We start from the raw sequence: 52,923 nt of genomic DNA on the forward strand, positions 1-52,923 counted from the left end.
TGTTTAGACTGACCAAAAATAAAAAAACTCACTAAAATTGGGGTAATAAACATACCAATTAAATTAGAAAAGGATGCACTACAAACTGCTGCTGCTACATTTCCTTTGGCAACAGAGGTAAAAGCAATCGATGACTGTACTGTAGAGGGTAAAAAACACATAAACAGGAAGCCCCAATATAACGCTTGTCCAAGTAGTGGCAATAAAATTGGTTTAGCCAATAAACCCAAAATTGGAAAGACAGCAAAGGTAAATGCAAAAACCACTGCATGTAATCTCCAATGCAACACCCCTTCTATAATCGCTTCTCTAGACAACTTAGCGCCATGCAAAAAGAATAAAATGGCGATCGCAATCGTGGTAATTTTGCCAAAAATATCTGCAACTTGCCCATGAACAGGCAAAAAAGTCGCTAAAACCACCATCACAATTAAAAGAATGGTGAAGCGGTCTAAGGCTAGTATTTTTAACATATTCATTGTGAACATCCTGTCTTATCTATGAATTGGATCGGCATTAAAAAAGCTCAGCAAGATGAATTTACCTAAAGGTAAACTTTAATCCTACTGAGCTCAGCAAATTAAGCTACTTTTTACACTAAATGTTCACTATTTAATTCTGACACTTAAGCATTAATGAAAGTGTTTTAAATCTCATCATGAACCAAATATAAAAGTCGTGATAACTTAATTATTGCGTGCATTAGAGTCTTGTTGAATTAACTCGATTTTATAACCATCTGGATCTTCTACAAAGGCAATTACAGTCACGCCGCCTTTCATTGGACCAGCTTCACGTACCACATTGCCCCCACGAGCTTTGATTGTTTCACATGCTTGATAAGCATCATCGACAGCAATCGCAATATGACCATAGGCATTGCCTAATTCATAACTTGTCGTATCCCAATTATGAGTTAACTCAAGTACGGTATGATTTTCTTCATCACCATAACCCACAAAAGCTAAAGTAAAACGACCTTCCTCATAGTCACGTTTACGAAGCAATGTCATTCCAAGTACTTCAGTATAGAACTTTAACGATTGTTCTAAATTGCCTACACGTAACATGGTATGTAGCATGCGCATCATTGTATTCCCGTTGGTGAAATCATTAAGATCAATATAGGCAAAACTGACTAAAATTTCAATTTATAGCCTTAGAGTACGATGAGAATACACACCTATTTGCTATTTATTAAGCATGAAAAAGTGAGTTGCCCTATCCTCATCATCTGCACATAAAAAAGCTCATTTCATCATCGGATAAAATGAGCTCATCATTAAAATAAAAAATAACTTAGTGACTAAAATGCATATGTTAGGAATGATGTGACTGTTGATGCTCTTTTAACAGCTTCGCCACCCAAACCACCAAAATTAAGATCGGAATACCAATAAATGTGGTCATCAAGAAAAATTTTGGATAACCAATATTACTCACGATCGTCCCTGAATACCCGCCTAAAATTTTCGGTGTTAAAGTCATTAACGAGCTAAAAATCGCATATTGCACTGCTGTAAATGAAACACTGGTCAAACTAGAAAGGAAAGCGATAAATGCTGCACCTGCCAAACCTGATGCCATATTATCCACAATAATTGCAAAATATAACCAACCTGAGCTATACGGTTCAATCAGCTTCCCTTTAATTTCAACGCTATCATCACCATTTACTTTGACTGCTTGAATAGGATTGACATCCATCGCTAAAGTACTTTGCGTCTCAGCAATTTTATAACCTGTTTGTGTACTAAGCGGTTCACTTGCCTGTTTAAAATTCACTGAAGCTGTAATGGTTTTAGTCGGAGAGTTTTGCAAAGTTTGCGCGTCAATTGAACCTGTAAAGACCCCATCTTTGTCTAATTTTGCAGGGAATTCTTGCGTATCCAGTTTTAAAGTAATGGGTTGTTCATCCACTAAACCTGCCGCATCTACACCAAGTAATTGTCCTTTAACGACAATATTTTGCTTTAACTCAACCTGCGAGAGCGTGTTATCGCTGCTGATCGGCAATAGTTGAATTTGTGCTGTGCCATTATCCTGTAAATAGGGCATCGTCACATGAACACGTTCTGATTGGTCTTGATAATGTGAACTAATTTTTAACTCAGATGCTGCAGCTAAAGCTTGACTCGGCACTTGAACTTTCCAATACCCGACTTCATCAGGTGTGGCTTGAAATTGTTGCTGCCCCACTTGCACAGTCACTTGATCCATCGGTTTGCCTGATTTGACTAAACCAATAAAAATCAAATTGGTTGAGCTCGCAAGTACGGCGCCGACAAACATCAATTTCATGATATTCATACGTTGAGCAAGCAAACCACCTAAAAAACCACCAACCAAACTAAAGATCACGCCATAAATTTTAACTGCTTCAGCAATTTGTTCTTTCGTAAAGTTTAAATCTTGGTAATACACATTCGAAATAACACCTGCAATGATGTCAGAAATACGATAAAAACCAATCAATAACAATAAAACTAATGCAAGTTTGACCCCATAACGCTGAAAGAAGTCTGCAATTGGATTCACCCATGTTTCATGTGCCATTTGCTTGTTCACAGCGCCCAACTGAATCAATAGATAGGCGGCAAAAACAGCAACTGCACCTGAACCAATGAAACGGATTGCTTCCACCGCAAATAATAAGAAACTGTCTTTAATGGTGAATTGTTCAATTAAAGCAGATGTAAACCAACCTGATAAAATGTAACTGGCTACAAAACTACTGACCGCCACAAAAAAAACAGCAACCAAACGGAAATAATCTGTACGCTGATAATCTTTATGTACACGATTTACCTGCGGCTCGCGTATGCTTAATGTGGTCACAATCCCTACACACATCACCGCAGCCATGGCTAAATAGGTATATTTCCACGCCTCATAAATATAATTACCTTTGGCTGTGCCCAGTTTAGCCGCTAAAAATAATGCACCCGCACCAGCAATAATCATCCCAATGCGATAACCTGCATTATAAGTAGATGCCAAAACTGTTTGCATTTCTGTTTCAGCCAGCTCAATACGATAGGCATCAATCACAATATCTTGTGTTGCAGCAGAGAAACCGAGTAAAACTGCACCTGCAGCCATCTGATATAAATAACTCTGCCCAAGCGCAGGGTCAGAAAACGCCATAATACAAATCGCACAAATAATCAGGATTTGTGCCATTAACAACCAAGCACGTCTACGTCCTAATTTTTTGGTCAGTATAGGCAGTGGAATTTCATCAATTAAGGGTGCCCACACAAATTTAAATGAATAGCCGAGAGCAGCCCAACTAAAAAAAGTCACCGCACTTTTATCAATGCCTGCTTCACCTAACCACAAAGACAAACTTGAAAAGATCAGTAGAATCGGTATCCCTGCTGAAAAACCAAGGAACAACATGATCAAAGCACGGCGATCTAAAAATGCTTGGAAAGCAGATTTCCAGCCTGTTTTTTGCTCAGGCAATTGAGCTGAGTTTTGCGTAGACATTCGGTTGTTATTTTCTGCAAAATGAAATAATGCTATTCAACCGCTTAATGCAAATGGTTTCAATCACTTTTATGAAACCAAGCTGCAAATTTGTTGTTATTTACAACATCAATGCTTGATCTTTTAGGGTAAACCTGTATACCTTAAAGCTTTCAACTTCTATTTAGTTTTGGATTTCACCTGTGACCCAAAGACACGACCAATTAAGTTCAACCACTGTTTCAACTGTAACCACAACAAATCATTCAAAACAAATCGAATCCACTTTAACTTCAGTCTTTGACCAGACGGAAATTCAAAATACCTTGACGAAAACAGCCTTAAAACCTGAACAACTGACGCATATTCCCAACAGTTCCAATATTCCATTTTCCACCAAACGCATTAAACCGCTAAATAATTTCTTAGGTCAAGATCGCGCTCGTGCTTCGGTTGAAGCAGGTATTGCCCTACCTTATTCAGGCTACAATATTTTTGCAGTCGGCACGGCAGGTTTAGGTAAACGCACCATGATTAAGCGTTTACTTCAACAACACGCCAAAACCATGCCAACCCCTGATGACTGGGTTTATGTCAATAATTTTAAAAATGCACGTCAGCCTTTGGCTCTCTGTTTTCCCGCAGGACAAGGCATTAAATTCCAAACGTTACTGCATCAAGCTTGGCAAACCATTTTAAAACAACTTGAACGTCGTTTTAGTGCTGAAACCTATCACAATCGCATTGAACAAATTCGTCAAATTACAGGCAATGAACAACAACAAGCTTTGGTTGAACTCACCAAAGAAGGTGAAGTTTTAGATTTAAAACTCATCAATCGCCATGATGAGCATATGTTTGTACCTGTGCATTATGTGGATGACAAAATTCAAGAAATGTCGCAAGAAGACATGAATGCACTCAGCAATAAAGAACGTTCAGAAATCAATGCCAATATTCGCTATATGGATAAAAAACTGGAACGTCTAGGCTTACAACTTGGCGACCTTGAAGATGATGCTCGCGACCAAGTGTCCGAGCTCAACCGTGATATTGCTAAACAAGTCATCATTCCACGTATGGAACAAATTTTAAATAAATTTGAGGCTGTGCAAGGTTTAGAACAATACTTAAAACTGTACGCACAAGATATCATCGACAATGTTGAAACGGTGATTGACCAAGAAGGTGTTGAGTTTTCTCCTTCTTTATTTAATCGAGTACCTGCCCGCTATCAAGCCAATGTAGTGATTAGTAATAAAGCCAATTCAGGTGCACCCGTCATCTTTGAAGATTTCCCAACCCATTACAATTTGTTGGGTCATGTAGAACAACTCACGCAAAATGGCACCATTACCACAGATTTCACCTTGATTCGCCCTGGCACTTTACACCAAGCCAATGGCGGTTTTTTGATGCTTGAAGCAGAACAGCTGCTTGAACAACCCTATGCATGGCAAGGTTTAAAACGTGCTTTAAAATCTGGACAACTCAAACTTTCATCGCTTGAGCATATGCTGACGTTAACCGGCAGTATTTCCATTGAGCCTGCATCTATTCCTCTGAATCTCAAAGTTATTTTAATGGCTGAACCTGAAATTTATTATGAGATTTTAGAAGTAGAACCCGAATTAGGCAGTGTATTTAAAATTCGTGCTGATTTCACAGACACGTTGCAACGCAATGATGAAAATGAACAAGCCTATATGCAATTGATTGCTGATTATGTTCAGCAAGATAAATTATTGCCTTTTGACCGCTCTGCCTTATCTGCACTACTGACAGATTCGAGCCGCCAAGCAGAAGACCAAAGCTCCTTATCGCTACATGCTTCGACTTTAGGTGATTTGATTCGTGAATCACATCACCATGCTGTACAGCAACAAGAAAAAATGGTGACAGCGCAGCATATCAATACCGCATTAAAACATCGTCAATATCGCTTAGGCTATTTAAGAGAATTATATTGGCAAGATCTATCACGTGGGACACAACTGATTGAAACCAAAGGTCACCGTTTAGGACAAATCAATGCACTTTCAGTGATTCAATATGCCGATGTTGAATTTGGCTTACCTTCACGCCTAACTGCCTCAGTCTATCAAGGCGGCGGAGATATTTTAGACATCGAACGCAGTGTAGAACTCGGTGGTTCACTCCATGCCAAAGGTGTGTTACTCATGTCGAGTTTCCTTAAAGCACATTTTGGTCGTGAACAAATTTTACATTTCTCTGCTGCACTTGCCTTTGAACAAAGCTATGGTCAAGTGGATGGTGATAGTGCAACGGTTGCCGAATTATCTGCACTCATTTCTGCGATCAGCCAACTGCCGATTGACCAATCTTGGGCGATTACGGGTTCAATGAACCAACTCGGTCAAGTACAACCAATTGGCGGTGTGAATGCCAAAATCGAAGGCTTCTTTGATGCTTGTAAATTACAAGGCTTCACAGGCAAACAAGGCGTGATTATTCCTCGTCAAAACATGCAGCATTTAATGCTTAGACAAGATGTGATTGATGCCGTGACACAAGGACAATTTCACATTCATGCGATTGATACCATTGACCAAGCCTTAGAAATTTTAATGGCACGCCCTGTCGGCACACTCGATAAAAAAGGTCGTTATAGCAAAGGCTCGATTTATGCAGCAGTAATGGCTCAACTTGAATATTGGCAAGCACTTGAAGATGGTGTCGAAATCGAGGAAGAGCCAAAGAAAAAGAACAAAAAAAAGAAGAAAAATAAAGAAAAATCTGCCAAGAAAAAAGCCGTTGAATCATCTATTGAAAGCAAGGATGAAGTGATGGCTGAAGCAAATACTATGACGCAAGCAGAAGCAGACTAAAAAGTCATAAAGTTAAGTCCATAAACAAAGCCCCTGATCAATGCAGGGGCTTTTTTATTAATTTAGTCAATTCTAAAACGACATGATTAACCAAAACGACCTGTAATATAAGCTTCTGTTAATTGATGATCTGGTTGCGTAAATACTTTTTCAGTTGAATTGACTTCAATCAAATCACCCAAATGGAAATATGCTGTACGGTCAGATACACGTGCAGCTTGTTGCATCGAGTGAGTCACGATTGCAATGGTATATTGATTAGACAACTCAGAAATTAACTCTTCCACTTTTGCCGTTGCAATTGGATCTAGTGCAGAACATGGTTCATCCATCAAAATCACTTCAGGACTCACCGCAATGGTACGTGCAATACACAAACGTTGTTGCTGACCACCTGATAAACCTGTACCTGGTTGGTTTAAACGATCTTTTACTTCATCCCATAGACCTGCTTTACGCAAACTATTTTCAACAATTTCTTCCATATCGTATTTATCACGTGCCAAACCATGTAGTTTTGGACCATATGCGACATTGTCAAAAATTGATTTTGGAAATGGGTTTGGTTTTTGGAAAACCATCCCAACTTGTGCACGAAGTAGCACCACATCAAGGTTTGGATCATAGATATCTTGATTATCTAAGGTCACTTTACCCGTAACACGGCAACCATCAATGGTGTCATTCATACGATTAAGTGTACGTAAGAATGTTGATTTACCACAACCTGATGGTCCAATAAATGCAATGACTTCATTCTCATAGATTTTTAAGTCAATTCCTTTAATTGCTTCAAAATCACCATAATAAACATGGGTATCTTCAGCACTGATTTTTACAGTTGTCGCTGGTTCTTTTTTAGAGCTGCTATTTGAGTCAAATTGTGAAACGAACGAAGTCGTTGGACGTTTTTGCTCAGTTTGTTGAGACGTATATTGTGTGTGATCTTGATTCACTGACGGATCCTTTTCTAAGGAATTTTTAATATCTAGAATACTCATAGTTTGTTCTCAATTACCAGCGTACTTCAAACTTCTTACGCAACCAAATTGCAAGACTATTCAGTAAAATCATTAAGGCAAGTAAAACAATAATGGCAGCCGCTGTACGCCCTTCAAAGAAGTTACGCAGTTCATTGCCTTGCCATAAAAAGATTTGTACAGGTAAAGCTGTTGATTGATCTAAAGGTGTTGCAGGAATATTGGCAACGAATGCGCTCATGCCAATCAACAATAATGGTGCAGTTTCACCGAGTGCTTGTGCCACACCAATAATCGCACCCGTTAAAATACCTGGTAAAGCCAAGGGTAAAACATGATGGAAAATAGTTTGTACACGTGATGCACCCAAACCTAAAGCTGCCTGACGAATCGAAGGTGGAACTGCTTTTAATGATGCACGTGTGGTAATAATAACGGTTGGTAAAGTCATTAAACTTAACACCAAACCACCAACCAATGGTGCAGAAATTGGCATGTGCATCCAACTAACAAAGATCGATGCGCCGAGTAAACCGAAGACAATCGAAGGAACAGCAGCCAAGTTATTGATATTCACTTCAATAACATCGGTTAACCAGTTTTGTTTAGCAAATTCTTCAAGGTAAATCGCAGATGCTACCCCAATAGGTATTGAGATAAAAATCACAATCAACATCATGAACAATGAGCCCATGAATGCGCCCGCTAAACCTGCTGTTGCAGGTGAACTACGTGAATCTGGGTTGGTGAATAACTGCATATTAAAGGTACGATCTATATCACCCGATGCACTCATCGAATCGGCTAACTTACGTACTTCAGGGCTTAATTGTTGCTGATCATCTGGTAAAGTACGATCAATATTGCCTGCAAGCCATACGTCCACATTGGCATCAGCCAAGACTTTGACATCTTTCTTTTGACCAATCAATGCAGGATCTTGCATCACCATATCACGTAAACGATAAGCTTCAGAACTGGTGTAAATACTGCCCAATTCATCACGATGTGCTGCCAGCTTTGGATCTTTTGCAATCATGCCATTTACAAGTAATGCATCCCAATCCACCATGCCCATTTTAGTTTGCCAATCAACAAAACGTTCTTGAAACTGTGCAGGAGATTCATTTTGAGATTGGGTCGGCGGTGGTCCTACATCAATTATTTTTGGATCAAAATAAACAGGAATATTCACACTTGCTTGCCAAAATGCAGGTAGACCTTTAGCTAAAATACTGCCAAAGAGTAATACAACAAATGCAAGACCAATGATCACTGACGCTAGACCAAAAAATCGAAATGATTTTTCAGTACGATGACGTGATGCCAACGATTTTTCAATTTTTGCTTTACGTTTTTGACGTAATTCTTCTGCCACACGAGGATCAAATACATTTTGATCCACTGGAGATGTATTTGATGTGCTCATTCGTATTGCTCACGGTATTTACGCACAATATAAAGTGCAACAATATTTAACCCTAAAGTAATGACAAATAGGGTCAAACCTAAGGCAAATGCCACCAATGCTTGCGGACTTGCGAAGTCTGTATCCCCTGTTAATTGATTAACAATGGTGACCGTCACAGTTGAAACCGCTTCAAGCGGATTGACATGCAATAAAGGACTATTGCCAGCTGCAAGTACCACGATCATAGTTTCACCAATTGCACGTGATGCAGCCAGTAAGAATGCACCAATGATACCCGGCAATGCAGCAGGCATCACCACACGGCGAATGGTTTCAGATTTGGTTGCACCCAGTCCCAAAGAACCATCACGTAAAGCACTTGGTACTTGGGTAATAATGTCATCCGATAATGAAGAAACAAATGGAATAATCATGATGCCCATGACAAAACCTGCAGTTAATGCACTCGTTGCATTAATATTCAGTCCAACCAGATCACCTGCCATTTTAAAAAATGGTCCAATGATCATTAAGGCAAAAACGCCATATACGATGGTTGGAATACCCGCCAAAATCTCAATTGCAGGTTTTGCCCACGCACGTAAGCGCGGTGAGGCATATTCGGCTAAATAAATTGCAATCATTAAACCCACAGGTACAGCAACAAGAAGTGCCACGATACTAACCATGAGTGTGCCCCACAGCAGTGGTAATAGCCCATAACTTCCTTCTGCACTTCCTGAGGTACTAAAACCAGGATTCCACTCTGTACCTAAGAAAAAGTCTAAAGGACTCACAAATTGGAAGAAACGCATCGCTTCACTAAACATTGACATCACGATGCCAACGGTTGTTAAAATCGCAACACCTGAACAGAGTGCTAATGCAACATTAATCGTTTTTTCAACTTGGTTACGTGCTCTGTATTGTTTTTCGACACGTTTTTTTGCCCAAACTAAACCAAGCAATGCTGCACAGATCACCACTGCAAACTTGGCAAACGCGCCAATCGTTTGAACTTTCTTTAATTCTGCAGCTGCCGCAACTTCGTATGCAGCTGGTGTATCACTCACCCCGAAACCAGAAGCAATGGCTTTGACACGCTCAACGAGAACCTGAATACTGGCATGATCTGAAGATGCAACAATTGATGCAGGAACATGATTTAAAATAATTTGTTTTAATAGATTCGGTTCAACCAGATTCCATACCACTAAAATCAAAAATGCAGGGATACCACACCATAATGCAACCAATGCACCATAGTAGCCTGGACGTGAGTGTAAGGTAGCTGAATTTTTCCCCTTACCCGCGATGTTTCGACTTTTACTTAAACCAATTTGATACGCGATTGCTACGAGAGCCAATAACACGCCAATAAGTAGCAGATTCATGCATTCTCCACCGTTTTCTCAATGTCATACTTGAAAAAACACTGCTTAGCAAAAAATGCCAATGGCAGTTTCCCACCATTAGCCTTTTCATCTTTAAAAATTACTTAACGCCCTTACCTGCTTTAAATGCTGCAAGCACTTTTGCACGCTCAGCATCAGACATAGAAATTAGACCTGCTCTTTCTAACTTAGACCCTTTACCTGATACTTTCTTGCTTAAGAAGAACTCAGCAAACTGTGGTAAGCCTTTGATTGATTTCAAGTGTTCACCCTTCACATAGAAGAATAATGGGCGAGATACTGGGTATGAACCATTAAGAATTGTTTGCTCAGATGGAGAAACATTATTTACTGTTGCAACACGTAACTTGTCACGGTTTTGATCATAGAAACCTAAACCAAATACACCCACAGCACTTGGAGATGTTTTTAGACGTGCTAATGTTTCAGTGTAATCACCAGAAATTTCAATCACTTTTCCATCTTTACGGAAATTAGAACATGTTTTCTTTAATGCATCTTTATCTAAGTTTTTGAACGCCTGATAAGTTTCACAACCAGCATCCACCATTTTTTCTTGGAATACTTCACGTGTACCGTGATTTGATGCAGGGATGACTAAAGTAATTGGCTCATTTGGCAGCGCTTTGTCAATTTGATTCCAACGTGTATATGGGTTTGGTACCATTTTACCATTTGAAGGTAATTCAGCTGCTAAAGCTGCAAATACATGTTGTGGACGTAATTTGTAAGCTGCTTTATGTGAATTTGAAGCAAATACGATACCATCATAACCAATTTTGATTTCTAAAATTTGATTTACGCCTGCTTTCTTACATGCAGCAATTTCAGTGTCTTTAATTTTACGAGAAGCGTTTGCGATATCAATCGTATTGTCGCCCACACCCGAACAGAATTGTTTTAAACCAGCAGATGAACCACCAGAACCAACAACAGGTGCTTTAAACTGTGGGAATGTATTACCAAATTCTTCAGCAACAATACTTGCATATGGAAGTACTGTTGAAGAACCAGCAATTTGAATCGTATCACGAGCTGCGTGTGTTGTAGATGCTACTGCTGCCCCTGAAACTGCTAAAGCAATTGCGATATGATTTAAGCGCATTCTTTTCTCTCTTTCTTAATTGCAATTATAAGTACTTAAATTCCACAATGGCGTACTTTTTGGATAACTGCATTTTGATTTTAAAATATGACAAATAAGTTACAGCTTTATGACGCTTTTATGATAATTAATGACTTGTTTTTGATTTAATTAAAATTCTTTAAAATTCAATGTGTAAAGACATTTTACTCAATATTTATTTTTCTCATATTTTTTGATTTGAATTGTAACCATTCATGAAAGCGTCATGATGATCTAAGTCAAACTAATAGTAAATAGGATGCAATACAACATATCTTTTAGCACTTTTAGATGATTATGGGATCAATTACATCAAAATCTTAAAATCTAATATGAAACATAGGCAATGATATTAAAAGAGCTTCTATTAATTTGAAAAAACGACTCAATGCCTTTTTAGATTTTCCTTTGCATCTCGAAGAAAAGGGAATTTAAAGCAATCGGCTTTCTCAAAAAATGATATAAATTCAGCAGCATGACTTAAAACCTGTTCCTATATTTTCATTTTCAAGCCCTGTGCTTTTAAGATTTATTCTAGTGTGATCACTAAAAAACTTCTCTAATTTCCACATTGGGATCATAAGCATCTAAACGCTTTGCCAAAACATGTAAATGCCGAGTGGGTACAGCAGGAAATAAATGATGCTCAACATGATAAAACATGTTGTACGTCACAACTCGCTTAAATTCATTTCTCACAGTTCGTGCCATATAAATATGATCTTCAGTATCATGATGCACCGTCCAAACTGCAAAAAATGCTGTCATACATTGCCCGATCAACATTGCAACAACGTGATATTTCAAAATGGTGACATCTAAAATAAAAAACACCGCAATCACTAAAATAATATTTGCTAAAAGTTCAGCACTCATCCATTTTCTTTGTGTTTTTGTCCCAACAGCAAATGCCTTTTTATGTAACATAATGGGAAAAAATGGCCCAAATAAAAATGCTTGCCACCATTTCATACGTGCACTTTTGGCTTCAACATCTTCATCTTGCATACAAAATTGGTGATGACGTAAATGATTAATTTGCACAGCATGCATTGAACCTAACATGACAATACTTAGTATCCACATCACCCAATGTGTTTTTTCTCGGCTTATTCCAAGCGCAAAATGAAAAGCATTATGCACTTGACGTAAGCCTGTTAAAAAAAACATAAACGAACACAATAATGCCAATGGATACCAAGCCAAATACGCAAAAGCCAAAGATGCACATAACCAAGGTATTGAAATCAATAATTCAGAAATAACGTCTCTTGTTCGTAAATGTACTAAATCTTTCCATTGCACGACTTTTAATAAATATTGCTGATCATTCATTTTTATAAATTTTTATAAAGAGAATTAGTTGACTATAAAATGAACAAATCTTCATTGCAAGCTCAAATATTCTTTCAGACTATTCTATTTTTTGTCGACTCATAATTTGCTCACTTAACATACGGTAAATATGAGTCAAATAAGGTTGTTGTGAAGCAGCTAACATTGCTTCATGCATATTCAAAATCACATGGTCTCCACGCATCGCAGGACCTGTTTGCATCAATCTAGGTTCATTTTGAACGGCTTTTTGAGCGGTTTCTAAAATCAAAGGAGACAATAAACTAAAATCTACCTGTTGAGCATCAAGAACTTGTTTTGCCATGTCATAACATGCATTGCTAAAATTACAAGCAAATACAGCAGCTAAATGTAAACTCAAACGCTGCTCTGAAGAATACAGATAAACCTTATTACTCAGGCTATTTGCGAGTTTTTCTAGTTTTTGTTGACTCGCTGCAGACTGTGCTTCAATAAATAAAGGGGTATTTTCCCAGTCAATTTCACGTTCCAAACTAAAGGTCTGTAAAGGATAAAATACGCCTACATTCTCATAATGGTCTGCCAATACTTTTAAATGTGTACTTCCAGAACTATGCACAACCAGTGTATTTTTTAAATAAGGTTTGAGCTGCTGTATCACCTTTGCAATGGCTTGGTCACTTACAGCAATGACACATAAGTCTATATTATCTTGAAAATCTTGAAGATGGTGGATTGCTTCTGCCTGCACAAGACTAGCAAGTTTTTGTGCATTTTCAAAATGAGTACTAAAAATTTGTACAATTTGATACTGTCGAGCAAACGCCTGTGCCAAATGGGTTGCAACTCGCCCCGAACCAATAAAACTTATACGCATCATGTCAATTTCTCAATTTTAGACTTTATTTCTAGATATATATTTTCAAGATAATCTAAAATGAAAGCAAATAAAAAACGAGCGATCTAAATCGCTCGTTTAACGCTATTGGCGATTATTGCGTTTTTTCTTCAACCCCGTTGTTATCTACTTCACGCACTGTACCTGTTTCAGTATTAATCACTTCAAACTCAATGCGGCGATTTTTAAATTGCCCTTCTTTGGTTGTATTATCTGCGACAGGTTGGTCTTGACCAAAACCTTGTGCTTGCAATTTACTTGGGTCTACACCTTTTGCAACCAAATAATCTACAACCGATTTTGCTCGTTTTTGTGATAATGCTTTATTGGCTTCGGCATTTCCTGTCGAATCGGTATAGCCTTTTACAACCAATTGTACCTTCGGTACTTTATTCATTAATGCTGCGGCTTGGTCTAATACCGACTTATTCACATCAGGAATCTCAGCAGATGCTGTCGCAAAGTTAATAATCTGTAAGTTTAATGCAGTCGCAATATCTAAGGGACGAACTTGATTTGGGTCAATATTGCTCAAAGCCGCTTTCGCTTTGTCAATGCTGCTTGTCACCGCCGCACCCTCATCTAAACTTGCTGCTTCACCCACAACGACTTGCACATCTTTAACCAACGGTGTGATTTTATCTGCTAACGCTTTTAAACTCGCAGTATCTGCACCTTGTAAACTGATTTGATTTCCTGTCCACACCAAATTGACATTTGGTACACCTTTCAACAACTTTAATACACTCACTAAAGCATTCTGATCCACTAAAGCTGCATTAAAATTATTACTTGAATCTACGCCACAACCATTTTGATGGCTAAAAATTTGTTTGACTTCTTTTTGTAAAATATCAATATACTTTGCATCACCGATTTTTGCCTGACATGTGACTAATGCACCTGCTTGGTCTGTTGAGATTTGGAAATATGCAGGTTGCTGACTAGAACTTGTCATTGTGCTATTGGTGACGGGTGTTGGCTCTTCTGTCTTACAACTGCGTAATAACCAAAAAGCCAAAAACAATAGAATCAATAAAGCAATTAATGCTGGCCAGAAGCTTGATTTTTTCTTTTCCTCCACAACAGGTGTTGGTGTAACTGGAGGAACAGCCTGTGATGTGGTATTTGCTGTTGCAGCTAAAGTACCTAGCCCTAAAGCGGCTAAAATCCCTCGCGCCCAAGGGGCTAAACCAGTAGAAATTGCATCATAATTTTGTTCTAAAAAATGCTGTATCACTACAGGGTCATGAGAGCCTGCTTCATCTTCTAATACATTTAAGGTCGCTGGAATTGACCGATTTAAAACATTTTCAATGTCATGATGAGGGACGTGTTGACCCACGCTCTCTACATACTGCTCCTTCAACGTAATTTGTGTATGAAATAAATCAGCTAATCTCGGATTTAAATTATTTTGAAGGGCAGAAATTAAATTAGGATTTGCTTTTAAAATCGCTAACAAAAAAGGAAAAAACTCAGCCAATGCTGTACTTTTTTCTGTTAAATATGTTGTTTCACCTTTTAATACGATCGGGGTCACTCTTTCTTTCAATAATGAAATCAGATCCATTTCTATACTCCTCACATGAGATTTTATTTGTTATGTGACTTTTTATTACATGGATCAGTATGCGCCGAAAAATTCGGCAAATTATTTAAGTTTTGTTATTTTCCTTAAACTTATATAAATATGGAATGCGTTATTTTCTCGTCAAAAACAAATAAAACTACACTAAAATATCGCTATATTTTCGTTTTCAATTGAGCCCTTCGTGGAATTTTTTAGCCTCATCTAAAATCTCAAACCATGCAGCTTTATAGTCAGTAAAAGCATGTGATGCAATATGTACACTTAATGGTTCATTGATGATTCCAACTCTTAAACGAACGAGCTCTGGTAAATCTAAACGCACACTAAATAAAGGTGAGCCACATACTTTACAAAACACGCGTTTTTTATTCTCAGTAGCAAAATATTCTGAAAATAATGCTTGCCCCTGTAAAATTTCTAAGTATTTAGTTTCAATGGGTGCAATGGCAACAAAAGCTGAACCTTGTGCTTTTTGACATTGCCCGCAATGACAAACGAACACTTGAGGAATTTCTGTATTAATTTTAAGTTGAATTCCGCCACAGAGACATGAAGCTGTATACATAATTTCATCATTTTAATTTATTTGGATTCAAACGAGATTAGCTCACATTGATGTAAATGAAAGTATGATCCATAGAGAAAATTTTGATTATTTATTTACAATCACTTTCTCGATACACTTTTAAAGCTGCAATTTCAGCATAAATCAGTTGCTGTAAATCATCACGAAACTGAATCATATCCTCCATCGTTTCAATCTGATCAATACTTAAACGTGGCATAAACTTGAAATAAAACGGAATTCTTTTGGGGATAATATGCTTTGGAATCGAAGGAATCACCTCGCCATTTCTCAAAAATGAACCGATTTTCGGATTGGATAAAATTTTATTAAACCATTTTTGTCTAAGCAATACGTTGACATCAAAACCCAGCTCAAAAACTTCATCCCCACCCAAAGCCACAAATGGCGCAATGTCATAGCCAAATTCCTGTGCCAGTTTTAAAAAGCCATAACGTTGCTTCCAAATGAGTTGATAAGCTTCGCCTTTTCGTTTAATGACTTCACGACCACCACCAGGAAAAACCAAAATAGAATAGCCTTGTTGCATCGCCTGTCTAGCAAATTCTCGAGTTCCGTCTATCCCTCCGACTCGCTTAACCATTCCTTTCCAAATTGGAATATGAAAATGCATATGATCTGCCAAACTGACAATGGCAATTTTATGTTCATTATATAAATAGTCGATGAGAATCGGAGAATCTAGCACGCCATAAATGGTATGGTTTCCCACATACATGGCAGGTTTTTGAGGATTGAGATTTTCTGCGCCTAAAAAAGTCGGACGAAAGTAATAACGTTGCAATGCACTGATTGCACGTAATAATTTAGAGTTATGTTGAATTTCTAATTTTTTTAGGGTCATGTTGTATCTCTACAAAACCTCAATAAGTCCATATTTATACTAAAAGTCCCCTCTCCTTTTAGGAGAGGGTTAGGGAGAGGTTTTAATTAAGTCAAGCTCCCCATCCTCTTGCTGACTTTCAGTCCTCATCCTCAAGAAGTAGGGACTTTCAATCTATATTTTATAACAATGACGTATACTGAGTATTTACACAAGATCTGTTATGAATAAATCAAACCACATGCTTTTGCACAAGAATCGAACCTACAGAATACCCTGCACCAAATGAGCAAAGTACACCATATTCACCATCATTGACCTGATCCGCAGTACGATGCAGCGCAATGATCACACCTGCAGAAGATGTATTGGCAAATTCATCCAAAATAATTGGCACTAAATCAGGATCGGCTTCCGCCACTTGTTTACCCACAATCAGTTTTAAAATCAGTTCATTCATATTGGCATTGGCTTGATGCAACCAGAAACGTTTCACATTTTCAGGCTGAATGCTGTTCTTTTCCAACTGCGTAGAAATGATTTTCGCAACCAGTGGACAAACTTCTTTAAAGACTTTACGACCATCCTGACGGAATTGTTTATCATCACGAGAGGTCAGTTCTGAACCATTCAGGAAGCCAAAGTTATTGCGGATATTGTTTGAAAATTGCGTGAATAAGTGCGTATCCACAATTTCAAAACCTGTCTTAGTTTCAGTGTCTTCAATGATCGACGCTGTTGCCACATCACCAAAAATAAAGTGACAATCACGTGAACGATAGTCCGTATGACCTGAAGTAATTTCTACATTCACCAACAACACACGGCGCGCACCTGTTTTCACTGCATCATAGGCTTGTTTTAAACCAAAAGTTGCCGCAGAACATGCAACATTCATATCATAAGCATAGCCTTGAATACCCAGCGCAGTTTGGATTTCAATTGCAACCGCAGGATATGCACGTTGTAAATTTGAACATGCTAAAATTACCACATCGATATCTTCAGCCGTCACGCCCGCATTTTCCATCGCTTGCTTGGCTGCAATCACGCCCCATTCTGCCTGAATAGAAAGCTCATCTTCTGAACGTTCTTCCAAACGTGGACGCAAACGATTAATATCCAACACACCTGATTTTTCAATCACATAACGGCGTTTGACACCTGATGCTTTTTCAATAAATTCTGCACTCGAACCACGACGTGCAACGACTTCGCCTGCTTCAATTTTTTCAGCATTTTCACTGTTAAATTGTTCTACATAAGCATTTAAGCTTTCAACCAATTCTTCATTGGTAATGATTTCCTCGGGATGATACAAGCCTGTTCCTGTAATACGGATGCCCATGGAAAACTCCTTTTCTAAATTCACAAATATTTCAAATTATTTCTATTCTAACTGATTCCAAGCTTTTCCCATACTTTTTGTATACGAGTTGCTGAAATTGGCATCTTGGTTTTCATCGGTTGAGAGAATAAAGAAATCCGTAACTCTTCCACCATAAAATACACATCTTTAACACGTGGATCCTGTTTAAACTTAAACAATTTATCCATCCACGGATCAACTTCTTTGATTGCAGCATCATCTCGACTAAGATTATTCGGCAAACGATCCAAACGCAATAACAATGCTTTTAAATAACGTGGATATTCTTGCCAAATGTCAGCTGATTTTGTATAGACAAAATTCGCCAAATTCATCAAATCAAGTTGATCTTCAATATCATCCATATTTTTGCCAAATACATCCTGATCCAGCATCAGCAACTGCTGACGAATCTGTTGCCACTGAATATAAATGTCACTGATCAGTTTCAATGCTTCCTGACCATGACTTAAAAATGACTTTTTCACATCTGCTGTTAATGTCGTAAATTCTTCTGCATTAATGGGTAACTTTTCAATACTCATTTGTAAGGTTGCATAGACCAACATTTGCTCAAGCTGAGCGCGATCACCCAGTGGGGAATAGGCAAGCGCTAAAGGTTTGGAAATTTGCTTTTTCAACTGACGAATCAAATCACCCAATTGCATATGAATCAGGCGAATTACACCCTCACGATGTTGTTTAATCGCTTCATCCTGATCATTAAAGGTTTGAATCACCACACCCGACTCATCTTTAGAATCAAGTTGGGCAAATGCTTTGGTTGCCACCAATGCCTGATACTGCTTCACCACCACGCCTGTGACTTTTTGCGAGGCTTCAAACACAAACTGTTCAGGAAACGTTTTAAACTCACCTTTCAACTGTTTGACAGGACTATGGGTTTCAGTGCGACAACGTGCTTTCAACTCGTCAAGATCACGTCCTTTTTCAATCAATTTCCCTTTTTCATCAATGACTTTAATGAATGGAATCAGGTATTGATCAATACGTTCAAACGAAAAATCTTTGGCAATAATTTGCTCGCCACGCAGTTGAAATGCTAAAAAGTCGAAAATATGCTCACGTAAATGCTGTGCATCTACCGCTTGCATCAATTTTTTTGCTGTATCAGGGATCGGCACCAAGTTACGGCGTTTATCTTTAGGCAAAGCTTTTAATAAGGCTTCGATTAAATCCTGACGCCATCCCGGAATTCCCCACGACCAAATATTTTCATCGACTTGTGGCAAGGCTTGTACAGGAATTTTGACTGTCGCCCCATCTTCATCATGACTTGGATCAAAACGGTAACTGGCTGCTAAACGTAACTGACCATTATGCAAGTAGTCAGGAAACTGTTGCGTCGTTGGACGATCATTCATCCATAAATCATCATCATCGACAAACAAATAACGTGGATTTTTTGGCTCTACTGTTGCACGCCAATCCTCGAAACTACGTCGACTGGCAATTTCAGCAGGTACTTTGGATGCATAAAACTGGTAAATGGTTTCTTCATCAACCACCAAATCACGGCGACGCAATTTGTCTTCAACGCGTTCAACTTCTTCAAGTTTCAGTAAATTGTGTTTTAAGAATGGTGGCGTAGTCCCAAGATTCCCTGTAGTCAAAGCATCACGTAAGAAAATTTCATGTGCCGCAGGCTGATCCACCTTTTCATAGTTGGTGGCACGTTTTGGTTCAATGATTAAACCAAACAGTGAAATTTGATCATAAGCATTCACCACACCCGGTTTTTTCGCCCAATGCGGCTCAAAATAATGATGTTTCAGTAAATTCGGCGCAGCCAATAAAATCCATTCAGGTTCAATTTTTGCCAAAGTCCGCAAATAAACCTGAGAGGTTTCCACCATTTCAAATGCCATCACCCATGGGGTATTGGTCTTATGTAAAGTTGATGCAGGGAAAATACGTGCTTTTTGCTGACGTACTGCCATAAATGTATTACGTTCATCCGTTTTATTGGCAATAAAAGACAATAGACCTGTCAGTAATGCACGATGTAGATTTTCATAACTGGCTTTCTTTTCATTGAAAGACAATTTTAACCCTTGTGCTAAATCGAGTAATTGCTCATGGGTTTTTTTCCACTCACGTAAACGTAACCAACTCAAAAAATGCTGTTTGGCAAAAGTACGACGTTTATTTTCAGTTAAATTTTCACGGTTCTCAGCCAATGTATTCCATAATTTGATATAGAATAAAAAGTCTGAATCCGCTTCTTTAAATAAGGCATGCTTTTGATCCGCTTGCATTTGCTTATCAGCAGGACGTTCACGCGGATCTTGCACTGCAAGAGCTGCGACAATAATCAGGACTTCATTCAATACCCCAAAATGCGCACCACCTAAAATCATCCGAGCAAGACGTGGGTCAATTGGCATTTTCGCCATTTGCAAACCAATTTTGGTCAAATCATCTTTTTGTTCGTTATAAGCCCCCAACTCAATCAAAAGCTTACGACCATCATTCACTAAACGATGGTCAGGCGGCTCAATAAAATCAAAAGATTCAACTGAACCAAGCCCTAAACTTTGCATCTGTAAAATCACCGATGCCAAATTGGTTCGTTTAATTTCAGGCTCAGTAAATTCAGGACGACTTTGGAAGTCTTCCTCGCTATATAAACGAATACACACGCCCGGTGCAATACGACCACAACGCCCTTTACGTTGATTGGCAGCAGCTTGAGAAATTGCTTCAATCGGCAAGCGTTGCACTCGAGAACGATAGTTATAACGTGAAATACGTGCAAAACCGCTATCAATCACATAGCGAATATTGGGAACAGTTAAAGCCGTTTCTGCAACGTTGGTGGCGATAATAATGCGTCGTCCACCACCTGATGGATTAAAGATTTTTTGTTGTTCTGCCAAAGCCAATCGTGCATATAACGGCAAAATTTGGGTATGTTTAGGACCAAACTTATGCAACGTTTCCTGTAATTCCCGAATTTCTTGTTCGGTACTGGCAAAAATCAGAATATCGGCATGTTCAGGATGCCCTTTACTTTCCGCATCATGAAAGCACTCTTCTACCGCACTGACCACCGCACGCGGTAGATTTTCTTCAAAATCATCAAAGTCATCATCATCACTACCGCCGATTGTCATTTCTGAAATTGGACGATAACGGACTTCTACAGGAAAACTACGCCCTTCAACTTCAAAAATCGGTGCATCATTAAAATACTGACTAAAACGATTCACATCCAAAGTTGCAGAGGTAATGATAATTTTTAGATCAGGGCGTTTTTTTACAATCGTTTTTAAATAGCCCATGATGAAGTCAATATTGAGCGAACGCTCATGTGCTTCATCAATAATAATGGTGTCATATTTATTTAAATAACGGTCATTGGACAGTTCAGCCAACAAAATCCCATCCGTCATCAAACGAACGATTGAATCATTCGAGCCTTGTTCATTAAAACGGACTTTAAAAGAGATCGATTCACCAAGCTTTTGCCCGACTTCTTCTGCAATACGTTGTGACACGCTTCGTGCAGCGAGTCGTCGCGGTTGAGTATGACCAATCATACCTGTCAGGCCACGCCCGGCGAGCATCGCGATCTGAGGGAGCTGTGTGGTTTTACCTGAACCCGTTTCCCCTGCCACAATGATGATTTGATTATTTTGAATCGCCTTGATCAATCTGTCTGCATATTGTGTAACAGGCAAATCTTGATTCAGTTTAATCGTCGGTAAACTCGCCAGTCGTTTTTTGACTTGCTGATTAGATTTTTCAAATAATTCTTGAAATTTTTCAGGATTCGCCTCTTTGCCTTTTTTCAGCCGACTTAAACGATGACGATCCCGAACCATGACCAATTGATCGACATTAAACTGATTTGGCACAGATAGATTTTCCTAAAGATAAATTTTGAACGAAACATTTTACGCTGTAAGCGTTTTGAATAAAAGATCAATTGAATTTGCTTTCAGATTTTAAATAAATAGAGAGCTACAAAAAGCCAATACAGATAAAAAAGCACAGTAGTCACAGCTAAAATAAAATGACCGCAAAGAAAAATACTGTCATACATCACTTGATAAAAAGGTGCTGTAAAAAACATATTCATTGGCATTGCAAGGCACACGAGTAAGAACACATTGATGACCAAAAACCAAATTTTAGTTTGAGTAAAACCGAGAAAAATAGCAAAAAATAGTCCGATGATTCCTGCAAAAACAAAAAGTAAAGGCTCATCTGATGTAAAGCCATTCAGTTGACTAAAATAGGTTACGCCTTCAACACCATAACCTGTTACACAAAAAGCGTTATCATAAGCAAATGCGACAAAGGTACTCAGTGAAGCAATCATCAATGTAGAAATAGCAAGAAAATGATATTTTTTCGCAGTCATTGCTCTATTCCCAATACGCTGAAATATTGATATATATCAAATTTAAAATCATAAAAATCAATTGACAAATTAGACATTCAAGCAACCAAACATTGTCACAATATTTTATACTGTCATGAATAATGAGATTGAGTGGAATCACCACCATACTTAAACAAAAGAATTGCAACAGGCACAATGTAGTCAATAATCTAATGAACCACGGACGAGAAAGTCTGAAAAAATATAAAGGAGAAAAGATCAAACCCAACAGTCCCGCAGCACCAAAAACTGCAGCATCATCAATTTCAGAACCTTGAATTTCATGAAAGTGGGTCAAAATACCTTCTTCATAAAAGCTCATGACACACAGACCCGCATCTTCAACTTGCAAAGCACAATAACTAGCCAAATATAAGAAAACTAAAATGATGATTTTATAGGTATTAATTTCAAATATGTTTGTATTTTTAAAATTCATGAAAAACAAACACTAAACTTAAAATAAAAAAGAGTAATTCTCCAATCACCCACGCCAACAGCCAATAATTTTGACAATACACAATACTGTCATAGACCAAGCCAAAGACTGAAGGTGAATCGATCATACTACTCAGGAAAATCGTTTGCAGAAGAATCAGTGTGACAAAAAACAACAGATACCATCCCCGATGATAAGACCACAGTAAGGGGATCAAGAAAATCAATGCCGTCATGGCGCTCATATCAAATATATTCGGATCTTTGCTGATGCCCCCATTCAATTCGTCCAATGACCAAACGGTATTCTGCCCCATATATTCATACAGACAGAATGTACTGTTTCCTCCCAACATACATAATGCTGCGATCAGCAAAGCCAATACAGCAACAATGCGAATACTTTGATCAATGATCATTTTATACAATTTCATGCCAAACCATGAGCATCTTATCTGAATAAAATATATACACTAAAATATTTTTTATTTCTTTTTTGCAACCATCCCCTTGAAAAGTGCTGTCACTGGCTGCATGTTATTGAGATATTTAATTCGATTGTTTTGTCATTCAATTAACATATTTTTAATATATTAATCAGTATTGAAAATAGTTTTGTATGAACAAAATGATCTTTTGAAGAAATAGTTCTAGTGCTTGGTTAATTCGTTTTTTCCGATATTAACCATAAAAAAATACTATTTCCCCAATAAAGAAATATACTTTATGCTAATTCCATAAATTAGATACTCACTTCAATCATGGAGATAATGATGAGCTTAATTAATACTGAAGTTAAACCATTTAAAGCACAAGCGTTCCAAAACGGTCAATTCATCGAAGTTACAGAAGCTGATCTTAAAGGTAAATGGTCTGTAGTTTTCTTCTATCCAGCAGACTTCACTTTCGTTTGCCCAACTGAACTTGGCGACCTTGCTGACAACTATGCTGAATTCCAAAAATTAGGTGTTGAAATCTACTCAGTTTCTACTGACACTCACTTCACGCATAAAGCTTGGCATGATTCTTCTGAAGAAATCAAAAAAATTCAATACGTAATGGTTGGCGATCCGACTTGGACACTTGCTAAAAACTTCGAAGTATTAATCGAAGCTGATGGTCTTGCTGATCGTGGTACTTTCGTTATCGATCCAGAAGGAAAAATCCAAATCATCGAAATCAATGCTGGTGGTATTGGTCGTGATGCTTCTGAACTTCTTCGTAAAGTTAAAGCTGCTCAATACGTACATGCTCACCCAGGTGAAGTATGTCCTGCTAAATGGAAAGAAGGCGAAGCAACTCTTGCTCCTTCAATCGACTTAGTTGGTAAAATCTAATTTTATTAGATCATACCGATTCAAAAAACCACGCTTTTAGCGTGGTTTTTTATTGAACTCAATCTATTTTGCACCATATATTAAAAGACAATCACCAAAATTTATTCTATCCAATCAGCTTTAAATCGTATATTTTTTACTCAACCCCCATTCAGCCAAAATACGGCGGTACATGGTAGAAGAACGATCTGCCTCAAAATGCGCCTCCATACTGATGTCTAAAGGTAACTCTTCAGGCTTTTGAGCTTCAACCATCTCTTGATCTTCAGCAAAAATCTGCGCATTAAAGTCATAAACTGCCTGTAAATCACCTGTTGTGTCAAAATTACGGGTTAAAGGTACAAATAAACGTGTCTTATTATGCGATACAGGACAACACGCATTTAAAATTTTTAAAATACCGTGATGAGGAAAATGTACTGTTAATACTGCCGAAAATGGGGGATAAACATCAAAAATGCGTTCCCATAAAAAACCCTCAGGTGCTAAATGTTGCATGCCATGCGGATAATTACTCACATTACTCACATAGTTCGTATGCAAACCATAGTCCGTCCTTTCGGTTGAATATTTAGGGACAACTTGATTTTCCCGATCAGCAAAAGCTTGATGATGTACCCAAGCAAAATGCGCAACATCAATAAAACCTTCCAACTGGCGTCCACTCGAACCTGCAATATCAACATATGGCGGTAAAATCGCTTGATGTCCTTCTGCTTCCCACGTATCTAGCACGGGTAAATTTGCCAAACTTTCATCACGCCCTAAAATACTGGTCCAAACCAAACCATATTTGATCACAACTGGAAATTTGCTCAGTGAAAAACGTTCAGAAATCTTGGTGAGTTCAGGTTGAGCTGGAATTTTGATGCATTTTCCAGCTTCATCAAAATGTAAACCATGATAAGGACAAATAATCGTCTCACCTTCGACCCAGCCTTTACTCAAAGGGACACCGCGATGAGGACAAATATCACGAACCAAATAAATCTGACCATTTTCAGTTTGATATAGCGCCAAATTCAAATCCAATAATGTCACTTGCTGCGGTTGCTGACTAACATCTTCCACGCGAGCCACAGGATACCAATGTTGCGCCAATATTGACCAATCTTGATCATTAAACTGACTATGACAAGGTTTGTTCGGAAGTTGAATCATCGGAATGGCATTCATAAATTGGCTCTTTTCAATGTACTGGTTCTATTGAGCAGTGTGGAATACATCTTTATTTTCGTCTATTAGAATGATTTATATGATTCATTCTAAAAATAAGAACACTCAGGCATTAAAATTGCTTAGTACTTGATGAGAAAGATTTATTTTAAGGAAAAATGATGGTACTGCCTTTTTCCCGCTTTACTGAATATTTTATGGTGGTTGCGCAAACAGGGAGCTTACGTAAAGCAGCCGATCAACTTTATATTTCTGTTTCCGCGGTGCATCGACAAATCGTATTAGCTGAAGAAGAATTAGGCATTGCATTGTTTGAACGCTTGCCGAATGGGCTCAAACTGACTTTGGCCGGAGAGCTTTTATTTGCAGATGTTTTAAATTGGCAAAAGGATTTTAAAATCATCCAAAAACGTTTAAATGAAATACAAGGTTTACAACGTGGTGCCATCGATTTTGGCATTATTTCAGCAATGAGTGACAGTTTTATCAGTACTGTCATCCATTCCATGCATCAACAATATCCGTGGATTAATTTCAATATTCATGTCATGGAAAGTGACCAAGTTGCGCATGCTGTCATGAATGCTGAGCTGGATTTTGGCATCATTCTTAATCCTAAACAGCAACATCAATTACAAATCAATAGTTTTATCGAATTACCCTTGGGATTTCTCATTCCCAAATCGCACCCTTTAGCCAACAAAGCCAAAATCTATTTTTCAGATACCTTGGAATGCACACATATTTTACCTGCTGCTCCCTTGATTATTCATGACTTAGTGGTTTCGTTATATAAAAAGCACGATTTTAATCCGCCCCATAAAATCCAATGTAACGATATTCGCATGATGATTTCTTTACTCAAACAAAATTTAGGCATCGGCATGATGAGTTATCTCGATGCTGATCCTTATATTGAACAAGGTGAATGTGTCTTTCGTCCAATCTCTGAAAATGGTCTACGCCTGATCACGGTTGCATTATGCGTTGCACCAAAACGGCAACTTTCCAAAATTTCACAGATCATGATGAATCAAAGCATTGAACACATGGAAGTACTCAAATCGCACATGCAGCAGTATTTTCAACAAGAAACCCAGCTTTCCTGACTCAACCCAATCACATAAATATTTAACTTTAGATCTTTATGCATGAAATCAAAACATTCAATAACCTCATTTCAGATGATCCTTTTCTGACGTGAATACAGCATAATTTAAGGCATTGCTATGAAAGACGCTCCAAACACTATTCATCAATCCGCAAAATATCCACGAGATATGATCGGTTATGCAGACCATCCTCCACACGCACAATGGCCCAACCAAGCTAAAATTGCTGTCCAATTTGTTCTCAACTATGAAGAAGGTGGCGAAAAACATATTTTGCATGGTGATGAAGGTTCAGAACAATTTTTATCTGAAATGAGTGGTGTAGAAAGCTACCCTGCTCGTCATCTGTCGATGGATTCGATTTATGAATATGGTTCACGTGTTGGTTTTTGGCGTATTCAGCAAGAATTTGCCAAACGCAATCTGCCATTAACAATTTTTGCTGTTGCTATGGCTTTACAACGTAACCCTCGTGTAGTCGAAACCATTAAACAGCACCAATATGATGTTGTTTCACATGGACTACGTTGGCTACATTATCAAAATATTGATATCCAAACTGAACAAGCCCATATGGCTGAAGCGATGCAAATTTTAACGGAACTATTTGGCGAAATGCCCACAGGTTGGTATACAGGTCGTGATAGTCCCAATACACGTCAATTATTGGCTGAATATCATCATATTCAATATGATAGTGATTATTATGGTGATGACTTGCCTTTTTGGACAACACTCTGTGATCAACAAGGGCGCACTCGTCCACACCTGATTATTCCCTATACTTTAGATAGCAATGACATGAAATTTGCTTCACCGACAGGTTTTAATCGCAGTGAAGATTTTTTTGAATATTTAAAAGATGCTTTTGATGTTTTGTATGCAGAAGGTACAACGCATCCGAAAATGCTATCGATCGGAATGCATTGTCGGATTTTAGGTCGCCCTGCCCGTTTTAAAGCCTTACAAAAGTTTTTAGACTATATCCAAAGTCATGAACATGTCTGGATTTGTACTCGGCAAGAGATTGCAGAACATTGGTATCGATATCATCCATATTCAGCCGATGCTACAGATGAATGAACTTAGGCTCGAAATAAAAATGCCGACTTCAAGACGTGTGCTTGAAGTCGGCATTTTTTTGCAATAAATCATTTGAAACATGCCGATATACAACTTTATAACATGTATTAAACCGTGTTCAAAAATGATGAGCGAGTACAGATAAACGGGGGATGATTTAAGAACCTATCTGTTCAATATTTGTAATGCCTCAATATCTAGTACATCTACTACCCAATACGGTTGTGATAATGAATGAATATCACAATTTTGTCCTGTCCCAATTCGATCAACGACCAAAAAATCACTTGGGCACTCCAACGTCATCAAAGGATGATGCCAAACACCGACATGATAATTCACACCTTGCTGCCCATTACTGATAAATGCCTGAATCTGTTGTTCATTAGGTTGATTATCATTTAAACAGGGGGCAACAACCACAATAAATGGTTGTTGATGCAAAGGAATAAATGCCTGTGAACCTAAAGGATGCCTTTCCAGCATTTCGACTTGAAAAGGAAGCTGGGTGGCGTGTAAATTACGGAAAATACTCATGCCAACCTCAGCATTTTCTCCAACTATTTTTGCCAATGCCAAAGCATGATAGCGCTCGGTTAAACCTTGATTGATTGGAAAAAAATCATTTCCTTGGATCTCAATCACATCACCAAATTGCGCAAATTTTTCTTGAGTTAAGCGCTGTATTATGATTTGCTTTTCAATCATCTGCCTTTGCTCTTTCATTTTATTTTCAATCACTTTAGAAGTAAGGTGATCCATGCACAAAAATCAGGACTGAACCCTTCCCCATAAACGAATACGACTGATTCCACCATCAGGAATCATATTGACCCGAATATAATTTACTTTTTTCTGCTGTAAAATTTCGGTACTAAACTCCGCCACACAATCCATACTTAACGGTTGTTGTTCAAGTAAAAATGACCAAAACATACTTTGTGGGACCAATTGCGCATCCGTTGCATCTTCGACATAAGCGGCTTGAATCGAACAAAATGCGGGGAAATTGCCTTTAAAATGTGCGGTATCAATATCAATTTTTTCAACTTGTCCTGCTTGCCCCAAAGCAATAATGCACCAATCAAATCCAGGAGCTCTACGTCGTTTGGTTTCCCAACCATCTCCCATATTTAATCCAGCTTCAGGGCTGAGTAAATTATTCGGATGCCCAAAATGCGCATCACTAAAGGCCACGATTCGTCCTCCATTTTTCAGCCCGATCAAATCAATTTGTTGTGTCACATCTACATGCTCCATCACCACGCTGCCGTACACTTTTAAACGTGCAATTCCACCATCAGGAAAAATATTGAGCCGAATATGAGTGATTTTATGTGGCACACAATCAAAAAAATGGTGCTGATCAGGCAATAAATTTGAGTTTTCTAATAAGACAATCCATTTTGCACCTTCGAGCTCACCATCAGGTGCATAACAGCCTTCAATCGATGCCGAAGCTGGATAGTTGCCTGTAAAAAATGAAGTATCGATATCAAAACCTGACACCATCCCCGTCACACCTAAACGGACGATACACCAGTCATAACCTGCTTCTCGTTTGCGTCGTGTTTCCCAACCATCCATCCATTTACCATGCGCATCGTATTTCCCTTCAATAAATTGCGGCAATGCACTGTGTAACATTCTTTCTGCTTGCGCAAAAAACTCATCAGAACAATTGACAATGGTTGCACCAATACGCTCATCGGCAAGATTGGTAAGTTTCTGTAAATGCGTAGGTAAAGTAATCGCTTTTGCAATATGCACAGTCATAGGTCAGTCCTAAACGTTATTTTCATTCTGTTATGCAAAATCTAGTCCAACTGGTCTGACCTGTTATAAAAATGTATTTTTTATCGTGCCCATCAATACTGATTTAAATTTTGTGTAGAATAATCATGCTATTTAAATTTTAGGCTAAATGTATGATAAATCCACACGCCATGCTCAATGGAAAAACATCTCAGGTCACTGAGCAAGCTGTGGAGCTTATTCACCAACGTATACAACAAGGGATTTACCCTATAGGCGCGGCACTGCCTGCTCAACGTGAACTTGCAACTCAGTTTGGCATCAGTCGTGCCTCATTACGAGAAGCTTTAACGCGTTTAGCCGCTTTAGGTTTATTAGAAATCAAAGCAGGTAAAGGGGTCTATGTGATTGCTCAGCATAGTCAAGTGGCTGAACAATGGGATCTTGAATATCCTGTTTCACTCAAAGACTTTTATCAATTACGCTATATTCTCGAAAGTTTTTGTGCGTTACTTGCTTGTGAATATTTAACTGAGCAAGACAAAGCGACACTTCAGCAATATGAGCAACGACTTGAAGCGTCTATTCATGAGAAAAATTGGCAGGCAGCATCTGAATATGACTATGCTTTTCATCAATATATTATTGAGTTAAGTCATAACCAGACCATTATTCAAACCCTTAAATTACACATCGATCACATTAAAAAAAGTCAAATTTTACCGTTTACTCAAGCCAATTTAGCTTTTAAAACCATTCAAGAACATAAGTTGATTTTACAAGCCTTATGTCAACAAGATGGTTTAGCTGCTGAAAAAGCCATGCGAGCACATATTATCGGTGCAGCTCAAAGAGCAGGTGTATATTTTTCACGCTACGACAACACAATATAATCCGAAATTACTCAATTCACCTCATTCCCTAAAAACATGCACTTTTTTGCTTCAAAATTTGAGCAGTAAGTCCATATTTCAAATTTTCTGCTTCGTCATAAGGCAATTTTACTGGTAAGACCAGTAAAACCAGTGATTAAAAATTGGCACGCTTCTCGCTTAATACTGTTTAGAAATTTTGATAATGATTGAAGGTCTAAATAATGAAAATTGCGATTATTGGTGCAGGAATGGGCGGTTTAACTGCAGGTATTGCCTTAAAAAAATTTGGGCATCAAGTCACTATTTATGAACAAGCCGCAGAAATTTTACCTGTTGGTGCTGCGATTTCACTTTGGTCTAATGGGGTGAAATGCCTCAATTATTTGGGTTTAACCGATCAAATTCAGGCTTTAGGTGGGCAAATGGATACACTTGCCTATGTGGATGGACTGAGTCAAAAAACCATGACTCAATTTAGTTTAACACCGCTATATCAAGAAGTTGGACAACGTGCCTATCCTGTGGCTAGAGCCGATTTACAACATTTACTGATGCAACATTTTGGGCTTGATGATATTCAGCTTGGAATGAAAATGACAGATATTTCCTCCCATCCCGACCATGTCAATATTCATTTTCAAGATGGTACAGAGATCACAGCCGACTTACTCATTGGTGCAGATGGTACACATTCACTCACACGTCAATTTGTCCTAGGCCACCAAGTTGAGCGTCGCTACGCAGGATATGTCAATTGGAATGGACTAGTTGAGATTAATGAAAATATTGCCCCTGCCACACAATGGACGACATTTATTGGCGAAGGAAAGCGTGTCTCTCTCATGCCTGTAGCACAAAATCGTTTTTATTTCTTCTTTGATGTTCCTCTTGAACTTGGACAACCCAATCAGCGTGAAGCATACAAACAAGATTTAAAAAAATATTTTTCTGAATGGTGTGAACCTGTACAAACATTGATTGATCATTTAGATGAACAAAAAACCAATCGTGTCGAAATCCATGATATCGAACCTTTTATGAATTTCTATAAAGATCGTGTCGTACTCCTCGGTGATGCAGCTCACAGCACAACACCTGATATTGGTCAAGGAGGTTGCCAAGCGATGGAAGATGCGATTTATCTCGCACGTGCCCTACAAATCAATACCTTTGGACTGGAAGATACTTTGGCTCGTTATCAGAATAAACGTAATGATCGTACAAAAGAAATGGTTTTAAGAGCACGTAAACGCTGTGATGTTACCCACATGAAAGACCCAGCAATAACCCAAGAATGGTATCAATCTTTATATGAAGAACAAGGCAATCATATTATGCAGGGTATTATCAGCAATATTGTAGGTAATCCACTCGATTGATTCATCATTCTACCGATCTTAAAAATCAATGATCACTCAAAATGGCATAGTCATTGCATATTTAAAATATCTGGTCTGACCTGTCAGACATTAAAATAATTCGAAGTGGAACAAATATGCATTTAGAAACATTTAATCAACTCGAAGCCCATGAAGCTCACATTGTTTTAAAAGCTTGCGTACATATTCCGCGTTGGATATCAGATCTTAGCCATCAGCGACCTTATGCGGCTTTAGAACAGTTATATCAAACTGCTGACCAACATGCCTTAACTTGGCAATGGGCGGAAATTGCGGCAGCTTTGGCACTACATCCCCGCATTGGCGAAAAAAAAGCGGCAGTACAGCTATCTGAAAAAGAACAACAATTTTCTCAACATGAGCAAGCTCAGGTCAGTACAGATGAAGAATTACAACAAGCACTTTATCAGGGCAACTTAGCGTATGAGCATAAATTTGGACATATTTTTTTAATACGAGCTGCTGGTCGTACTGGACAGGAAATATTATCAGCGCTACAACACAGGTTAAAAAATACAGTTGAAAAAGAACAAGTTGAAGTCAAACAACAATTGACTGAAATTGCAATGTTGCGCTTAAAACAAGAGATTCAATAAATGTTAACCATCAGTACACATATTTTAAATGCTTCTCTAGGTCAGCCTGCACCGCAAGTTTTAGTCAAATTATTTTACATTCAAGCCGATCAAAGCACTTTAGTTGATCAACAATTTACCAATGCTGATGGTCGGATTCAGGCATTTCAAATCGATCAATCACCCTGTGGCAGTTACCAATTATGCTTTGAAGTTGCAGCATATTTTCAAGCTTTAAATGTGGACTGTTTTTACCCGAAAGTCTGTATCGATTTTTATGTAAAAGACATGGAGCAACATTATCATGTCCCGTTATTAATCAGCCCATTCTCTTATTCCACTTACCGTGGTAGCTAATCTCTTGTAACTCAGCGGAAAAATGATGACTTAAATTTAAGGAACTCCCCCATGCATCACGATAAAACACAAACTCACGATGAGAATAGCCTCAGTGCTGAACATGAAAATTTAGGCATGCACAAAAATATCATGTATGGTTTGCAGCATGTATTAACCATGTATGGCGGTATTATTGCTCCACCTTTAATCATTGGTTCGGCTGCTGGTTTAGATGCAACAGAAATTGGATTATTGGTTGCTGCTGCACTTTTTGTAGGTGGTCTTGCAACAATTCTACAAACGATTGGTTTTAAATACTTTGGTGCAAAACTTCCAATTGTTCAAGGGGTTTCTTTCGCAGGGGTTGCCACAATTTTAGCCATTGTCAGCACAGGTAGTGGACTTGCATCTGCCTTTGGTGCCGTGATTATCGCATCGGTCATTGGTTTATTACTCACGCCTTTTTTCGCAAAAATTATTCGGTTTTTCCCTCCTGTTGTGACTGGATGTGTGATTACCATGATTGGTATTTCACTGATCCCTGTTGCCATTCGCTGGATTATGGGGGGAAATCCTCAAGCTGCGAATTGGGGTGATCCGATCAATGTCGGCTTAGCGGTACTTACTTTAGCCATTGTCATCATTTTTAGTATGCTTCAACACCAAATTCTACGCCGCCTTGCGATCCTTATTGCCATTGTACTGGGTACACTGTTTGCCTATATGACAGGTTTTGCTGATTTTTCACATGTCACCACTGGGGCAGTATTTGCCTTACCCAGTTTTTTTCATTTTGGTGCACCTGTGTTTGAGTTTTCTGCCATTTTAGCCATGGTGATCGTCACCTTAGTCATTATGACTGAAACCACAGCAGATATTATTGCCATTGGAGAAATTGTAGACACTCCAATAGATGCGAAACGCATCGGTGATGGCTTACGTGCTGATATGTTATCTAGTGCTATTTCCCCTATTTTCGGTTCATTTATGCAAACAGCTTTTGCACAAAATGTAGGTTTAGTTGCAATTACAGGCATTAAAAGCCGCTTTGTTGTGGCGACAGCAGGCTGTATTTTAATTGTTTTAGGTTTATTACCCATCGTTGGACGTTTAGTCGCAGCCATTCCACTACCTGTTTTAGGTGGTGCAGGCATTGTGTTATTTGGTACTGTTGCTGCAAGTGGAATCCGCACGCTTGCAAAAGTCGACTATGACAATCATAAAAACCTCATTATTGTGGCAACTTCACTTGCAATTGGCATGATTCCGATTATAAATCATGAATTCTACGCACAATTTCCAACTTGGGTCAAAACCTTACTGCATTCTGGCATCAGTTCAGCTTGTCTCAGTGCTATCTTACTGAATATTATTTTTAACCATTTACCCTTTACCAAAAAAACACCCAATGTGACTACTTTAACGGTAAATTCAAGTCACTAATTTATATCGTCAATGTCAATACTAACGATGAAAATCTTACAGATAGTATCAATCTTAATGTTTATCTGAACGTCTTGGTAAAGTTAAAGCAGCTCAGTATGTACATATGTTCAGTTAAATAAAAACGGCGAAGTATACTTGTTCCTTCAATCGGCTGAGTTGCTAAAGTCTAATTTAGATCAGATGAACTCATTAAAACCACGCTAACAATGTGGTTTTATTTTATTTGTTGAAGTATCACGATCTCACTATTCGCTTAGTATTAGACCTACGCTTTAAGCTCCATTATTCAAAGATTTCACACGACTCAGCTGATCGACTAATTTCAATAAAGTTGGAATTCGATGTTTTCCATGCATTTCGGAAATCGCTAATTTCGCTTGATCTAGATCAATATCTATGGCTGTTACATATAAGGGTTTTGTACTTTCTCCTCTTAACAATTCATTCGCTTTCGGTGTCCCCTTAAATGGATTTTTTGCAACACCAATCACTGGAATTTTATGCGTCAAAGCATCGTATAAATGCTTACCTAATCCCGCTTTTTGTTCTTCGCCCAAATAAACGAACCCATCTACAACAATCGTACTAATTTGTTCTTTTACTTGATTGAATAATGCGAATATACATGGCAGTTCACGCTTATAAAATTGTCCTGATTCATAATCTGCAATTTCATCAATTTGAATCACATATTGTGTTGTAAACACCTGACTATTCCAATGCTCAAATACAATACCAGCAATCTGGGCACTCGTTTCCGTGTAGGCGACATCTATCGCTAAAATCATGTAATCCCCTTATATTTAGAAAAAATTTTAAAATACGATCACCCATACAGCATAAAAATCTTCTTCAAAATTTCTAATGATCAAATCCATCTACCTATATTAAAAAAATAGTGAATTTATTTACAAAACCACTATACAGTTCTTGATTTGAATCAACTACTTTCAACGTATACAGAAAACATTTTTCTGTAAAAACAATCAGAAATGAAGGGGTTGCTTATGGGATCAATGATTACCGTGACTTCTTGGAAGTACAATGCTTCTTCGCGGTATTTGAAAATTTTTTATAACAATGGTTCTGGTGAACTTTACCATCCTGTACCAGAATTTATTTATGATAATTTACTTCGATGTAGTGATAAAACAGCCTTTGTACATAAATATTTAGAATATGACTTACATTTTAAAAGGCTTTCGATTTTATAATTTATACATTTATTCAAACCATTATTTTTTAATAGATCAGGGAACTTCCTTCCCTGATCTCGATGATGCCAACCGAATAAAATTAAAGTTGGCAATGTTATAAGTTCAAACTTTTACTTTTTAAATGTCACCACAAATAAACCTGCACCAATTGGCAAAGTCGTAGTCATAAAACGTTCATCTTTTTTGACTTCAGCAATAAAACTCTTTACTTCAGCAGCATGTGAAATCACATTGTCTACGATCAACACGCCGCCTTGTTCCGAAATCATTTTTTGCAAATATACCCAATAATTTAGATATGCCTCACGCTCCGCATCTAATAAAATAAAATCATATTTTTCTGCTGCATTGGCTAGAAACTGTTCAGCATCTCCTACCCAAAAATCAATAACATCATCGACCTGTAATTCTTTTGCATAACTCTTGGCTTGTTCAGTACGGCATTCTTCAATTTCAAGCGTTGTTATTTTTCCCCCTGTAACTTGTGCTGCATCTGCTAACCATAAAGTTGAATAACCTGTCGACGTGCCGATTTCTAAAATACGTTTAGACTGCTGAATTCGAATCTGCATAGCGAGAAATAATGCCGACTCTGGCTCTATATTTCGATAACGCTTGATACGCTCACATTGCATAGCATCAAATTTGATAAAGGATTGGTATAACTCATTTAATCGTTGTAAAAATGGGCTACTTAAACTCATATTCAGATCATCCTCATCTTTTCTATTCGTATTATTTCAATTATTTACGTCATTCCAATGACAACTATACCTTATATTTAATTCCTGTTATTCAAATATTTTCTATGCAAATAATTTGTAGCAATGCTTAGACTTTATGTAAGAATTCAAAACGAGAGACGATTTGACCATTTTCCAATTCGACAGTTTCTTTAAACATATCAAGCGGTCTCACCCAAATCGAATAATCGTCATATAAACACTGATAAACGACCAATTTTTCTTGTGTTTCACTATGCTGTGCAACATGCAATACTTGATATAGCTTGCCCTTATAATGACGATAAATACCCTGTTCCATGTGCCTTCACTACTTAATAAAAGGTCAGTATAAAGTTAAGCATTACGCTATACAAATTTTAATCACAAAAAATCCGCTACGAGAGCGGATTTTTTGAAACTCTAACTCAAGAGAAATCTAATTCTTTTTCAAAACCTTTTAACTCGTGACGAGCCATTGCTAAGTTTGATTTAGAACGATCTAATACCAAATAAAGGAATAGATTTTCATTTGTTTCTAAAGGACGGATTAAATGATATTGTTTACCTAAAGTAATCAAAATATCTTCAATTTGGTCATCTAATTTCAATGCTTTTGCAACTTTACGTTTAGCACGAACAACTTCTGTATTACCAGCAGCAGCTAGTTCTAAATCAATTCCTGCACCTGCTGTTGCAAGTGATAAACCGCTTTCACTGTCAACGAGTGCAGCACAAACAAAACCATCAATATCTGATAAAGGTTCTAAAGTAATACGAGCCATAGGATTCCCCATTGTTTTCTTGTTTAACATGTTATTTTGCTATAGTGATATTCTTACAATATCATTACAGCGATCCACACTCGATCGTTAATCGAGCTCTTTCTTAAAAACTAATATTGAGTTTCTTTAATGTTATCCACATCAATATTAAATTTTTATCTCTACTTAATTTTTAACTACTATATCAATATATAACTGTCTGTATATAGTTTATTTTGAAATTTTTTAGTCCACACATTCATTCATACAAACATTGAATAAAATTTAATATTTCACCAAACTTTCAACAGTTTCTTTGGTTTCATACAACATCTGTCCAATTAAAATATCTTTCGATGTTAAGGATACTAAAACCATTGGATATTGCGCATGAGGTACTGCCGTTAAGAGTGCTTTACCATTATCAGCATCCAACGTAATCGTTTGACAACCTACAAGATTAATTTCAGAAATAAATGCGGTGACCATCGCTAAAATAGAACTACTAACTGCCGCAATTTTACTTGAGTTAGCCACATTTTTTTTATTTGCCAAGGCTATCTCAAATCCATCTGAAGAACACAGCATCACAAAATCCACACCAGAAACGCTGTTCAGCAGTTCTCGGATTTTTTGTTCCCCATATTTTGCAAAGTCTTCTGGAATTTTTCTTGATAGATTTACATCTAACATAATCCACCTATAAATTTATTTAAATTAATACACTTTTCATAGATTTTTTTTCCATGATTAAGTTGTTAATTTATTATTCGCCCCAATTAATGCAAAATATATCACATATTTTGTAATTTAAAATATATTTATCACATATATTTTAGTAAATTTCAGTTATTTTCTTCTGCTGTTTATAAAAACATTAAAATAAATTAATCTATTTTTCTACTTTTCTAACACGATTGTGTAGAAGAAATAAACATCAGTACCTTATCATTACTTCACTTATATAAAATTAAAATACAATTAAAATAAAATCGAAAAAACAGATTATTAAAATAAAAACAAACTGTTTTACCTGTTAATGATTTTAGCTTACTATAAGCTCAATGAATAAATTTACTCCCTTGGAGATTGTTAGCATGTTAGATATAAATACTTCTGCTCAATTAAAAACGTTGTTAGAGCGTCTTGAAAGTCCAATCGAAATTGTTGCTTCTTTAAATGGTTCTGATAAATCAGACAAGATTAAAGAATTGGTGACAGAAATTGCTGCACTATCTGATCAAGTGACTGCACGTTTTGATGGTCAAAATGATCGTAAACCAAGTTTTGGTATCGCGAAAGTTGGTGAGCAACCACGTGTATATTTTGCTGGCTTACCAATGGGGCATGAGTTCACATCTTTAATTCTTGCCTTATTACAAGTCTCTGGTTATGCACCTAAAGTTTCAGATGAAATTTTGGCTCAAGTGAAAGGTTTAAACTTAACAGCAAACTTTGATGTATTTGTATCTTTAAGTTGCCATAACTGTCCAGATGTTGTTCAAGCATTGAACTTGATTGCGATCAATAACCCAGGTACAACCGCGACTATGATTGATGGTGCTTTCTTCCAAGATGAAGTTGAAGAACGCAAAATCATGGCTGTACCAATGGTCTTCCAAAATGGTGAACACATTGGCCAAGGTCGTATGACATTGGAAGAGATTGTTGCTAAATTGGATACAGGTGCGGCGGCAAAAGATGCAGAAAAATTAAATGCCAAAGATGCATTTGATGTACTCGTGATTGGTGGTGGACCTGCAGGTGCGACTTCCGCTGTATATGCTGCGCGTAAAGGGATCCGTACAGGTGTTGTATCTGAACGCTTTGGTGGTCAGGTGATGGACACTATGGACATTGAAAACTTTATTTCAGTGCAAAAAACACAAGGTCCTAAATTTGCAGCTGATATGGAAGCCCATGTCCGTGAATACGGTGTGGACATCATGAACTTACAGAAAGTAAAACATATTGTTGGTGCAGACCAAACTGCCAATGGTTTAGTCGAAATTGAACTTGAAAATGGTGCTAAACTTGAATCGAAAACTGTGATCCTATCTACAGGTGCACGTTGGAGAGAAATGAATGTTCCTGGTGAGAAAGAGTATAAAACACGTGGTGTTGCCTACTGCCCTCACTGTGACGGTCCACTCTTCAAAGGTAAACGTGTTGCGGTCATCGGTGGTGGTAACTCAGGTGTTGAAGCAGCAATCGACCTTGCTGGTATTGTTGAACATGTCACGTTAGTGGAGTTTGATACTAAATTACGTGCAGACCAAGTGCTTCAAGACAAATTGAACAGCTTACCAAATACCACTGTGATTATGAATGCGCTTTCAACTGAAGTAGTTGGTGATGGTTCACAAGTGACTGCATTGAAATACAAAGATCGTGCAACTGATGAAGAGCATCAAGTTGAACTTGCTGGAATCTTTGTACAAATCGGTTTACTACCAAATACTGACTTCTTGAAAGACACAGCAGTTGAACTTTCAAACCGCAATGAAATTGTCATCAATGATCGTAACGAAACGAATGTCAAAGGTGTGTTTGCTGCAGGCGACTGTACGACTGTTCCTTATAAACAAATCATCATTGCTTCAGGTGAAGGTGCGAAAGCAGCATTGTCTGCATTTGATTATATGATTCGTTCAGGACAATAATTTTTTAAAGTAAAAGCATAAACGTGCTCTAGGAGCCCTTTATTTTCAAAAATGAAGGGCTTTTATATTTTTGCGACATTAACAATTTTTAATATTCATTTCTCATTATTTTGTTTATATTGAAAATATCCATATGTTTGGATGAAAAATAATAGGTTAAGAAGGTAAAACAAATGAATAAATTACTTGTTGCTCTAGGTCTTGCTGCTACCGTTGCACTTGTGGGTTGTAATAAAGACAAAGCACCTGAAACAGGTGCATCAACTGGTGAACATTTAGAAAATGCTGCCCAACAAGCAGGTCACGATGTTGCAAATGCAACTGAGAATGCTGCTAACGCAACTGCAACTGCTGTAGACAATGCAGCAAGCGCAACTGTTGATGCTGCAAATCATGCTGCAACGGCGACCGCTCATGCTGCTGATGCTACTGTAGATGCTGCAAAAGATGCAACTGCTGCAACTGCTGGTGCAGTTGAGCAAGGTGCTGCAAATGTAAAAGAAGCTGCTAAAAACTAAAATCATTTCCACAATAAAAAAACTCCTTCGGGAGTTTTTTTATGATCAAAATCGAATAAAGTATTTGATTTTTATGTGTGTTCTACTATATTGATAAGAATATTTCTCATTTGAATATATACTATGTCACATCTCCCCCATCATGAGCATCATTTAATCCAACGCGCAGGTTGGCTTCGTGCCGCAGTTTTAGGGGCAAATGATGGCATCATTTCCGTCACAAGTTTAGTTGTTGGAATGGCAGCAAGCGGTGCATCCGCACAAACACTATTTATTACTTGTGTAGCAGGTCTAATTTCTGGTGCAACCTCAATGGCAGCAGGTGAATATATTTCAGTTAAATCTCAAGTGGATATTGAAGAAGCAGATTTAGCTGTTGAAGCAAGAGAGTTAGCCAGAAATCCTCATCATGAACTTAAGGAACTGACTCAAATTTATATCCAACGAGGCTTAACGCCTGAACTTGCACATGAAGTTGCAGTACAACTGAGTGAAAAAGATGCCCTCGAAGCCCATGCTCGGGATGAAATTGGTATCAATGAAATGACGACAGCCAAACCATTGCAAGCCGCAGGCTCTTCTGCACTTTCATTTTCATTGGGTGCGCTATGTCCAATGTTAGCAATACTCCTCAGTCCTGAACAGTGGATGGCACAAATTGTAATGGTTGTGGGCATTCTTTCTTTAGCAATTTTAGGTGCGTTATCTAGCTATTTTGCAGGTACTTCGATGTTCCGTGGTAGTGCCCGTGTTACGGTTTGGGGATTAATTGCTATGCTCTTTGCCATGTGGATCGGTTCTTTATTTGATGTCACTCCACTGTAAAACATTTTATTATCAGAATATCTTATTTATACCATCAGATATTCTCAATTAAATACTTCATAATATGTGATTATTCAATATATTAATCACATAATTATCACTTAAAATACGCTCACTCAATTCGTTATATTTACTACTCCCATGTCTATTGTTGCAGCGAAATCCGATCGATCAAATTCTTCGGTTTGGGTCGCATTTATTCTTATCATTTTAGGCACCTTAGGTGCTTATCATGTTGTTGGTACCACACAAGCACTGTTATTTTTAATTGGCGGTGCTTTAGGTATGACCTTATATCATGCTTCTTTTGGTTTTACCTCCAGTTGGCGTGTCTTTTTAAACGAACGCCGTGGACGTGGTTTACGTGCACAAATGATCATGCTTGCTGTAGCGGTATTATTATTTTTCCCTGCACTTGGTGCAGGAGAGTTATTTGGCAATCCTGTCAAAGGCAATGTCAATCCTGTGTCTATCTCCGTCATGATCGGTGCTTTTATTTTTGGGATCGGCATGCAACTCGGCGGTGGCTGTGCTTCTGGTACACTCTATACGGTAGGAGGTGGTAGCGCACGTATGGTGGTCACACTCATCTTCTTTTGTTTAGGTTCTTTGATCGCAACATCGCATTTGGATTGGTGGTTTAATCTACCTCATCTTGCACCTATTTCATTGGTACACAGTTTGGGAGTGATACCTGCGCTTGTACTGAATCTTGTCATTTTTTCTATCATTGCTGCAATTACAATTTATGTTGAGAAAAAACGTCATGGTCAATTGGAATCAGAACCTGAAACCAAGCAACGCGGCTTTCGTCGTTTTTTACGTGGACCTTGGCCTTTGGTGTGGGGTGGTATTATTCTCACTTTACTTAACTTTGCTACCTTAGCATTGGCGGGTCGTCCATGGGGTGTCACCTCTGCACTTGCTGTTTGGGCTGCAAAAACTGCAAGTTTTGTAGGTGTCGATGTCGCATCTTGGGCATATTGGCAACAAGCTTCAAATGCTAAAGCTTTAACACAATCCCTGTGGTTTGATGTCACCTCAATGATGAATTTTGGCATCATGCTTGGTGCATTACTTGCAGCAAGTTTGGCTGGAAAATTTGCCCCAAATTTAAATATTCCAAAACGTTCATTACTTGCTGCTGTACTCGGCGGTTTAATGTTGGGTTACGGCGCACGTTTGGCATATGGTTGTAATATTGGTGCGTATTTTAGTGGTATTGCATCAGGTAGTTTACATGGTTGGCTATGGCTCGTTTTTGCATTTATAGGCAATAGTGTCGGGGTAAAACTGCGCCCGACGTTCTTTCCAAATGAAAAACCCCTGCCAACCAAACTCAGCGGATGTTAGCTACTCAGTGCCATTAAAAAACGCCCATCAGAGTGGGCATTTTTTAACAGATTAAAATTATGATTTATAGTATTTTTTCATTTAAATAGCGCCAATAACGTTTTGGTACATATTGAATATGCAACTTCATGTTTTGTCGTGCTTGAATATTGACACTATTAAAATAATCTTTCCAAAGTTTGTCATATAAAACTTCTTCATCGTCCAATTCAATCGTAAAATTCTGACTTGATCCAATCATATTATTTGAGTCAATTTCACACGCATTCATCTGGATTTGATGGATTTCATTTAAATCATAGTAAATCCCATATTTACGCTGCTCATCATAAATCAACCATTTTTGATCTTGATAACGGGCTTTAAAATGTCGCTCGATTAAAGGTAGCACATTAAAATCGGGTTTAATCAAACTTAAAAATAAAGCATCTTTACACTTTTTAAATCTTACAAAAGCTTCCATGCGGTGCTTTTCACGTCCAACTTGTTTTGCCCATTTTGATAAGGCTAAAACTGAAGGATGCCCATAATTTTGATCAATATTTTTTTGTGATGAAAATACATAAACACTAAAATTGAATAAATGCTGAAAAGCTTCTGCATTTTCAGATAAAAAAGTGTAATAAAAGTTTCTTAATGCACTTATGGAAATTTTTTGCTTTAAACCTTGCCACACCCGCTGCGCTTGCACATCATCTGAAGGTACAACAATGGTATCACCCAATAAGCTATTTTGTGATTGAGCTTGATGACAAATTTCAATCTCAAATTCTTTAAATTGAAACGCTCGAAATACACAGCACAATAGTCCCGTGAGTGTTCCATCAAAAATATAAATTGTCATTAAAAACCAAAACCTAACTGCGGCGAAAGTTGTTTCTGGTATTTCGAGTGACCTGACTGCAAAATCTGTTGACGAATTTGGCTTGGTAACTGCTGTTTTAAAAATTTCGGCGTATCTACACAGTAAATAAAATGTTGTGCGCGATTATAAGCCACACCTAAACGTTTCAATTGATCAATATGAATTTTACCAAACCGCCGTGCCTGCACAATTTTTTTTGCGGAACGTACACCAATACCAGGTACACGTAAAATCATTCGATAATCGGCAGTATTAATATCCACAGGAAATTGTTCCGGATGCCTTAACGCCCAACCTAGCTTAGGATCAACATCCAAATCCAAATAAGGATGCTGATCATCGACAATTTCAGTGGCATCAAAACCATAAAAACGCATTAACCAATCAGATTGATACAAGCGATTTTCACGTAGTAATGGGGGCGCTGAGCCAATGGCAGGTAACATTTTTTCATCATCATTAATAGGAATATAACCTGAAAAATATACGCGTTTTAAGTTAAATGCTTTGTAATGATGATCTGCCATTAAAATAATATCTTGATCTGTTTCGTGATGTGCACCAATCACCATTTGCGTGGTCTGACCCGCTGGCACAAATTTAGGTACAGATTTAATCATTTTTCGCTCATCTTTCAATTGAATGAGACGATCACGCACAATTCCTAAATCTTTTTGAACTTCTTGATGGTTTTTTTCAGGTGCAAATTTCTTCAGTCCTGCTTCTGTCGGCATTTCCAAGTTAATACTCATACGGTCTACATATAAACCCGCTTCATGAATAATCTCAGACGAGGCACCTGGAATGGTTTTGAGATGAATATAGCCGTTAAAATTTTCTTCAAGTCTGAGTTTTTTAACCACTTGTAGCATACGTTCCATCGTAAAATCCGCCGACTTAAAGATCCCTGAACTCAGAAATAATCCTTCAATATAATTACGACGATAAAAATTAATGGTGAGGTCCACCACCTCTTGTACAGTAAAAGAAGCTCGTTTCACATCATTAGAACGTCTAGACACACAATAAGAACAGTCATAAATACAGACATTTGAAAACAAAATTTTGAGTAGAGAAACACAACGACCATCTTCGGTATAACTATGACATATACCTGAGCCTGTGTTCCCTAAACCTTTTTCTTTATTTTTGCGATTGCTGCCACTCGACGAACATGACACATCATATTTGGCAGCATCAGCTAAAATCTGTAATTTTTCACTGATACGATCAGACATACATTGTCACCTGTTTTGCTTAAGGGTAATGTATTATAAAATTCATAGGCAAGATCATGTGTTCTCTTATCTTTTGAACGTCGTATTGTGTCGTTTTAAATTTTAAGTATGAGTGGATAAACATTTCATGATTAAATAACGATTATTATTTGCCATCCTTCACCTAGTTCAGCTAATTTAGGAATATCTTGAAGGAGCACAGTGATGAATATATTAGAACGCTTAGGAATCCGACACCCTATTTTTTTAGCCCCAATGGCAGGTGTTTCCACACCTGAATTGGCAGCCGAAGTGGCAAATCAAGGAGGTCTTGGCTCACTGGGTTTAGGGGCAAATTCAGTCAGTGCTGCTCGTGAGCAAATCTTAAAAACCCAAGAGTTGACAAGTTTGCCCTTTCAAGTGAACTTTTTTTGCCATCAGCCTGAAGTATTGAATGAAACAGCAAATCAAAGATGGATTGAACATTTAAAACCTGAATTTGCAAAGTTTAATGCAGAAGCGCCACAAGATTTGAAATGCATTTACCCTAGTTTTCTGGACAATGATGATTTTTTAAATTTAGTTTTGCAGACACAACCCAAAGCCGTGAGTTTTCATTTTGGCATTCCACATGCTTATCAAATTCAACAATTAAAAGATGCAAATATTATTACCATGGTGTCTGCCACCAATCTTGCAGAAGCCAAAGCCATCGAAGCAGCAGGTATTGATATCATCATTGCACAAGGTGTAGAAGCAGGTGGGCATCGTGGTATTTTTAATCCTGATTTGGATGGTGCAATTAAAACTTTTGATCTCATTCAACTGATTAAAAAATACTGTCAGACACCTGTCGTCGCTGCGGGCGGTATTATGAACGGTCAACAAGCCAAACAAGCACTGAACTTAGGTGCGGAAGCTGTACAACTCGGCACCGCTTTCGTTCAATGTAAAAGCTCTAATGCCAATACAGCCTATCGCAAAGCATTATTTGACCACCCAATTACCCAAATCACAGCAAGTATTTCAGGACGTCCTGCACGTGGTCTAATTAATCAATGGGCTTCCTTTATTGATCTACCTGATCGTCCACCTGTTGCACCATATCCTTATGCTTATGATTTAGCAAAACAATTGAATGCTTTAGCTGTGCAAAATGGTGAGGTTGGTTATGGAGCTTTTTGGGCAGGTTCAAATGTTGCTCAAATCCGCCCATTAGAAGCACAAGATTTAATCAATCAATTGGTCTTGGAAATGAATCAAGCTTAAATTGATGATTGCAACAATCAGGTCTAAGTCTTAATTGGATTTAGACCTGATATCGTTCCGCCAGCATATACACTAAATCTAACTCAGGACATTGATATTCCAAAGCTGTCATGGCAGCCGTGACCTGTCCCCGATGATGCGTGCCATGATTAAATACATGCAATAATGTTGCTGCATAAGGTAAACTCATTGGTGTACCTGAGGCTCGCTGATAAGTTAAATTTCCTTTGAGTTTTGTGTCATCTAAACCATCGACAAATTCAACCCAATGCTGAGCTTTTTGTACCAACTCATTCAATAATCGCTGTTTTTCCGTATGTAAAATGGTGTCTAAAGACACAATGGGTGAAATACCATGTTTAAAACGTGCGTACCATAAGCTATGTTCGCCCAATAATAAATGATTTAAAGTTCCTGCAATACTCTTAAAATATAATCCAACATTTTGATTAAAATCTATATCTGACATTTCAGCCAAGTGCTTATCCAAACGCTGAGTTGCCCATACATTGTATTCGGCAAAAAGTTGAAATGTCTCTTTATTCATTTTTTCACGTCATCAATACTTGTAATTTATCTTGATACAAACACAATTTTGATTAAAATAACAACATATTTTTATTATTACCATATTTTTATTATTACCATATTTCTCTCATGATAAATCCAATTTTTTGCCTTGCGGTAAATCATTTCCCACTTATTTAACTCGGTTTTTATTTTTCAAAAACTTGGTTCAATGTTTAAGTGAGATTTATCATGCCTGCATATCATGAAATTCGTGCAGTATATGATCGTGACAGCATCATGGTCTATCAAGCCTATAATCAACAGATCGCTCAACTGGCAGTGCAACATCAGAAATTTGTTGCGCCATTTTCCTTTCACAGAATGACATGGATTAAACCCTCATTTCTATGGTGAATGGGACGCAGTCATTGGGCACGTCAATCAGGGCAAGAACACATTCTTGCCATACGCATCAAACGTATTTTTTGAGAACGTCTACTTGCTCAAAGCGTACATACTGATCCGAGCTTATTCCAAACACAGAAAGATCAACAATGGATTGATCTTTTTGAGCAGGCACAGGTTCATGTTCAATGGGATCCTGAACGTAATCTGAAAAGTGCCAAACTGGAACATCGTAGTATTCAGATCGGCATCAGTCGTTTTCTGATTCAAAAGTTTAACAATGAGGCAATTCTGGCCATCGATGACATCACGCCTTTGGTTCGAAAAATGGCACAGTTGCGTAAAGATGGACAATATAAACATGCAGAAAAACTGCTGCCCAAAGAACGCATCTATCCTTTAAGCACTGCACTGAAAAAGCATTTAGGGATTGATTAAATCTGTCTTGCTAAGATGAGCATTTATAGAATGAGAGCATGCTCCCATTCTATCTTCCATAGAATCCGCTAAGACAGAACACCAGTTAGATATCAAGTAAATTCACTTTCTCAACTTGCACATCACTCATGATATTTCCTTGTTCTAATAAATGATTGAAATAGGCCTCAACAACTTTTGCTTGATCTGCTGTACTTTCCACTTTATACATATTTTGACGGAATTCATTACTTGAACGTAAACCTTTGGTATACCAAGCAATATGTTTTCGTGCAATACGGCAGCCTGAATACTCACCATAAAATTCATATAACTCAGACAAATGCCCCAGCAACACATCTTTCACTTCCTGAATATCAGGTGCGACTAAATGTTCACCTGTTTCGAGATAATGTGCGATTTCACGGAAAATCCACGGGCGACCTTGGGCAGCACGTCCAATCATCACGGCATCAGCCCCTGTATAATCCAAAACATATTTGGCTTTTTCAGGACTATCAATGTCACCATTGGCAATCACAGGAATCGACAGCATGCTTTTTACATCTTTAATCAAGCTATAACGTGCTGTATTTAAATACATATCCTCACGAGTACGCCCATGTAAAGCAAGTGCTGCAATCCCTGCTTCTTCTGCACGTTTTGCCACACGCATAATATTTTCATGCCCATTTAAAAAACCTAAACGGGTCTTTAAGGTCACAGGTACATCGACCGCAGCGACAACTGCATCCAAAATTCGAGCCACTAAGTCTTCATCTTTGAGTAATGCCGAACCTGCCAATTTATTACAAACCTTTTTAGCAGGACACCCCATATTAATGTCGACAATTTGAGCGCCATTCGAGACTTGATAACGTGCCGCTTCAGCCAACTGCTCAGGCTCTGAACCTGCAATTTGCGCTGAAATAGGCGCAAGTTCACCGTCAAAATTGGCACGATATAAACTTTTTTTGGTCATACGTAAAGTTTGATCAGAGGTCATCATTTCACTGACCGCATGTCCTGCACCAAAGTATTTGCACAATGTGCGAAATGGCCGATCAGTGACACCTGCCATCGGGGCAACAAAAACAGGAGAATGCTTTGATCTATCAAATAAGTCTTGAATGACCTGATATTGACTCAATTGTATAACCTCATTTAACGTTTTAAATCCACTACACCCTCTTCATATTCTATTTAAAATGCAATTTGCATAGATAGAATACCCTGCCAAAAGTGGTTAAATCGTTATTTACACAGCACAAAAAAGGGCTTAGCATCCCAATCAACATTGGCGCTAATCATTTATTAGGCTATTGTAAATCTTGACGTTATATTTGTGTAAAAAACTTTGGAATAATTAATCGCGCAAAAGCATGACTTATATTTTTTTAAAATATAAGTCATCTGACAGATAGTTTAGGATTGTTGAGTTGTCACCGAAACCTAAAGTTTTTAAGCGCATTCATTTAAGACAAAGTTTGTGACTCTGCATAGAATGGATTTGATTGATCTTTCATCATAAAGCGATTGTGATCCGCTTGTTGTAATACATCCTGACTCTTAGACTGATGATCTGAAACAGAAATACCGTAACTCAACATTGGTAAAATTTCTTTATTTTTGAGCTTTATAGGATGTGCCTGAATTGCATTCAATAAACGTCCTGCAATTTGCGTCATTTGGGCTTGGTTAATATCATTTAAAATCAAAATAAATTCTGAATCACTCAAACGCCCAATCAAATCAGTTTCACGAATATTATGAGCAAGTTTTTGAGCAACTTCGTAGATTACTTTATCACCAGATTTTTGATTGTATTGCGTACGAATTTCATCTAAATTATCAATATTAATCAATAGAATGCCATAATGCGTTGTTTCTTGTGGGTGCAATTCTTTGACAAATTGATTAATTCCAAACTGATTGTAAACCCCAGTCAAAGCGTCAATTTCTATACTTTGATCTTTTGTATCTTTATGAATCAGTTTCGTAATAAATGAATTTTTCAAAACCTGATTCACAAATCTATACAGTTTACGGCGCTTTTCTGAATAGATTTTATTTCTCATAACAATCCCCTAGCGGTGACATTTTTTTTGTTTTCATCGCATAAATGTAGCAATTTATTCAAAAATTTCCAAACTTATTTTCCTACAAATTACTGACACACATAATAGTAAAAAAAATTTAAGCGAAACATATCACATAAAGTTTAAAAATTTAATAAAAATATTATGGATATATGTTTTTCATTTTCTCATCATCATTGTTCTCTGACTTTTATCAGTCATCAACTCAAAGCAGAGAATTTCATATAATCGAAACAAAATGATGATCAAAATCTTACAGCCAATAACCCAAATACTGCTAAGCGCCACATTGTGCTAAAAATAATTCAATAGCATGTTGTGCAATTTCTGCATCTTCAAATGATTTAACACCTGAAACCCCCACAGCACCGACCAACTGTCCTTGGTATAAAATCGGCTCACCACCTTCTAACATGCCCGAAAAAGTATCCATAGTGAGAAAACCCATCTGACCATTTTTAATTAAATTTTCAAATAAGCCCGAAGGACGACGGCTAATCGCAGAGCATTTGGCTTTTTCTAAACATAAATTTGCAGTCATTGGTGAAGCACCATCCATACGCTTCATAGCAAGTAAATTGCCTGTTTCATCGACAATTGCAATGCTGACATTAAATTGTTTTTGAACTGCATATTGATATGCCTGATCCAATAAAAACTCGGCATCAGCCAAGGTCAAATAATGTTTGGTTTGCATCCATTCATTCCTGTTAAAATTTAAAGGAGTTCCCTCTCCTGAGCGAATTTTCAAGCACTGCTTTAAAAATGATGCCAAAGTGAGGGTTAGCCAAAGGTAAAATACTCAATTGCATTTAAAGCAATGCCTTAAATGCAATATAAGTGAGTCATTAACCTTTCATTTCTGCAAAAACTTCTTTTGCCATATCAATGGTAAATTGAATATCTTCATCACTATGTGCAGCTGAAATAAAGCCCGCTTCAAAAGCCGATGGCGCAAGATTGACACCACGTTTTAACATACCGTGGAAGAACTTACGGAAAGCGTCGACATCACATTTCAACATCGAGTCAAAGCTTGTGATATCTTCTTGATCTGTAAAGTACAAGCCAAACATTGCACCCACTTGCTGAGTTTTAAAGGCAATGCCTGCTTCATTCGCAGCAGCTTGTAAACCTATAAGTAATTTTTCGAGTTGTGCAGTAATATTTTCATAAAAGCCGTCTTGGCGTAAATGCTTAAACATTTCAATTCCTGCACGCATCGCCAATGGATTGCCTGACAATGTCCCTGCTTGATACACTTTACCAAGTGGCGCAATGCATTCCATCACTTCACGTTTACCACCAAAGGCACCTACAGGCAGACCTGCACCAATGATTTTACCCAGAGTGGTTAAGTCAGGGGTTACACCATAATGTGCTTGCGCACCGCCCAGGCCCACACGGAAACCTGTCATCACTTCATCAATGATGAAAACTGAACCATGCTCGTCACACACATCACGAATGGCTTGTAAGAATCCATCAATCGGTTTAACCAGATTCATATTGCCTGCGACAGGTTCAACAATCACCCCTGCAATTTCAGCACCAAACTTGGCAAAGCATTCTTTTAAAGTGGGAATATCATTGTATGGCAATGTTAAAGTGTGTTTAGCAAAATCAGCAGGAACGCCCGCAGAAGTTGCCTCCCCTTCACCTTTGGTTAATAAACCTGATCCTGCTTTCACAAGCAATGAATCTGAGTGACCGTGATAACAACCTTCAAATTTGACAATTTTGTCACGCCCTGTATAACCACGCGCTAAACGAATCGCCGTCATGGTCGCCTCAGTCCCTGAGTTGGTCATACGAACCAATTCAATTGAAGGCATAATTTCACAGATAATATCTGCAAGTGTTGTTTCATGCACAGTCGGTGCACCGAAACTTAAACCATCGACAGCAGCATCTTGCACTGCTTTGATAATGTCAGGATGCGCATGCCCTAAAATCATCGGTCCCCATGAGCCCACATAGTCGACATAACGCTTGCCATCGACATCGTATAAATAAGCACCCTTGGCTTTTTCAATAAAAACTGGCGTACCACCGACACCATTAAACGCACGTACAGGAGAGTTCACTCCACCTGGAATGTGTTTGCTTGCTTGTTTAAACAATTGTTCTTGCTTGGCAGATAAAGTCATGGAAATGCTCAACTTAAAAATACAATGGCATTCAAAAAAGCTTATGCTTTTGATGCAAATAAATCAGCCCATTCGTGGGTACGCACAGTAACGCCTGATAATGATTGTCCCAATATATCACTAATCACGGCACAAAGGTCGGCACCAGCATCAATCACTTCACTTGAATTTTCAACAGTTAAACCACCAATCGCACAAATTGGCACATTAAATTTTGCTTTGGCTTGTTTTAAAGTCTCTAAACCAATATTACCCGCCTCAGGCTTGGTTTCAGTGGCATAAATTGCACCAAAAGCTACATAGTTTGCACCATCAGCAATGGCTTGTTCTGCAAGCTCAATCGAATTATTACAACTACGTCCGATCAAAACATTTTTCGGCAAACGAGTAACTGCTTCTACGATAGAACCATCATCTTGCCCTAAATGTACACCCACACCATATTTTACCGCAGCATCTAAGTCATCATTAATGACAAAAGGGACTTTATATTGCGCACACATCGACTTCATATATTCGATTTCATAGTCCTGATCTTGTTTTGCCACTTTTTTACGGCGATATTGCAATACTGCCACTTCATAAGTTGACATTGCACCTTCAAGCTTTGCCAATAAAAGCTCAATTGGATCATCATTGGTGATTAAATATAAACCGCGCATAAGTCAAAAACTCAAAACAAATACAAAACTTTGATTATTATAAGACAAAGCGTTATGAGAACACATTGATTAAATGTAGAAATTAAAAAACTTAATCATTTACTGAACTTATTGATAAAACTGACTGCAAATAATTTCAGTAATTTGACTCATAGTAAATTAGGCAAAAAGACGATTTTATGATCAATTTTATAAAAAAAAGCTACCAAAACTGCTAAAAAAGGGCTGAAATGTAACTGGATCGGCTTTTTTTTTGCGGATGAGTAGCGGTTTTTAAACAACATAAACCATTGAAATAAAAATAATTTTAATGAATAATTTCGCACAACCCCCCCATTATGTTAAATGAAATCAATATTCGAGTAATTTTCTTTTATACTAAGTGAAAATTTATGATATTTAACTCAACTTATGAATCCAACAATAGATACAATTTTAAGAAAAGTAGATAGCTTTAAGCTTACTCAAGATTTTTTCTTTGTGATGAACAAAACCAGTCACTTAAGGTATTCAAATATTTACAAAATAGATAAGAGAGAATTCAAAAATTTAGAGTTAGATAATGCTGAAAATGATATTTTCCTTGAAATACTTAACCTTATGGATAGTTCAGAATTAGATAATGGAATTTATAGCTATTATTCTATTGATAAAAAAGTAATACATCATACTGATTACAATCCTGAGTTATTTTGGGATGATGTGATGGAGTTAATTCTATATCAAACTTATGGGGTAACGCCATTTGATACAGAACGAAAAGCTCAATTAGAAGAGAGCCTTTCACAAGAAAAAATAAAGAAAACGCTTGTATATGCTTGTCATCTTAATTTAGTAGATCAGATAGATTTTTTATTATCAAAAAAAATAAGTAAAGGTGAGTTAAATAGAGAGCTTAAAGGTGTAGGAACTCCTTTAGGATTGAGCATTCAGGAAAATAATACTGATTTAGCTAAGAAATTATTAGAACTTGGTGCAGACCCAAAGAAAAAATCATTTGTATATACGCCACTTGAATTGGCCTTTAGATATTCAGATGAAATGGTATTCTATTTTTTTGAGCATTTTAAAGAATATTTTATTAAAACGATAACACAAAAGGGCTTAGCTATTGCTGGGCTCAATAAAAATACTGAAATTTATAAATTATTAATAGATTTAGGTTGTAATCCACTCGGTAAAGATCCAGTTTTCCAAATGCCACATGTTTTCGTAGATTATAATAATTTATACGGATTACAGTTCTTAGCTGAATATGGAATAGATATGAAACACAAAAATAAATACAAGGAAACAGCATTTGAAAGAGCACAGAAGCAAGGAAAAACTGAATTAATGAACTACCTAGAAGCGTTTAATTAGGTTTTCTAAAATTAACATAATACACCTTATGCGAAAGCATCTTGTAACTCCAAAATAGAAATGTCCGGTTTCTCCAAAGTAAAAATGTCCGCTTTTAGAATATGCACTTTTGCAATTTC

Annotated in this window: 49 protein-coding genes and 1 pseudogene (1 of these 50 cut by a window edge); 17 read left to right on the forward strand and 33 right to left on the reverse strand. The window is 37.6% G+C overall.

Annotated elements, in window-relative coordinates; all coding sequences use genetic code 11:
* From HX129_RS10105 to HX129_RS10115, 3 genes are all read right to left on the reverse strand, one after another.
* On the reverse strand, positions 1-479 hold the start of the coding sequence (locus HX129_RS10105; protein ID WP_286434716.1) for a bile acid:sodium symporter family protein. The gene continues 520 nt to the left of window position 1, outside the view; only the first 479 of its 999 coding nucleotides appear in the window; the start codon lies at positions 477-479; the stop codon falls past the left edge of the window.
* 207 nt (positions 480-686) lie between these two features.
* Positions 687-1,088, reverse strand: coding sequence for a lactoylglutathione lyase (gloA, locus tag HX129_RS10110; protein WP_286434717.1), 402 nt, complete (start codon positions 1,086-1,088; stop codon positions 687-689).
* A gap of 232 nt (positions 1,089-1,320) precedes the next feature.
* Positions 1,321-3,492: an AmpG family muropeptide MFS transporter gene (locus HX129_RS10115; RefSeq protein WP_502872640.1), complete on the reverse strand. Its 2,172-nt coding sequence runs from the start codon at positions 3,490-3,492 to the stop codon at positions 1,321-1,323.
* Positions 3,493-3,674: 182 nt separating this feature from the next.
* Here HX129_RS10115 and HX129_RS10120 point away from each other — a divergent pair, with 182 nt between their 5' ends.
* Positions 3,675-6,320: a Lon protease family protein gene (locus HX129_RS10120; protein WP_286434718.1), complete on the forward strand. Its 2,646-nt coding sequence runs from the start codon at positions 3,675-3,677 to the stop codon at positions 6,318-6,320.
* Positions 6,321-6,406: 86 nt separating this feature from the next.
* Here the strand turns inward: HX129_RS10120 and pstB are convergent, their stop codons facing one another.
* The 14 genes from pstB to HX129_RS10190 form a co-directional block, all read right to left on the reverse strand.
* Positions 6,407-7,321, reverse strand: coding sequence for a phosphate ABC transporter ATP-binding protein PstB (gene pstB, locus HX129_RS10125; protein WP_130073232.1), 915 nt, complete (start codon positions 7,319-7,321; stop codon positions 6,407-6,409).
* Between the two features lie 13 nt (positions 7,322-7,334).
* On the reverse strand, positions 7,335-8,729 hold the full coding sequence (gene pstA, locus HX129_RS10130) for a phosphate ABC transporter permease PstA (protein ID WP_286434719.1): 1,395 nt from the start codon (positions 8,727-8,729) through the stop codon (positions 7,335-7,337).
* Positions 8,726-10,105, reverse strand: coding sequence for a phosphate ABC transporter permease subunit PstC (gene pstC, locus HX129_RS10135; RefSeq protein WP_130073230.1), 1,380 nt, complete (start codon positions 10,103-10,105; stop codon positions 8,726-8,728). Before pstC ends, pstA begins: the two co-directional genes overlap by 4 nt.
* 100 nt (positions 10,106-10,205) lie before the next feature.
* Positions 10,206-11,231 carry a substrate-binding domain-containing protein gene (locus HX129_RS10140; protein ID WP_130073229.1) on the reverse strand — a complete coding sequence of 342 codons (1,026 nt, stop codon included), beginning with the start codon at positions 11,229-11,231 and terminating at the stop codon, positions 10,206-10,208.
* 567 nt (positions 11,232-11,798) lie between these two features.
* A complete protein-coding gene (locus tag HX129_RS10145) occupies positions 11,799-12,587 on the reverse strand; it encodes a fatty acid desaturase family protein (RefSeq protein ID WP_130073228.1) in 789 nt (262 codons plus the stop codon).
* A 79-nt stretch (positions 12,588-12,666) separates the two neighbouring features.
* Complete coding sequence (locus HX129_RS10150) at positions 12,667-13,446, reverse strand: Rossmann-like and DUF2520 domain-containing protein (RefSeq protein WP_286434729.1); 780 nt, start codon at positions 13,444-13,446, stop codon at positions 12,667-12,669.
* A 115-nt stretch (positions 13,447-13,561) separates the two neighbouring features.
* Complete coding sequence (locus tag HX129_RS10155; protein ID WP_502872675.1) at positions 13,562-15,046, reverse strand: OmpA family protein; 1,485 nt, start codon at positions 15,044-15,046, stop codon at positions 13,562-13,564.
* A gap of 181 nt (positions 15,047-15,227) precedes the next feature.
* Positions 15,228-15,626, reverse strand: coding sequence for a GFA family protein (locus HX129_RS10160; RefSeq protein WP_286434721.1), 399 nt, complete (start codon positions 15,624-15,626; stop codon positions 15,228-15,230).
* Between the two features lie 91 nt (positions 15,627-15,717).
* Positions 15,718-16,491: a lysophospholipid acyltransferase family protein gene (locus HX129_RS10165; protein WP_286434722.1), complete on the reverse strand. Its 774-nt coding sequence runs from the start codon at positions 16,489-16,491 to the stop codon at positions 15,718-15,720.
* A gap of 211 nt (positions 16,492-16,702) precedes the next feature.
* Positions 16,703-17,818, reverse strand: a complete 1,116-nt coding sequence (locus HX129_RS10170; RefSeq protein ID WP_130073225.1) for a beta-ketoacyl-ACP synthase III — start codon at positions 17,816-17,818, stop codon at positions 16,703-16,705.
* Between the two features lie 47 nt (positions 17,819-17,865).
* Positions 17,866-21,687: an ATP-dependent RNA helicase HrpA gene (gene hrpA / locus HX129_RS10175; protein WP_502872676.1), complete on the reverse strand. Its 3,822-nt coding sequence runs from the start codon at positions 21,685-21,687 to the stop codon at positions 17,866-17,868.
* A 116-nt stretch (positions 21,688-21,803) separates the two neighbouring features.
* Positions 21,804-22,229 (reverse strand): hypothetical protein, encoded by a 426-nt coding sequence (locus HX129_RS10180; RefSeq protein ID WP_286434724.1) that lies wholly within the window; start codon positions 22,227-22,229, stop codon positions 21,804-21,806.
* Between the two features lie 4 nt (positions 22,230-22,233).
* Positions 22,234-22,689 (reverse strand): hypothetical protein, encoded by a 456-nt coding sequence (locus tag HX129_RS10185; protein ID WP_286434725.1) that lies wholly within the window; start codon positions 22,687-22,689, stop codon positions 22,234-22,236.
* The gene (locus tag HX129_RS10190) at positions 22,679-23,122 is read right to left on the reverse strand and encodes a hypothetical protein (protein WP_174492436.1); all 444 of its coding nucleotides are present in this window, start codon (positions 23,120-23,122) and stop codon (positions 22,679-22,681) included. The genes HX129_RS10185 and HX129_RS10190 overlap by 11 nt, the downstream gene beginning before the upstream one ends.
* A gap of 339 nt (positions 23,123-23,461) precedes the next feature.
* Here HX129_RS10190 and ahpC point away from each other — a divergent pair, with 339 nt between their 5' ends.
* Entirely contained in the window at positions 23,462-24,025 is a 564-nt protein-coding gene (gene ahpC / locus HX129_RS10195) for an alkyl hydroperoxide reductase subunit C (RefSeq protein WP_130073220.1), read from the forward strand.
* Between the two features lie 120 nt (positions 24,026-24,145).
* Here ahpC and HX129_RS10200 read toward each other — a convergent pair whose 3' ends face one another.
* Positions 24,146-25,201, reverse strand: a complete 1,056-nt coding sequence (locus tag HX129_RS10200; RefSeq protein ID WP_286434726.1) for a Rieske 2Fe-2S domain-containing protein — start codon at positions 25,199-25,201, stop codon at positions 24,146-24,148.
* 161 nt (positions 25,202-25,362) lie between these two features.
* Here HX129_RS10200 and HX129_RS10205 point away from each other — a divergent pair, with 161 nt between their 5' ends.
* Both HX129_RS10205 and puuE read left to right on the forward strand, forming a co-directional pair.
* Positions 25,363-26,310 carry a LysR family transcriptional regulator gene (locus tag HX129_RS10205; RefSeq protein WP_286436172.1) on the forward strand — a complete coding sequence of 316 codons (948 nt, stop codon included), beginning with the start codon at positions 25,363-25,365 and terminating at the stop codon, positions 26,308-26,310.
* Positions 26,311-26,430: 120 nt separating this feature from the next.
* Complete coding sequence (gene puuE, locus HX129_RS10210; RefSeq protein WP_286434240.1) at positions 26,431-27,396, forward strand: allantoinase PuuE; 966 nt, start codon at positions 26,431-26,433, stop codon at positions 27,394-27,396.
* A 165-nt stretch (positions 27,397-27,561) separates the two neighbouring features.
* Here puuE and HX129_RS10215 read toward each other — a convergent pair whose 3' ends face one another.
* Positions 27,562-28,104 carry an ureidoglycolate lyase gene (locus HX129_RS10215; protein WP_286434251.1) on the reverse strand — a complete coding sequence of 181 codons (543 nt, stop codon included), beginning with the start codon at positions 28,102-28,104 and terminating at the stop codon, positions 27,562-27,564.
* Positions 28,105-28,167: 63 nt separating this feature from the next.
* Entirely contained in the window at positions 28,168-29,172 is a 1,005-nt protein-coding gene (alc, locus tag HX129_RS10220; RefSeq protein WP_286434238.1) for an allantoicase, read from the reverse strand.
* Between the two features lie 155 nt (positions 29,173-29,327).
* On the opposite strand from alc, the gene HX129_RS10225 reads away from it, so the two are divergent.
* From HX129_RS10225 to HX129_RS10245, 5 genes are all read left to right on the forward strand, one after another.
* Positions 29,328-30,044 (forward strand): FadR/GntR family transcriptional regulator, encoded by a 717-nt coding sequence (locus HX129_RS10225; protein WP_286434249.1) that lies wholly within the window; start codon positions 29,328-29,330, stop codon positions 30,042-30,044.
* A gap of 203 nt (positions 30,045-30,247) precedes the next feature.
* Positions 30,248-31,405, forward strand: coding sequence for an FAD-dependent urate hydroxylase HpxO (gene hpxO, locus HX129_RS10230; RefSeq protein ID WP_286434236.1), 1,158 nt, complete (start codon positions 30,248-30,250; stop codon positions 31,403-31,405).
* Positions 31,406-31,521: 116 nt separating this feature from the next.
* Positions 31,522-32,022, forward strand: coding sequence for a 2-oxo-4-hydroxy-4-carboxy-5-ureidoimidazoline decarboxylase (gene uraD, locus HX129_RS10235; protein WP_286434234.1), 501 nt, complete (start codon positions 31,522-31,524; stop codon positions 32,020-32,022).
* On the forward strand, positions 32,023-32,358 hold the full coding sequence (uraH, locus tag HX129_RS10240) for a hydroxyisourate hydrolase (RefSeq protein ID WP_286434233.1): 336 nt from the start codon (positions 32,023-32,025) through the stop codon (positions 32,356-32,358).
* A gap of 51 nt (positions 32,359-32,409) precedes the next feature.
* Positions 32,410-33,783, forward strand: coding sequence for a nucleobase:cation symporter-2 family protein (locus tag HX129_RS10245; RefSeq protein ID WP_286434230.1), 1,374 nt, complete (start codon positions 32,410-32,412; stop codon positions 33,781-33,783).
* A gap of 275 nt (positions 33,784-34,058) precedes the next feature.
* Here HX129_RS10245 and HX129_RS10250 read toward each other — a convergent pair whose 3' ends face one another.
* Positions 34,059-34,574 (reverse strand): endonuclease V, encoded by a 516-nt coding sequence (locus HX129_RS10250; protein ID WP_174493574.1) that lies wholly within the window; start codon positions 34,572-34,574, stop codon positions 34,059-34,061.
* Positions 34,575-34,793: 219 nt separating this feature from the next.
* On the opposite strand from HX129_RS10250, the gene HX129_RS10255 reads away from it, so the two are divergent.
* Complete coding sequence (locus HX129_RS10255; RefSeq protein ID WP_086322726.1) at positions 34,794-35,000, forward strand: KTSC domain-containing protein; 207 nt, start codon at positions 34,794-34,796, stop codon at positions 34,998-35,000.
* 113 nt (positions 35,001-35,113) lie between these two features.
* Here the strand turns inward: HX129_RS10255 and HX129_RS10260 are convergent, their stop codons facing one another.
* From HX129_RS10260 to HX129_RS10275, 4 genes are all read right to left on the reverse strand, one after another.
* On the reverse strand, positions 35,114-35,707 hold the full coding sequence (locus HX129_RS10260; RefSeq protein WP_286434227.1) for an O-methyltransferase: 594 nt from the start codon (positions 35,705-35,707) through the stop codon (positions 35,114-35,116).
* A 127-nt stretch (positions 35,708-35,834) separates the two neighbouring features.
* Positions 35,835-36,047 carry a DUF1653 domain-containing protein gene (locus HX129_RS10265; protein WP_130073209.1) on the reverse strand — a complete coding sequence of 71 codons (213 nt, stop codon included), beginning with the start codon at positions 36,045-36,047 and terminating at the stop codon, positions 35,835-35,837.
* Between the two features lie 106 nt (positions 36,048-36,153).
* Entirely contained in the window at positions 36,154-36,510 is a 357-nt protein-coding gene (locus HX129_RS10270) for a roadblock/LC7 domain-containing protein (RefSeq protein ID WP_130073208.1), read from the reverse strand.
* 264 nt (positions 36,511-36,774) lie between these two features.
* Positions 36,775-37,182: a roadblock/LC7 domain-containing protein gene (locus tag HX129_RS10275; RefSeq protein WP_130073207.1), complete on the reverse strand. Its 408-nt coding sequence runs from the start codon at positions 37,180-37,182 to the stop codon at positions 36,775-36,777.
* A gap of 404 nt (positions 37,183-37,586) precedes the next feature.
* Between HX129_RS10275 and ahpF the strand changes: the two genes are divergently transcribed.
* From ahpF to HX129_RS10295, 4 genes are all read left to right on the forward strand, one after another.
* The gene (gene ahpF, locus HX129_RS10280; protein ID WP_286436173.1) at positions 37,587-39,152 is read left to right on the forward strand and encodes an alkyl hydroperoxide reductase subunit F; all 1,566 of its coding nucleotides are present in this window, start codon (positions 37,587-37,589) and stop codon (positions 39,150-39,152) included.
* 173 nt (positions 39,153-39,325) lie between these two features.
* Positions 39,326-39,670 (forward strand): hypothetical protein, encoded by a 345-nt coding sequence (locus HX129_RS10285; RefSeq protein ID WP_174492422.1) that lies wholly within the window; start codon positions 39,326-39,328, stop codon positions 39,668-39,670.
* A gap of 123 nt (positions 39,671-39,793) precedes the next feature.
* Complete coding sequence (locus tag HX129_RS10290; protein WP_286434221.1) at positions 39,794-40,495, forward strand: VIT1/CCC1 transporter family protein; 702 nt, start codon at positions 39,794-39,796, stop codon at positions 40,493-40,495.
* A 141-nt stretch (positions 40,496-40,636) separates the two neighbouring features.
* A complete protein-coding gene (locus HX129_RS10295; RefSeq protein ID WP_130073203.1) occupies positions 40,637-41,848 on the forward strand; it encodes a YeeE/YedE family protein in 1,212 nt (403 codons plus the stop codon).
* Positions 41,849-41,912: 64 nt separating this feature from the next.
* On the opposite strand, the gene HX129_RS10300 is transcribed toward HX129_RS10295, so the two are convergent.
* Positions 41,913-42,692 (reverse strand): TIGR03915 family putative DNA repair protein, encoded by a 780-nt coding sequence (locus tag HX129_RS10300; protein WP_130073202.1) that lies wholly within the window; start codon positions 42,690-42,692, stop codon positions 41,913-41,915.
* Positions 42,692-43,951, reverse strand: coding sequence for a putative DNA modification/repair radical SAM protein (locus HX129_RS10305; protein ID WP_286434218.1), 1,260 nt, complete (start codon positions 43,949-43,951; stop codon positions 42,692-42,694). Before HX129_RS10305 ends, HX129_RS10300 begins: the two co-directional genes overlap by 1 nt.
* A 204-nt stretch (positions 43,952-44,155) precedes the next feature.
* Here HX129_RS10305 and HX129_RS10310 point away from each other — a divergent pair, with 204 nt between their 5' ends.
* On the forward strand, positions 44,156-45,199 hold the full coding sequence (locus HX129_RS10310) for an NAD(P)H-dependent flavin oxidoreductase (protein ID WP_286434216.1): 1,044 nt from the start codon (positions 44,156-44,158) through the stop codon (positions 45,197-45,199).
* Positions 45,200-45,239: 40 nt separating this feature from the next.
* Here the strand turns inward: HX129_RS10310 and HX129_RS10315 are convergent, their stop codons facing one another.
* A complete protein-coding gene (locus tag HX129_RS10315; protein ID WP_174492417.1) occupies positions 45,240-45,746 on the reverse strand; it encodes a DinB family protein in 507 nt (168 codons plus the stop codon).
* Between the two features lie 212 nt (positions 45,747-45,958).
* Between HX129_RS10315 and HX129_RS10320 the strand changes: the two are divergent.
* A pseudogene (locus tag HX129_RS10320) lies at positions 45,959-46,552 on the forward strand (DUF4291 domain-containing protein).
* A gap of 85 nt (positions 46,553-46,637) precedes the next feature.
* Here HX129_RS10320 and dusB read toward each other — a convergent pair.
* From dusB to thiE, 5 genes are all read right to left on the reverse strand, one after another.
* Positions 46,638-47,663, reverse strand: coding sequence for a tRNA dihydrouridine synthase DusB (gene dusB / locus HX129_RS10325; protein ID WP_502872634.1), 1,026 nt, complete (start codon positions 47,661-47,663; stop codon positions 46,638-46,640).
* Between the two features lie 343 nt (positions 47,664-48,006).
* The gene (locus tag HX129_RS10330) at positions 48,007-48,609 is read right to left on the reverse strand and encodes a GGDEF domain-containing protein (protein WP_130073197.1); all 603 of its coding nucleotides are present in this window, start codon (positions 48,607-48,609) and stop codon (positions 48,007-48,009) included.
* Positions 48,610-48,907: 298 nt separating this feature from the next.
* Positions 48,908-49,327 (reverse strand): GlcG/HbpS family heme-binding protein, encoded by a 420-nt coding sequence (locus HX129_RS10335; protein WP_130073196.1) that lies wholly within the window; start codon positions 49,325-49,327, stop codon positions 48,908-48,910.
* Positions 49,328-49,478: 151 nt separating this feature from the next.
* Positions 49,479-50,780, reverse strand: coding sequence for a glutamate-1-semialdehyde 2,1-aminomutase (hemL, locus tag HX129_RS10340; protein WP_130073195.1), 1,302 nt, complete (start codon positions 50,778-50,780; stop codon positions 49,479-49,481).
* A 41-nt stretch (positions 50,781-50,821) separates the two neighbouring features.
* A complete protein-coding gene (gene thiE, locus HX129_RS10345) occupies positions 50,822-51,442 on the reverse strand; it encodes a thiamine phosphate synthase (protein WP_130073194.1) in 621 nt (206 codons plus the stop codon).
* 411 nt (positions 51,443-51,853) lie between these two features.
* Between thiE and HX129_RS10350 the strand changes: the two genes are divergently transcribed.
* Positions 51,854-52,804, forward strand: a complete 951-nt coding sequence (locus HX129_RS10350) for an ankyrin repeat domain-containing protein (protein ID WP_286434208.1) — start codon at positions 51,854-51,856, stop codon at positions 52,802-52,804.
* The last annotated feature ends 119 nt before the right edge of the window (positions 52,805-52,923 follow it).

Source organism: Acinetobacter sp. 251-1, from assembly GCF_030329305.1.
Taxonomy (GTDB): Bacteria; Pseudomonadota; Gammaproteobacteria; order Pseudomonadales; family Moraxellaceae; genus Acinetobacter; species Acinetobacter piscicola_A.

Bases quoted from the DNA above. Each gene is read 5' to 3' on its own strand.
- HX129_RS10205 (WP_286436172.1), top strand. From the start codon at position 25,363: ATGGTACTGCCTTTTTCCCGCTTTACTGAATATTTTATGGTGGTTGCG.
- HX129_RS10245 (WP_286434230.1), top strand. From the start codon at position 32,410: ATGCATCACGATAAAACACAAACTCACGATGAGAATAGCCTCAGTGCT.
- HX129_RS10140 (WP_130073229.1), bottom strand. From the start codon at position 11,231: ATGCGCTTAAATCATATCGCAATTGCTTTAGCAGTTTCAGGGGCAGCA.
- HX129_RS10255 (WP_086322726.1), top strand. From the start codon at position 34,794: ATGGGATCAATGATTACCGTGACTTCTTGGAAGTACAATGCTTCTTCG.
- HX129_RS10305 (WP_286434218.1), bottom strand. From the start codon at position 43,951: ATGTCTGATCGTATCAGTGAAAAATTACAGATTTTAGCTGATGCTGCC.
- HX129_RS10315 (WP_174492417.1), bottom strand. From the start codon at position 45,746: ATGAATAAAGAGACATTTCAACTTTTTGCCGAATACAATGTATGGGCA.
- pstC (WP_130073230.1), bottom strand. From the start codon at position 10,105: ATGAATCTGCTACTTATTGGCGTGTTATTGGCTCTCGTAGCAATCGCG.
- ahpF (WP_286436173.1), top strand. From the start codon at position 37,587: ATGTTAGATATAAATACTTCTGCTCAATTAAAAACGTTGTTAGAGCGT.
- hemL (WP_130073195.1), bottom strand. From the start codon at position 50,780: ATGACTTTATCTGCCAAGCAAGAACAATTGTTTAAACAAGCAAGCAAA.
- thiE (WP_130073194.1), bottom strand. From the start codon at position 51,442: ATGCGCGGTTTATATTTAATCACCAATGATGATCCAATTGAGCTTTTA.
- hpxO (WP_286434236.1), top strand. From the start codon at position 30,248: ATGAAAATTGCGATTATTGGTGCAGGAATGGGCGGTTTAACTGCAGGT.
- HX129_RS10295 (WP_130073203.1), top strand. From the start codon at position 40,637: ATGTCTATTGTTGCAGCGAAATCCGATCGATCAAATTCTTCGGTTTGG.
- HX129_RS10165 (WP_286434722.1), bottom strand. From the start codon at position 16,491: ATGACCCTAAAAAAATTAGAAATTCAACATAACTCTAAATTATTACGT.
- HX129_RS10250 (WP_174493574.1), bottom strand. From the start codon at position 34,574: ATGATTTTAGCGATAGATGTCGCCTACACGGAAACGAGTGCCCAGATT.
- HX129_RS10150 (WP_286434729.1), bottom strand. From the start codon at position 13,446: ATGCGTATAAGTTTTATTGGTTCGGGGCGAGTTGCAACCCATTTGGCA.
- HX129_RS10200 (WP_286434726.1), bottom strand. From the start codon at position 25,201: ATGAATGCCATTCCGATGATTCAACTTCCGAACAAACCTTGTCATAGT.
- puuE (WP_286434240.1), top strand. From the start codon at position 26,431: ATGAAAGACGCTCCAAACACTATTCATCAATCCGCAAAATATCCACGA.
- HX129_RS10260 (WP_286434227.1), bottom strand. From the start codon at position 35,707: ATGAGTTTAAGTAGCCCATTTTTACAACGATTAAATGAGTTATACCAA.
- HX129_RS10180 (WP_286434724.1), bottom strand. From the start codon at position 22,229: ATGACTGCGAAAAAATATCATTTTCTTGCTATTTCTACATTGATGATT.
- HX129_RS10215 (WP_286434251.1), bottom strand. From the start codon at position 28,104: ATGATTGAAAAGCAAATCATAATACAGCGCTTAACTCAAGAAAAATTT.
- HX129_RS10170 (WP_130073225.1), bottom strand. From the start codon at position 17,818: ATGGGCATCCGTATTACAGGAACAGGCTTGTATCATCCCGAGGAAATC.
- uraD (WP_286434234.1), top strand. From the start codon at position 31,522: ATGCATTTAGAAACATTTAATCAACTCGAAGCCCATGAAGCTCACATT.
- HX129_RS10290 (WP_286434221.1), top strand. From the start codon at position 39,794: ATGTCACATCTCCCCCATCATGAGCATCATTTAATCCAACGCGCAGGT.
- hrpA (WP_502872676.1), bottom strand. From the start codon at position 21,687: ATGGTTCGGGATCGTCATCGTTTAAGTCGGCTGAAAAAAGGCAAAGAG.
- HX129_RS10350 (WP_286434208.1), top strand. From the start codon at position 51,854: ATGAATCCAACAATAGATACAATTTTAAGAAAAGTAGATAGCTTTAAG.
- gloA (WP_286434717.1), bottom strand. From the start codon at position 1,088: ATGCGCATGCTACATACCATGTTACGTGTAGGCAATTTAGAACAATCG.
- HX129_RS10300 (WP_130073202.1), bottom strand. From the start codon at position 42,692: ATGACAATTTATATTTTTGATGGAACACTCACGGGACTATTGTGCTGT.
- HX129_RS10335 (WP_130073196.1), bottom strand. From the start codon at position 49,327: ATGCAAACCAAACATTATTTGACCTTGGCTGATGCCGAGTTTTTATTG.
- HX129_RS10310 (WP_286434216.1), top strand. From the start codon at position 44,156: ATGAATATATTAGAACGCTTAGGAATCCGACACCCTATTTTTTTAGCC.
- ahpC (WP_130073220.1), top strand. From the start codon at position 23,462: ATGAGCTTAATTAATACTGAAGTTAAACCATTTAAAGCACAAGCGTTC.
- HX129_RS10285 (WP_174492422.1), top strand. From the start codon at position 39,326: ATGAATAAATTACTTGTTGCTCTAGGTCTTGCTGCTACCGTTGCACTT.
- pstA (WP_286434719.1), bottom strand. From the start codon at position 8,729: ATGAGCACATCAAATACATCTCCAGTGGATCAAAATGTATTTGATCCT.
- HX129_RS10185 (WP_286434725.1), bottom strand. From the start codon at position 22,689: ATGAATTTTAAAAATACAAACATATTTGAAATTAATACCTATAAAATC.
- uraH (WP_286434233.1), top strand. From the start codon at position 32,023: ATGTTAACCATCAGTACACATATTTTAAATGCTTCTCTAGGTCAGCCT.
- HX129_RS10265 (WP_130073209.1), bottom strand. From the start codon at position 36,047: ATGGAACAGGGTATTTATCGTCATTATAAGGGCAAGCTATATCAAGTA.
- HX129_RS10145 (WP_130073228.1), bottom strand. From the start codon at position 12,587: ATGAATGATCAGCAATATTTATTAAAAGTCGTGCAATGGAAAGATTTA.
- HX129_RS10270 (WP_130073208.1), bottom strand. From the start codon at position 36,510: ATGGCTCGTATTACTTTAGAACCTTTATCAGATATTGATGGTTTTGTT.
- HX129_RS10115 (WP_502872640.1), bottom strand. From the start codon at position 3,492: ATGTCTACGCAAAACTCAGCTCAATTGCCTGAGCAAAAAACAGGCTGG.
- alc (WP_286434238.1), bottom strand. From the start codon at position 29,172: ATGACTGTGCATATTGCAAAAGCGATTACTTTACCTACGCATTTACAG.
- HX129_RS10330 (WP_130073197.1), bottom strand. From the start codon at position 48,609: ATGAGAAATAAAATCTATTCAGAAAAGCGCCGTAAACTGTATAGATTT.
- HX129_RS10275 (WP_130073207.1), bottom strand. From the start codon at position 37,182: ATGTTAGATGTAAATCTATCAAGAAAAATTCCAGAAGACTTTGCAAAA.
- HX129_RS10160 (WP_286434721.1), bottom strand. From the start codon at position 15,626: ATGTATACAGCTTCATGTCTCTGTGGCGGAATTCAACTTAAAATTAAT.
- HX129_RS10190 (WP_174492436.1), bottom strand. From the start codon at position 23,122: ATGAAATTGTATAAAATGATCATTGATCAAAGTATTCGCATTGTTGCT.
- pstB (WP_130073232.1), bottom strand. From the start codon at position 7,321: ATGAGTATTCTAGATATTAAAAATTCCTTAGAAAAGGATCCGTCAGTG.